This window comes from Bartonella krasnovii (genome assembly GCF_003606345.3).
Lineage (GTDB): Bacteria > Pseudomonadota > Alphaproteobacteria > Rhizobiales > Rhizobiaceae > Bartonella > Bartonella krasnovii.
Genome location: NZ_CP031844.2, coordinates 288,357 through 346,027 on the forward strand (window position 1 = coordinate 288,357; position 57,671 = coordinate 346,027).

The following is a 57,671-nucleotide window of genomic DNA, read 5'->3' on the forward strand; positions in this document are numbered from 1 at the left end:
GCTGGTGTGGGCGGGGGGGCTATTTTTGCAGCATTGATTGTATTACCAATCATGGGCCTTCCTGTTACTTTGGTCGCTGTCCTTATCTCTATTGAGCCACTGATTGATATGGGACGTACCGCTCTAAACGTGAGTGATTCAATGATAGCAGGAACGATCACCAGTCAAATATTACGAACAACGGATAAAAGTATTTTTGAAAAATGATTTTGGGTTATATTTTTTTGGATTTAAAAACATCTATAAGAGATATTTGCCCAGAACCAGGATGTAGAGGTTTTTGTTGATTGGGATGAGGAGCCCAACCAGAGAGCCAGATGAAAGAAAAATGGGCACGAATACGTCCATCAGGATCGCTAAATTTTTGTGCATAGATTTCAGCAGCGCGGAGAAAAAAGCGTTTAGAGACAGGGCGTCGTGAGCGATTGATGAGGGCGTTTTGCATTCCCATCGCTTTAAGATCGTGCATAAGGTCAAACATTGTATTATAACGTATTGTAATCTCTTCAACATCGGTTACAGGGAGAGCAAAGCCAACACGTTGTAAAAGATCGCCTGCATCACGAATGTCGACAAAAGGGTAGATTCTAGGACTTGCTCCACCGTAAATTTCAATTTCAGCTTGTAGGAGACATTCACGTAATTCTTTGAGAGTACCAGCTCCTGTCATAACAGCTAGAAATAAGCCATCTGGTTTAAGAGTGTTTTTTATCTGGCTTAGAACACCAGGGGTATCATTCGTCAATTGTAATGAAAGAAGTGAAACAATAAGATCGCAGTAATTTTGAGGTAAATCAAGAAACTCTCGATGACGTAAATAAAATTTTTTATCATAGCTTTTATAAAGCGTATCGGTTTCAATACGTTCTATAGAACAAACCTTTCCAGATTTTATGAGAGCTTGCGCGGCAAGATCTGTATGGCTGTGTAAATCAAGTGCTAATTTAAAGAGACGATCAACAGTGCTAAGACGTTGATAGAGATCTTCTGCCATGAGAGAGAGTAAAAAGTCATATCCTTTTTTTGCTTTTTGGAAGGCGCGTTTTCGGAATTGTTCAATGCGGTTATGATCAAAAATTAAAGGATGGGACATATTATGGAACACTTTCGATTTATGAAAGAATATATTTTGAAAAGGTTCATGTTTGTGCGTGCTCTGTCAAGTTTATAATGTGAAATAAAAATAAGTTTATAGGAGCTTAAGAGTTTTTAAAGAAATTAAATTTATGAATTGAGGAAATACAAAGGAACTTTTGTTCTACGGGAAACTTGTAAAAGCCTAAATTTATAATGTTTTACTTTCGAGAAGCGGCTTTAAATAGCGGGGATATACTCAGTCAATTCATTGAGCGTTTTAAAACGATGCTTTATCCACCAATTTGTCCTGGATGTAAGCAAAATGTTTCTACTTACGGCACGATTTGCTCTAAATGTTGGAAAGACCTCCAATTTATTACGAAACCTTATTGTCCTGTTATGGGGACGCCTTTTGTGTGTGATATGGGGGATGGTTTTCTTAGTGGTGAAGCACTGCGTAATTCTTACCCTTTTTCACGTGTTCGCTCAGTCATTGTTCATAAAGGACTTGCACGCACTTTGGTAACGCGCTTAAAATACGGTGATTATATAGAATTGGCACCATTTATGGCCAATTGGATGATATCTGCTGGACGTGAGGTTATTGATGAGTGTGATGTCATTATTCCCATTCCATTGCATTTTCGTCGTTTTTGGGAGAGGCGTTATAATCAATCTGCTGAGCTTGCCCGTTATATTGCAGCATCACAAAAAAAGCTTTTAAAACCCGGTTGGCTTGTTCGCTGTCGACATACGCGCCCGCAGGTTAGTCTTTCTTCAAGAGAAAGAAAACTTAACGTAAAAAATGCTTTTAAGGTTTCGCATAAAGTTAAAAAATACCTCAAAGGATGTTCTGTTTTACTGATTGATGATGTATTTACAACGGGTGCGACAGTTACGGCGGCAGCTGCTGCACTAAAATATGCAGGTGCACGACGGGTTGATGTGCTAACATTTTCGCGTGTTCTTAAGGAAGATTCTATTTTTCCTTCTTCTCAATAGGAACTTAAAGTTGATATTATAAAAAAATACTTGAAGGATAATACTTATGAAAGAGATAATCATTTATACACGTCCTAACTGTCCTTATTGCACAAAAGCACGTGATTTGCTTGATAAAAAGGGTGTAAAATATACAGATATTGATGCTTCCACATCTCTTCGTCAAGAAATGGTACAGCGCGCGAATGGACGTAATACATTTCCACAAATTTTTATAGGTGATTATCATGTTGGCGGTTGTGATGATCTTTATGCTTTAGAAGCTGAGGGAAAACTCAATTCTTTATTATAAGATATATAATCGCTGTAAATAATATATCTTTAAGACTATTACATTCCTTAAGACCGTTTTGCGAGAAGGAGATAGTTAACATCCATGTCTTTTGAGCGATTCCAGCTGTCATTTAATGGATTATAAGTAATACCTGTCTCATCAATAACAGTCAGAGCGTTTTGTGATAAGAATTTTTTAAGTTCTCGAGGTTTTAGAAATTTTTTATAATCATGGGTTCCTTTAGGGAGCCAACGGAGGATATATTCAGCGCCTACAATAGCAAGCCCCCATGCTTTCCACGTGCGGTTGAGTGTTGCAACAAACATCAATCCTTGTGGTTTTAGCATTTTTGCTGTCGCTTTTATAAAGAGATTAACATCAGCGACATGTTCAACAACTTCCATATTAAGGATGATATCAAATTTTTCTCCTTCATTGGCGAGTGCTTCTGCTGTTGTCGTGCGATAATCAATTGAAAGGTTATTTTGTGCTGCATGGATTTTTGCAACTTCAATATTCGTTTGTGCAGCATCAACACCTACAACGATAGCGCCAAGACGCGCCATTGGCTCACATAACAATCCTCCTCCACAGCCAATATCAAGAACTTTCAAATTATCAAAGGGCGTCAGTGAAATAGGATCACGATTAAATTCTAAACAGATTTTTTCTCTGATGTAAGCAAGACGTGTTGGATTAAATTGATGAAGAGGTCGAAATTTTCCTTGTGGATTCCACCATTCTGTAGCGATACGTGAGAAGTGATCAATTTCACTTTGATCAACAGTTGTTTGTCTTTCCTCTATCATGTTGCCTTCCTTTTATTTTTAATGATCAAGTCCAGTAGATTTTATACAAAGTCAAGAAAAATTAATATAATCATAATGCAACTTGCACAAATGATAGATATTCGCTATGTCGAGAAAATGGTTAGTTGATAGAGCATCGTATTATCGTTTGAGATAAAAGATGTAAAGGTAAGAGTGTTATTAATGGCGCGCATTGTCATGAAATTTGGTGGAACATCTGTCGCAAACATTGAATGTATTCATAATGTTGCTCGACATGTTAAAAGAGAAGTGGATGCAGGCCATGAAGTTGCTGTTGTAGTCTCTGCGATGGCCGGAAAAACTAATGAACTTGTGCAGTGGACGTGTGATGCTGCGCACGTCCGTAGAGATTCTCGTGAATATGATGTTGTGGTTGCTTCTGGTGAGCAGGTTACTTCAGGTTTGCTGGCTTTAACACTTCAAGAAATGGGTGTTAATGCACGTTCCTGGCTTGGCTGGCAGATCCCTATTCATACAGACAATGCGCATGGTCGTGCGCGTATTACTGATATTGATGGATCTTTTTTAATAGAGCGTTTTCAGGAGGGGCAAGTTGCTGTTATTGCTGGTTTTCAGGGGGTAGCTCCGGATAATCGGATTTCTACCTTAGGGCGCGGGGGATCAGATACAAGTGCTGTTGCTATAGCAGCGGCTGTACAAGCTGACCGTTGTGATATTTATACCGATGTAGATGGTGTTTATACAACGGATCCACGTATAGAGCCAAAGGCGCGCCGTTTACCAAAAGTAGCTTTTGAAGAAATGCTGGAAATGGCTTCTCTTGGAGCAAAAGTTTTACAGGTTCGTTCTGTTGAATTGGCCATGGTTCATAAGGTTCGTACCTTTGTACGTTCAAGTTTTGAGGATCCTGATGCATTAGGCATGGAGGATCCAATGAGTTCTTCTGGAACACTTATTTGCGATGAGGATGAAATCGTGGAACAACAAAATGTTACTGGTATTGCTTTTGCTAAGGATGAAGCACAAATTTCACTGCGCCGGCTTGCCGATCGTCCAGGGATTTCGGCAGCAATTTTTGGTCCCTTGGCTGAAGAGTGCATTAATGTTGATATGATTGTGCAAAATACTTCTGAAGATGGCTCAAAAACGGATATGACTTTTACTGTACCATCAGCTGATGTAGAAAAAGCCGTTGCACTTCTTGAGAAAAATCAGAAAGAAATTGGATTTGATGTTCTCCAGTTTGAAAGTGATCTTGCCAAAATATCTGTGATTGGTATTGGAATGCGCAGCCATGCAGGTGTCGCGGCTACAGCTTTCAAGGCTTTGGCTGAAAAAGGTATTAATATTCAAGCAATCACGACTTCTGAGATTAAGATTTCTGTTTTGATTGATAGCGCTTATACTGAACTTGCGGTGAGAACATTACATGCTGTTTATGGATTGGATAAGAGTTAAGTATTTTTAAACGCTCAATTTTAAGAACATAAAGTTTTCATATGTATGAATGATTTGCTTTATAAGCATAATTTATATTTTTTAATTTAATGAGAATAATGAATAGAGTGAGACTCTTTCATTAAAAATTTTCTTATGATGGAGAAAAAACTTTTCTCGTGCGTATTATAAACAAGATTAGTATAGGAGTAAAAATAATTTAAGAGACAACATAAAATACTTCTTATAAATCGTCTAGATATAAGATAAAGGAACAAGGAAAACTGTTTACAAGTAAGTGTTTTGAAGAGAAGAAGAATGCACCTGAAAGGAGATTTTATTTCATAATTAATAGTATAGAACTTACAGAATTTTCTTTTTATTTGGTTCAAAATTAAAAATATTATCCTAGAAGTCAATAATTTATAAAAATTTCAAGCTCCTCCATTGAAGGGGAGGATACTCTTGATGTTATGCCGCTGATATTAAAAGATAAAATCCTTGTTTCTAAATAAGAGGATTTTGGATGTAAAATGATGTAAACTATATGGATGGAGAGAAAATGTATCTTAATAAAGATATTTATAATTCCATGTGGTCTCTAAAAAAATATTCTGGCTCTTTTATTGCTTTATGTGGATTCGATGGGAGTGGAAAGACAACTTAAACAAAAGAAATTTCTCATCATTACTCACAAAAAAAACATATCATACAAACTTTTCAGCCTAGTAATTGGTATAGAAATAAACCAGAGGTTAGAGGTTATTTAGAGAGTGGAAAACAAATTGATCCATTGCTTTTAGCGCTTTTAGCCGCAACAGATAGACGCAAACATACGCTTGAAATTATCGAACCTTCTTTAACTTCATCGCAAAATTTATTAATCAGTGATCGATATGTTTATTCTAGTCTTGTTTATTTCTACGCTCGAGGTCTTTCTCTTGAAAGTGTGATTCAATTAAATCAAGCTATTCCAAGATCTCAGATTACCTTCTACCTTCATTTGCCTCCTGCTGCTCTTATCGAACGATTGCAAAAAAGAGATGGTTTAGCCTTAAAATACGAAGAAAAATGCTCATTTATTGAAAAAGTTTGTGAAGGATATCACTATTTATCAGAAATAGACGAACGATTTATCGTCATTGATGGCACCGCCTCTATTTCTTTAATCCATAATTAAATACGACACCATATAGACAGGGCTTGTTTTGACAATAAATAAAATATACCCATTTTAAAAATTTATCTGTAATCTATTCTCCTTTATGATCTAGTTTCTATGTGAGATCTAGAATTTTAAAGGTTTGCTCACGATAATTTAAGAGTATTGAAAAAAATATTATATATCTTAATATTTTAATTGAAGCGATGGGTAATCATTAAAGTAACGCACTTTTTTTAAAGTTTGGAAGAGGAAAGCTCTTCCAAAAAGATTATTAATCTCTGTTGTGATCATGATATTTTCATTATCGTAGAGGCGAATATAGCGATATAAGAACAACCTGTAGAGATATGTTCCAAGCATGTTTGAGGGCAGCGAATAAGCTAAGGGCAAAGGAATAATAACAGCAGCTTTTTTTGAGATTTTAATATTCTTACCTCTGTTAAATGAAACAACAAAAAGCAAATTTTAACGTTTTTATGGAGTTTTTCAAATCGCTCATTTAATCAGCAAGAACGTGAGATAAAAATATTTTAGCAAGCAGATACATCCATTTCAAGAATAGTAGGCAAAATCTTGGTTATGCTAAAAATCATTTCAATAAAGAAGATGATTGTTTGGTTTTATTCGGAACTATGAGAGATGTCTTTATTACGCTTAATATAAATAAAGCCATATCCAAGACCAATAAGAGCAGATAAACCAGAGCCACAAAGAACCCCAATTTTTGCAGCATCGAGCAGGATAATATCTTTAAAGGCGAGCATTGAAACAAAGATAGACATTGTAAAGCCAATTCCTGCTAAAAAACCAATGAGCAAAATACCAGCCCATGTTAATTGAGGAGGAAGACGACATAGTCCTGATTTTACGGACAGATAACTAGCAGTGATAATACCAAGGGGCTTTCCAACAAAAAGACCAATGACAACACCAAGAACAATTAATAATGATTCATGAGAAGAAAGATCAAAGTTCGCAAAGCTTACACCTGCATTTGCAAAGGCAAAAATCGGCATGATACCGTATGCGACCCATGGGTGCAAAGTTTTTTGAACACGTGTTACTGGCGCAATCATGGCCCGTTGTCCTTTACGCATTTTTTTCAATGCAGTTGAAATATGATGGAAATCTGTTTTTGTGTTTTTTTCTTGAAGAATTTGCATAGCGTTGCTGAGCATGGTCAGTGGTGCTACAAGAGTACGGGTAGGAAAAACAGGAGTCATCATACCCAAGATTACACCAGCAAGTGACGGATGAACGCCTGTTACTAATAAACCCCACCAGATGATTGCGCCAGGTAAAATGTACAGCCATGCTGATGCAAGCCCGATCCATTGAAAAAAGAGTACCAGAGCAATACCCGCTCCTACAATCATTAAACCGCTCGGATCAATGTTTGTTGAGTAGAAAAAAGCAATAATAAGAACAGCGATAATATCATCAATAATCGCTAATGATAGAAGAATGATATGAAGATTAGAAGGAATTTTTTTTCCAAGAAGAGCCAGAATACCTAAAGCAAAAGCGATATCTGTTGCTGTTGGCACAGCCCAACCGTGGACATGTCCACCGTTAGAATTAAAAATAAAATAAATGATAGCGGGGACGCAAACGCCGCCTATTGCAGCAACAATTGGTAAAATTGCTTGTTTAAAATCGGCAAGGGCACCTTCATGAATTTCGCGTCGAATTTCCATTCCTGCGACAAGAAAAAAAATAGTCATAAGGGCATCATTAACCCAGAAATGTAAATCCCATGAAAGAGTGAAATGACCTAAATTAAAGCCAAGAGGTGTATGCCAAAAAGATTCATAGAGAGCAGCATATTGAGAATTAGCAAAAATCAGTGCAGAAGCAGCAGCGAGTAAAAGAACAATACCACTAAGAGCTTCAATATGGAGAAAACGCTCGATAGCAGAAAGCGCTTGATTGGTGACACGAGAAGCGCGATTAGGCAAGCGATTTGAAGATAAATCAGACATGAACAACTCCAAACTATCGACAATTTTATATTTCTATATTCTCTGTGTTAAGTGACTCTATCATGATGCTTTCTGTATCATATAAAAGCAAAAAGAGGAATAAAGTTCTCGATTTATAGACAAAATCATTATCTCTAAAGCACAATATGTTTAAGGTTTTGCTTCATTTTTAATAGTGATGTCTACTTTGCTTAAAGCTTTGGATAGATCATTTTGTAGAACGGATTCGAGATCAACCATTGCGAGCCCTTTATTATCTTTTGCTTTAATCTTAATGATCAATATTTGTGGATTTTTAGCAAATTCACCTAAGGATTTTGAAATTTTTTCTGCTTCGTTTTGATTTTTTAGCAGCATTTTGGGGGTTTGCGTCATCATTAAATAGAAATCGTCATAGAGTTCTTTTTTAAGATCATGTTGGCTATCATTAAGGTTTTTTGCAAGATAAGAAAAAAGTTTATCAATGAAACCCGCATCCCGATATTGTATATCAATTTCATTGATACCAAGGTTTTGGGAAGCAGCAATCATAATATTTTGTTGACCAGAAAAAAGTTTTTCATCAACATCAATAACCTTAGCTGATATGTTTCCAGATCCAACGTCCTTCATATTGAAAGACATTGCATCAAGAAAGAGCATACGTTTTTTCTCATCATAAGAAATATCAATTTTCCCTGAAAAATCAATTTGTTCAAATCCCATCTTTTTTAAAAGTTCTAAATCTTTTTCATTCATTTTTTTAGGTAAAACGGAAAAATTATCAAGAGAAAGAAAAAGCTTTTTGGGGATAGGATGTTTCCACAAACTTGGTTTAAGTTGAAATGATTCAAGCTTTGCTTTCAATGATGGGATATCAACGGTGACATTATCAACTTTGACATCTGCTGAGGTAATGGCAAGCAGTATGTTTAGAAGGAGACCATTTTGTGCTCTTTTTTCTGCGACCTTATTATTCTCTTTCCTTGCATTAAGATAAGCTTTGAGCAGTTTTTCAGGCGTTTGTTCAAGCGGTTTCATCTTTAGACCAGATGTTTTAAATTGGCCGAGGAAGAAAGAACTATTTTTTTCTGCTTCTTCAAAAATATCGACACTTATATTGTTTAGAGAAATAGGACCTGTAACGGTTTTACCTTGATTGAGAGCGTTATTTTTTCCGAAAATAATAGAATAGGCATAATTGATGTCGATATCATAAGCCTTTATTGTATCACTTTTAGCCATAAGTTGCATCTGTTTATCGCCATTGACTGCGAGCGTTTTAAGATCCATATTTTTAATACTAATGGAATGGATATGACCGTTTTTAAAATCAGAAAGCTGGAAATTCTTGACTTCAACTGTTTCTGTTCGTTTATTTTTATTTTCTAGAGAAATCTGTATATTCGGGGCACTTATTGAGGCAAGATCAATACGCATCACTGATTGTAAAAGACGTGATGTGATTGTTCTGTCTTTATCTTTTAAGGATACATTTTTAAGAGAAATTTGGGGTATTTTTACATGAATATTATTATGCTTTAAATCAACATTATAAAATGTAAAAGCTCCAGGAATAAAGGAAAGAGGAGGACGGGCAGAAATGGCACCAATTTTCAGTGATGTACCGGCTGGAACGGGGAGTGTAACATTCTTCAAATTAACTTTACCTAGAATGCTGACTTCAGATGTTTCTGCTTTTATGGCTCGACGGGCTATCTCTTGTTTTACAAAACTGTCAAGATAGGGTTTTGCGATATAAAATCCACCAACAACTATAATTGCTAAGATAGCAATAAGTCCAATAATGCAAGTGAGCCAATATTTCAGGTTACTTTGATACCCACTATTAAGCTTGACCATTCTTTCTTCTTTCATTTTTATCACTCTTTAAAATTGAGAGTGAAGATAAACTCTTTTAAGCAACGACAAAGGTTAAAATATAGCGTGTACCAGTTTCAACAGTCATCTACCCTCTATATTAGAGTTATTCTCATCTTTTTTGCAATATCGCTTTATCAATTTTTTATCACTTTAAATTATCAGAAAATATTTCTATGTCTGCTTTTATCTTACTGCTGTTTATAGGAATATTTAAAACATATAAAGTTATGTTTTGATTCATTATAACTTAATGGGGAGAGGTGAGTATTATGACAGAAAATCAAATAATGGCCTTTTCGATCATTGGTCTCATGATGCTTGTATTTATTTGGGATCGATTTCGTTATGATCTTGTCGCTATTTGTACATTATTAATAGCGTGTACAGTTGGTCTTGTCAGTCCAAAGGAAGCTTTTAGCGGTTTTAGTAATGATATTGTTATTATCGTGGGAAGTGTGTTTGTTGTCAGTACGGCTGTATCACGCTCTGGTATAATGGAATTTATTATTCAGCGGATATGGCCAGATGTGAAATCGGTGCGCTTTCAATTAGCTTTTTTGGTTTTTTCTGTTGTTGTTTTATCAATGTTTGTTAAAAATATTGGTGCTTTGGCTATAATGCTTCCGATCGCTTTTCAGTTTGCTCGTCGTTCTCAGGTTTCTCCTTCTGTCTTTTTGATGCCCATGGCCTTTGGCTCTTTATTGGGGGGGCTTATGACACAGATAGGAACATCTCCCAATGTTGTTATTTCAGCGATGCAAGAACGTTTAGCAGGAACACCTTTTACGATGTTTGATTTTACACCAGTTGGTGCGGTTATTGCGACGGTTGGTGTCTTATACTTGGTCTGTTTTTATTGGCTTTTGCCAGTGCGTGTGCGTTCAGGTGGATCGTTTGATGATGCCATTGATATTCGTAATTATATTGTAGAAGTGCATATTTCAATAAACTCACCCATTGTGGGGAAAAGTATTGTCGATTTGGTTAAGCCATCAAGTGGTGATGTTATGGTGACTCAAATCATCAGAAATAAAATATCTATTTCACCACTACCAGATTTTGTTTTATCTGAAAACGATATTGTTTTGCTGGAAGGATCGCATACAGGAATAGATAGTGTGATGAACTCTGCGCGTTTAGAGTTTTCTAAGGAGCGAACTCTTTCTACAGGGGATAAGGATAGTGATATTGATATTATTGAAGCGGTCATCACGCATAACTCGCCCCTTATTGGCATTAGTGCGAAAGAGTTTTCACTCTTTGACCACTATAATGTCAATTTGCTTGCGTTAAGTCGTCAACATGAAAGGGTGCGGGCAAGACTTGATGATATTATCTTTCATCTTGGAGATGTGATTGTTTTACAAGGACAAGATGCGGTTATTCCAAATTTATTAAGGGGATTGAAATGCTTGCCCTTAGCAAAACGCAATATTGTGTTTGGAAATTTACGGCATGGTTTTATATCTTTAGCTATTTTATTTATAGCCATTATTTTTACAGCTTTTCATATTGTTCCAGTTGCTTTTTCTTTCTTTTCTGCTGCAGCTGCAATGGTTATTTTTCGCATTTTGCCCGCGCGTGATCTCTATCAGGCATTAGATGGTCCAATATTAGTCCTATTAGCGGCTCTTATTCCAGTAAGTGAAGCGTTAGAGAGAACGGGATGTACAGATCTCATTGGTCAATGGCTGAGTCAACTGGCAATATTTTTCCCACCATCTGGTGCTTTAGCACTGATGTTGGTGACAGCTATGTTGGTCACGCCATTTTTGAATAATGCCGCAACGGTTATGATGGTCGCCCCCATCGCATCAAGTTTTGCTCATTCTCTTCATTATAAACCTGAAGCTTTTTTGATGGCTGTTGCCATTGGTGCGGGGTGTGAATTTCTTACACCTATTGGACATCAAAGCAATATGCTTGTTATGGCGCCAGGAGGATATCGTTTTAGTGATTATCCACGTTTGGGGGCTCCCTTAGCGGTGTTGATCATTATTGTTGCTGTTCCCATGCTTATGTGGGTTTGGCCATTACAATAGGATATTTTTTGAAAGCTTTAAGGATAGATTCCAAAAGATTGTTCACCGTATGAAGATAAGTTGAAGAGATATATAAAAAATTTTATTTAAAGCCTAAGGAGTATATTTAATGTTATTCTACAATTGAAGATAGGGAACGGGTTATTTAAAAGATTGTCTTTTGTATACATTGAATTAGGGAAGAATGATTAACATTATCAACAAGCGCATGTACGCCATTACGGTCATGATCTTTTTTATAAATTCAAATTATATAAAAGTTGTTATGTGAAGCAAAAGGATATTTACATCATTTTTAATTGATACAGTTGCAAAAGACTAACCGATTGGAATACATATTGCTTTAAAAATAAATAAACGGAGCAACTTAAAGTTTTTTCGTGAATGAGGGCTACCATCTTTGTTCATTTATGCTTAAAAGTGTAGAAAGTAAATTGTTTTACAAGGTATGTTATATGTCGTATGATAGTTTTATTGCTGAAGTTAATGCAGAATTTCGTCAGGAAAAGGCGCTTGCTTTTTGGAGACGGTATGGTTTTTCAATTATTGGGGCCGCTGTTCTTTTCATCCTCATGATAATTGCTTATCAAATTTATCATCATGCGCAAATAAAGAAAGCTAGCCATATTGGTGATGCATTTGTACAAAGCCTTAATTTTGCGGATACACGTCATTTTGATGAGGCGATAAAGCAATTGGAGAGTATTAAAGACTCTCATTTTGGAGGATATCCTTTTCTTGCCCGTTTGCGGGAGGCTTCTTTACGCATGGAGCAAGGTGATCTTATCAAGTCGGTGGAGCTCTTTGATTCTGTTGCAGCGGATGAGAATGCACCGCAGATTTTACGGAAAGTTGCAAAAATTCGAGCTGCCTATGTTTTAGTTGATACAGGGACCTTGGAGGATGTCGAAAAGCGCGTTAAAGATATGACAAGTGATATTGAGCCTATGCGTATGTCCGCACGAGAGGCTTTAGGCTTAGCTGCTTATAAAGCAGGGAAGATTGATGAGGCCGTTGACTATTTTCAGAAAATTTCTGCGGAAGGTATGCAGAGATCAAAGATAATAGATCGAGCTCGAATGATGCTTGAGCTTATGCAAGCTGAGGGCAAGGCAAATAAGGAATAAATCGATGAGCCTTACCATTGCTATCGTTGGTCGTCCCAATGTTGGGAAATCAACACTTTTTAATCGTTTGGTTGGGCAAAAATTGGCTTTGGTTGATGATAAGCCGGGTGTAACACGTGATCGGCGTATTCATGCGGCAAAACTTCAAGATCTACGTTTTGATGTGATTGATACGGCTGGGCTGGAAGAAGCTGCGGATCATACCCTTGAGGGGCGTATGCGTTCTCATACAAAAGCTGCGATTGATGAAGCAAATCTTATTTTATTCGTATTTGATGCAAAGAGCGGAATAACACCGAGTGATTTAAATTTTGCTTCACTGGTTAGAAAATCAGGAAAACCGATTGTGCTCGTTGCCAATAAGTCTGAGTCAAAAGCGGCAACAGGGGGAGAGTATGAGGCGTGGTCATTAGGTTTGGGAGAGCCGTGTCTCATATCAGCTGAACATGGTTTGGGATTTAGCGATCTTCGTGATGCCATTATAGAGGCTGTTGGGCCAGAGTGCGCTTTTGGCAACAACAAAGAAGAAGATATGACGATACAGCCAGCTTCTGCTGGTGATGATGTAAACAATTCGGAAGAAGAGGGGCTTATTTACGATGAAAGCAAGCCTATTCGGATTGCCATTGCGGGGCGTCCCAATACAGGAAAATCCACCCTTATCAATAGTATGTTGAAGCAAGATCGGTTGTTAACAGGACCAGAAGCAGGGTTGACCCGCGATTCTATTTCTGTCGATTGGGAATGGGGTGGTCGTCGTATTAAACTTTTTGATACTGCAGGTTTACGTCGAAAATCGAAAATTCAAGAAAAATTAGAAAAGCTATCGGTTGCTGATACTTTACGTGCCATTCGTTTTGCAGAAGTGGTGGTCATTGTTTTTGATGCAACGATGCCTTTTGAAAAGCAGGATTTACAAATTGCTGATCTTGTGATTCGTGAAGGACGTGTTCCAGTTATTGCTTTCAATAAATGGGACCTTATTGAAAATAATCAGACCACATTGATTGATTTGCATGAAAAATGTGCGCGATTTCTTCCTCAAGTTCGCGGTTTGAGAGCTGTCCCTTTATCAGGACAATATAGTCAAGGGATTGATAAACTTATGGAAAATGTCATGATGATGCACCGTGTATGGAATCGTCGCATTTCCACAGCTAAATTGAATCAATGGCTTGAAACTGTTGTAGCACATCATCCACCACCGGCTGTTTCAGGACGTCGGCTTAAGGTTAAATATATCACACAGGTGAAAACACGTCCTCCCGGATTTATGATTTCTTGCTCACGGCCCCAAGTTATGCCCCAGTCGTATTTGCGTTATCTTGTTAATGGATTACGTGAAACATTCGATATGCCTGGTATACCAATGCGTTTATCATTACGAGCTTCTGATAATCCTTTTGCAACACGTTCTAAAAAGAAATAATAGCTCTTTATTTTTAAAGTGAATGAAGTCTATAGAATCTTTAAAATAAGCCTTTTCATAATTTATAGTGTTCTAAATATCGAAAATTAAATGATAATTTCAACAGACAAACCTCTTCTTTTTCATAAAAGAAAAAAGCTTTATTTACTAACATATTGATAAACCAGCAATTATTTATCATGCGTGCTATAGAACTTTCTCAGTTTAATTTTTCTTGATAAAGATTCTTTATTTGCATGTTATGAGAAGAATTAATAGGGATATTGAAGAAAGAGCACACAATCCTTTTAAGAGTGTATTTTAATGTAAAAATGAAGACAATATGAGGGGAGGGAATATACGTTTGAAGAGAGCATTAAATTGTCTTTTCATAAAACTAGGGTATTAACGAGCGCTTTTTATGACGATGTTTTTTTAATAAAAAGCAAAAATATCTGCTAAATCTAACAATATTCAATTCTAAATAGTGAAATTCAACAAGCAGAGTAAAATTGTATAGTGGTCATATTCAGGTTTGATTGTGTTTTATTTTAAATTATAAATTTATTATATCTCAGACTTAAAGAAAAATTTCTTTATGCTTTTAAGTTCAGTTTATGATAGGGCCTATAAATAGGTATTAACGTATAAGATCTAGCGAATGATTTAACATTATTTTCAGCTTTCAATGGTATATCAATTTTCATGAACACATGATGGGTAAAGCTTACACAATGTGATTCACAACCAGTGAATAGGTGTTTAGTCTATTAGGTTACTAAGAATAAGACATCAGTTGTGTTTGTGCTATTTTATCAAAGTATTACACGATATGTTTTATATGTTTTGTGTAGATGAATTCACATACGTTCAGAATATTTAAAGGATAGGAAGAAAAGATATGCCTTTATGTTTTTTTAAGACGCGGGCTGTTGCAACATTGGAGTTGAAAAAGTGTATAATGGTGCTGTTTTGTTGCTTCAGCATAAAGATAATGGGCTTATGAATTTTATATTATTCACAGAAGCTTTTTAAAAAAGCATGTTGAATTGAAAAATATGTTATTTAGGCGATAAAATTTATACGATAATTGGTGATAGATTTCTTTTAGTATCTTGACGAATAAATTCGGGAACAATATGATGCACACGATTTTATGAGATGCATTTTTACTTTGCTTTTTGATGAAGGAGCCAATGATGGCGATGGGCGAAGAACCCGTTATAAGTCGCAAGGAGGCTGAGGAGAAAAAGCAAAGAGAGTGTTTTCATTCAGAGGATTTGGAATGTCGTAGTAAGAACTTAAGCGTAGCTTTAGTGCGCAAGCAGGCATTAAGGAAGCGTGAGCATAAGGATAGACGGGAAAAATCACAAGGAAGGGTGGCGGATGCAATTAAGCTTTCCAGTGAGTTTCTGGCAAGTGTTATCGTTGGTGTTGTTTTGGGGGTAGGGTTTGATAAGTTAGCAGGTTCATGGCCATGGGGATTGGTGTTCTTTCTCTTTCTTGGATTTGCTGCTGGTGTATTGAGTATTCTTCGGTCTGTGGGGTATGTTCCCTCCAGTCAATTAGGGAAAAAAGGCGTATTGCGCCAAGATAAACAAAATAAAGGGGCCAGTGAGAGGTCCGATAAATGAGGTTGAAGTGACAGCGCATGCTCCAGATCCTATTCATCAGTTTGAGATTTCACGACTGATTAAGATTTCCATAGGAAATATGGATTTATCATTTACAAATGTATCATTGTTTACAGTCATTACGGTTGTTATAACTTCTGTTTTTCTCTTTATTTCATCATCAAGTCGTGGATTAGTTCCAACGCGGATGCAATCTCTTTCAGAAATGGCCTATGAGTTTGTAGCGTCGACTCTGCGAGAATCATCTGGTGTGCAGGGAATGCAATTTTTCCCTTTAGTTTTTTCTCTGTTTACTTTTATTTTGGTTGCTAACTTTATTGGTCTTTTCCCCTATTTTTATACGGTGACCTCACAGATTATGATCACGTTTTCGTTGGCAATGGTGGTTATTTTGACGGTGGTTGGTTATGGTTTTTATAAGCATGGAGTCAGTTTTTTGAGATTATTTGTTCCCAGTGGGGTTCCTGTCATCGTTTTGCCTCTAGTGACAATGATTGAGATTATTTCTTTTCTCTCCCGCCCCATCAGCCTTTCGCTTCGTCTTTTTGCGAATATGCTTGCTGGCCATATTACGCTCAAAGTATTTTCAGGTTTTGTTGTTTCAATGATTGGGGTAGGAATTGTAGGTGTTGGTGGTTCAGTTTTGCCCCTTATTATGACTGTGGCGATTACGGCTCTTGAGTTTTTGGTTGCATTTCTTCAAGCTTACGTCTTTACAGTTTTAACATGTATGTATCTTAATGATGCAATTCATCCAGGACATTAATAAACTGGCGGTTTTCCGTCGAATAGTGCAATTTCGCTTTAAAGGAGAATAATATGGAAATGGTGCTTGCAGCAAAATATATTGGCGCTGGTCTTGCTTGCTTTGGTATGGCTGGAACAGCTTTAGGACTTGGTAATATTTTTGGGAGCTATCTTTCTGGTGCATTACGTAATCCATCAGCCGCAGATAGTCAGTTTGGACGTCTCGTCTTTGGTTTTGCTGTGACAGAAGCTTTGGGTATTTTTTCATTGCTCATTGCTTTATTACTTCTTTTTGGGGTTTAATCATTATCAAAAGGGTATATTTGTTCTCACTATGAAAAAAGATTTACCCTTTTAGCTCTCAATCAGGAATTGTTTGTCAATTATCATTGGTTAGAGAGGGTTTAAGCTATTTAAAGGATGAAAGAAGATGTTTGTTTTCAGCGCTTATGCACAGAACACTGAAACGTCGGTAGAACATATCAAGAAAGTGGCAGAGCATGCAAATCGTGTGTTTCCGCCTTTTGATTTTGTTCATTTTAGTTCGCATTTTTTCTGGTTAGCAATTTCTTTCGGACTTTTTTATCTGTTTATCTCTCGTGTGATTGCACCGCGTATTGGGGGGGTTATTGAAACACGTCGAGATCGAATTGCATCTGATTTAGATCAGGCAATGCGCATGAAGCAGGAGGCAGATACTGTTGTTGAGACTTATGAGCGTGAATTAGCAGAAGCGCGTTTGAAAGCTCATACCATAGCACAAGCTGCTGGTGAAGAGTTAAAACAAAAGGCGGAGCTTGAACGGAAAGAAATTGAAGAGCGTTTAGAGAAAAAGCTTGAAGATGCTGAAAAACAGATAGCAAAAATTCGCGATAAAGCGATGCAAAATGTTGGTTCTATCGCTGAAGAAGTCGCCCTTGAAATTGTGAAAAAATTGATTGATGTTGATATCAGCAAAGAGGCTGTTCGTTCAGTTGTTAAAACTGTGGATTATTGAGGAACAAAGATGAGTGATACTTTTTGGGCTTTTGTTGGATTAGTTCTTTTTTTAGCTCTTTTAGTTTATTTCGAGATTCCGCAGAAAGTTTTACATCATCTCGATGCACGCGCGAAGCGTATCAAAGATGAGCTGGATGAGGCTCTGCGCCTTCGCGAAGAGGCACAGGAAATATTAGCTGAATATCAACGCAAGCATGCGGAAGCAGAAAAAGATGCGCAGGAAATTATTGCAGCGGCAAAGCATGAGGTTGAATCCGTTATTGCTGAGGCCCGTACAAAAGCGGAAGAATATGTAAAAAACCGCAATAAATTGGCTGAGCAAAAAATTGCTCAGGCAGAAGCGGATGCAATCCGCATGGTCTCTTCGTCGGCTATCGATTTGGCAATTTCTACAGCACGTACTCTTATTGCAAAGGAATTAGATTCTAATAGAGCAAATGAATTCCTTAAAGAAGCTCTTTCCAAGGAATCATTGAGCAAAATGAAAACGTATCTTAATTAATGGCAATTTTAGAGATAAAAAGAGATAAAAAACTGCTTTTTTAGGTGCGTAATTTTTTCTATATCAAATTCCTTATCTATTATGTGGTGACGCTAGATTTTCTGAATAAAAAAACATAAAAACAATGAGTTATTATATAAATAAGGGAATAGTTGAGTATAATTTTATTATATTTTTTTACTTCTATCCCTAATTTTTTTGAAGCTTTTTTTATTGCTTCTAGTGCTAGCCTTTTTCGGTCTGCGCTCTTTGTGTAAAGAGATGCCATTTGATCTTCTGTCCAGCCAAAAAGTGCTTTCAATTGTGATACTGTTGCACCCGAATTAGCGGCGCGTGTTGCTGTTAATTTTCGCAAATCGTGTGCTGACTTTTTAATTCCAGCCGCATTACAAGCATCTCTAAATGCATTACCAAAGCTTTCCTTGATAAATTTTTGATTAGTTTTACTACATATAAATGTTTCATCACTAATAGGAACAGCTTCAAGCATTTTGGCTAATTGCGGTAAAATAGGAAGAAAGACATCTGTTTGGAATTTGCTTTTTTCTGTTTTGAGATGAATGATGTTATCATGAAACTTGACAAATTCAGATTCATGCTTGTCTATTCCTAATACAACCCCAGTCGTTCTATGGGCTTCATCACAAATGATCAGATCAAATTCGGGTAAATATATTCCTTTTGTGCATCGGAAATCACTTGAATGGAATGATAGGTCGAAAAGACCACGCTCATCACATCAAGAGAGGTTTTATTGGCTTTACGAGTAAGTTCTTGTGAATCCGTTGTAGCCGGTAATATAAGATTAGAGGCGTCCACTGCAGCCTCATCATTTACGACGCTTGCCAACTTGTGTATTCGAACACACCGCAAAGGAACGAAAGGGAATTTCTGTATCAATGGTCCATTCACGGATTGTTTGTGACATCAAAGCAAGGGAGGGTATCAGAAACAACACACGCTTGCCTTTTCCGGCGAGAGTTTCTGCTATCTTAAGGCTAGTAAAAGTTTTTCCCGTCTCACATGCCATAATAAGCTTACCACGGTCTGCTTCTTGCAAACCTTCACAAACTTTCTCAAGCGCTTCTATCTGATGATCTAAAAGCTTTTTTTTCGGTTGTTCTTTAAAGACGGCTTGACCTCGTTCTTTATAAGCCCCCCAATCAATTTGACTGTTTTCTAAATCAAACAGATTAATCTGTTGAATACGAACCTCTTGACCATCACAAGTGTTGTTCGCATTGTTACTCCAATTGCTTTCAGTGCTATCAACCAAAATACGACGCGTAAAAATCTTTTTCCCAGAAGCAGCTATAAAGCTATCAATATCTTCTTTTTAATGATGTGAGAAGCATCATAGCATTTACATTGAATAGCCGCATAACCTCCTCATCACGGATTGTAGCGACCAAATCAATACCGATGTCACGCCCATCTTCATCATGTTCCTCAGCCCATTCCGAATAAGTCTGAACCTTTTCGTATTCCTGCTTTTGTAAAGGGTTTTCCGATAGATAAACTTTCACAAGATTTTCAAACAGCGTTCCCAATTCACGGGATGGTTTTGCTTGTTGACGGTAGAATTCTAAGAGAGAGCGTAAAGTGATTTATTTATTATCAAAATTGTAAGGGCAAAGCATAAAGAATAGACTCAATAGCAATATATTATACTAATTAATTCTCTTCAAAAGAATAAAAATGAAGTTAGTTAAATCCATTTTAAACAAATAGCGAGTGCAAAATAGAAGAGAATTGCTACCCCCTATAGGGCTTTATAAAAGAATTTATGAGTGCTGTTTATCAAAAACAGAATAGTGGAATTTGCTTTTCGTTTCACACATCATTCAAGACAAATGCAATGTTTTTTTGAAATTATAATATTTTCATCAAAAAAAACTGCTCATAGTTTTCTACCTACTGTGCTGAACAAGTAAAATATATCACAACAAGCCTAATGAAGTATATTTAAGGTTATAGAAAAACTGTATATATCACAATTTATCAGGATAATGGATTGTTGCAATCGTACATTTTTTTGTATATATCGCCGCTGAATATGAAAATGAACGAAGCTTTAATTTTCTTGTTGCTAACTTAATGCTAAGCGGTGCGTAGCAAGAAGAAGCAGTGTTGTTATTCGTACTTCCCATCTATAATCTCAAAAGCATTATAGGTGATGAATTTCCAAACCATCAATTTTGAGGGCTACTGTGTTAGCTACATTACCTAAAGATATACGCTCTTTAATAATACAAGCGCCTATGGCTGGTGTATCGACGCCTGAGATGGCGGCTGCCGTATCTAATTCTGGTGCGGTTGGTTCGATAGCTATTGGCGGATTGGGGCCGGATGAAGCAGTTTTGTTAATTCAAAAAACGAAAGCACTAACTGATCGGCCGTTTAATATTAATCTTTTCTGTCATGATCCTTTTTTGCGTGTGGATACAGCAAAAGATTCTCATTGGCGAACTAAGCTAAACGACTGTTTTTTAGGTGGGGAAACAGTTCTAAATACTCCTCTTAAGAATATATATGCCTCTATTAAAAATAATAAGGCTTTAGCTATCGCTGTCGCTGCACAATCCCCTGATATTATTAGTTTTCATTTTGGTGTCCCGGATGATGATATCATTGACATCTTTCGGCAGACCGGTGCCAAACTTATGGCTACTGCAACTTGTCTTGAGGAGGGGAAAGAAATTGCAGTTAAGGGGTTGGATGCAATAATTGCTCAAGGCTTTGAGGCAGGAGGACACCGAGGACAATTTAATCTTTCACGATTCGACGAGAAGTTATCAACGCACGTCTTGACTCGGCTTTTGGCCCAGCACTTGTCACTTCCTATAATTGCTGCGGGCGGTATAATGACCGGAGCTGATATAGCGAGCGTTATGCTCATGGGTGCTCAGGGAGTACAATTAGGCAGTGCCTTTATAGGTTGTAGCGAAAGCGGTGCGAGTCATTGTCATAAAAATCTTTTGAAGTCTGATAAATCCATACCAACCGTTTTGACGCGAGCCATTTCTGGGCGGCCTGCGCGGTCAATAATGACATCATTTGTTCAATGGGCGATGAGTATTACGGATAAGGATATTCCAGAGTATCCTTACGGTTATGATGCTTTCAAGCAGTTGCAAAAAAGTATGCTCTTACGAGAAGATCTTGATATAGGTCCTTTTTGGGCAGGGCAAAGTGCTTTCTTGGCGCGTTTTATTCCGGCAGCACAAATTATCGCAGAGTTAGAAAACGAGTATGCTCACTATATACAGGGCTAAAAAAAGTGAATCTGAAGCTAATATGACAATGAATAAAACGGTCAAGTACGTATTGAGTGGATTTGCGGCATCCTTGGTTGGCATAGGTTTATCACGCTTCGCTTATACGCCTGCAACACCTTATCTTATAAACCAAGGTTGGCTTGATGAAAATCATATTTTTTGGGTAGGTTCTGCAAACTTTTTAGGTTACTTCATCGGTGCTTTTTCATCCCCTTATATTTTACGCCTCACTTCTCCAAGATATGCATTGAGATTAGCCTTCTTCATGAGTGGGTTATCTTTTTTATGCTGTTGTTATCCATATGGAAGCTTGTGGTTCATGATATGGCGTTTTATTGTAGGTTTGTCGGGGGGGGTCTTAACAGCTGTGGCTGCTCCGACTTTGTTATCAGCTATAGACCCAAAAGAGCGTGCTCGTTCTGGTGGTATAATGTTCTCAGGAGTGGGATTAGGCTTGTTATTGTCTGCTTTGTTTACACCCATGATAGCAAGTATTAAAGTATATTATTATTGGGGAGCGCTTTTTTTAATCACTCTTATATTTTTTATAATAACCTATCAGTTTATACCCAACACGAATTTTGAGCGTATTAAAAAGTCGTATAAGTCTAAGCGAATAGATTATTTCATATATCTAACATACGGCATAAACGCTGCAGCGTTTATGCCGTATATATTGTTTCTTGTGAATTTTGTTTTGCTTCGCACAATACCATCAACCTATTTTGCTTCTATCATTTGGCTAGTTTATGCCTTTGGTGCGTTTTTAGGAGCCATAATATTGGGCATAGCAGCCAAGAAAACGTCGTATCGCTCAGTGATCTTTTTGATGAATTTTGTGCAATTATTTGCCTCGTGTCTATTGCTATTGTTTCCTGATTTGAAGATCGCGTTGTTACTACCAGCTCTTATTATGGGTGCCGCTACCCCTGGCATTGTGCCTTTATATCTTGGTTTAATAGGAGAATTGTCTTCATCTGATCCACAAATTCAGCAGATTATCTGGAGCAGAGCGGTATCAGCATTCGCCTTATCACAAGCAATAGCTGCGTATATATTTACTTGGCTTTTCTATATAATGGAGAATTATATCTTAATATTCTCTATTTCATCATTTCTTCTTTTTATTCTATGCGTGGGGTTTATACAGGAAAGATACTATGGCTATAAACAGAAAAAAAACCATTAATTGTGCTATCATCGGTTTTGGGGCTCGTGGCATTAGTTTTTATGAGAGGATAAATGCCTATGCTCGTCGTTATATAAGTAGTGTACATATAAACCTGACAATATTTGATCCCAATGAACATGGTTGTGGATCTCATTCGCCAAGACAAGCAGATTATCTATTAGTCAATACAGTTGCATCGCAAATGACTATGTTCTTAGATAAAACTTGTAAAGTTTCTGGCCCATATACCAACGGCCCCTCATTTGCTCAATGGGCTAAAGATACAGGTATCCGTAAAATAGGTTCTAACTTCTATCATATGGCTGAAGACTCAGATGTTGGAGCACCTATAGACGATAATGACTATCTATCACGTGCTGAATTAGGGAATTATTTACAATTCGTTGTAGATCTATTGACAGCAAACAGACCGCGTAATGTAGATGTGTCCATTATCAGATCTCATGTGATTGATATTAAGCCATTATCAGAGCGTGAATTTATTGTTGTGGTCGATGGGGATTATAAGCAGTCATTTGAATTTATATTTATGACTACTGGGCATGGTACTAATATACTCACAGAAAATGAGCAACAAAAAACAGATTTTGTTTCTTCAAATAAGCATAAAAATCCCAACTTAGGATTTATAAGATCTCCTTATCCTTTATCCATGATAGAAAGTGTTAGCCCTGATGCTCGAGTGTTGGTGCAGGGTATGGGACTAACAGCGCATGATGTTATAGCCGAGCTAACTGTTGGAAGAGGAGGCCGATATAAAGAGAACAGAGGCCGCTTGGAATATATACCATCAGGGCGAGAGCCTGTCATCAGTCTCTTCTCAAGACAAGGACTTCCATTTTCTTCTAGAGCCATAAATGAGAAAGGGACCTCTGAGGCTTATACAGCTGAATTCTTTACATTAGATTACTTCAAATCTCTGCGACAGAAAAAAAAGAAATTTGATTTTTTTGAAGATGTTCTTCCAGTCTTGAAAAAGGAAATGTTGAGGGCATACTATCATGCCGTGGGTAAGACTGAGTGCATTGACTATGAAGATTTTAGAAAAATTGACGAAATATTATATCCCTTACAAGGCGTTGTATTCAAAAATGCTGTTGATTACAAACGCTATATCTATGAATTTTTGGAAGACGATCTCAAAAATGCTTACGCAGGAAATGTTTCTGGCAGTGTCAAAGCAGCAGCTGATGTCTTGAGAGATGTGCGTGATACCATGCGCTATTGCGTTGAATGGGGTGGTTTGACACCAGAATCGCATGCTCGTTTTGTAAGCGACTTTGTCCCTATTATGAATCGTATAGCTGTTGGTCCGCCTTTAGTGCGGAACAGGCAGTTGCTTGCTTTAATCGATAGTGGTTTGCTTCGCATAGATCTTGGTCCTTCACCTATTTTAGAAATTGACGAGAAAAATTCTGTTTTCCGTATTGTTAGTACGTTCTCAGAAGAAATGACGACTCAGGTTGCAGATGTTGTTATCCAAGCAAGGATAGATCCATTTGACATCAATCTTGAGCGCTCACCATTAATCAGAAACCTCTTTAGTAAGGGGTTTCTCACAGAATATGTAAATGGAGATTATCATACTGGTGGCTTGAATATTGATAGAAATTATAACATTATCGATCTCAATGGCGGTGTGAGAAAAAATGTGTGGTCTTTGGGGAATCCGGTTGAAGGTCCTTGTTTTTTTACCTTTGTTCTGCCACGACCAGGTGTAAACTCTCGCTTTCTGTTGGATTCGGATAAATGTATCCAGCAGATGTTTAATGAAATAGAAGTGAATTATGTCACATCTAGGTAAATTTAATCTCTTAAAAAGTATTTGGAGGCGCTAAGTAAACAGTGAAGCGTGGTAAGGATATTCGGCAGCGTGTTTTGGGTAACTCATCATGTTGATGATTGGTGAAAAGAAGTCAACTGTTGATAAATTTAAGAAACCGTTACAAGAACGGATAACTGTTTGTGTGTAGGGATATCCCAATTGAGGCGAAAAGGATAGAAGTTTCGCTACTGTGTTCATCCTTATGGATATGGGAGTGATTCTTAAAGTAAAAGCACATGTGAGAGACGCACTGAACATTGGTTAAACTAAGGGAAATTATGTGAGGTTAATATTCATCTAATGAATTAATTTTATTCGCTTGCTTGTACACCACAAGGGGGTGGTGTGTGGAGGACTAGAGAAGAGAGGTGGAAAAATACCCTTTATAAATCACCTTGGAGTTGTCGCAACATTGTAAGTCTCACTCTTAACTTGAATAGAGTGCACGTCATTGTTAAGCATTTCTGCTTTATCCTGTGGCAGCAAGGGGCAAATTTGTTTAAGAAGTTTTCTGGATTTTCTCTATCGTTATGGTAATGATGAGGCTATTATTAGTGCGCATAGCCATGGTAGCTTAAGAGGAGGCAATGCGATGCGTGACTTTGAAGAGCGTAGCATCTACAGTATATCCAAAAAACAGATATCTATCTAGCTGATAACTCTCTATCGATAGCGAATGCACACTATTATGTAAGCAATGGCAAGAAAGATCATGTTTACTTATAAAACCATGATCCCATTGGTACAGGAACTTGTCACAATCCACCTACGGCTTATAAGATATCCTTGAGGTTCTCCTATGTATTATTCTCATCAGCAATTTCAATGATAGAACAAGGGCGCGCGCTACTCGGCCATACCACCCATAAATGTTATTAATGATGCGAGTGATGTGTGTAAACATAATTATGGAACACATCATAATATAATAATTTATACACTTCATGCGATCTTAGATAATTTAGGTTTAGGTTATTTATGGAGAAAAAAGAAAAAATGAATACATTGTTTAAATTATTAGATGGGATAGTTTTGTTTATTATAGCTGGATATAATTTTTTTAAGCCTTCTCCAGGGTACATATACATGTGGGAGAAGCCAGGAGCAGATTTTACTCAAGTAAGAAGAGCATTATTGGAATGTGGAATGCCAACCCCTTATGATGAGGATTCAGAAAATAGAAAGGTAAACATTAATGCAAAAGCAACAATTTATGCTTTCATGCTTTAATCAGGTTTTCACTATAAACATGAGGAACTTTCGAGAGCAGGAGGGTGGTGTTATACTTTTAAAGAAGAAAACCTTCCCATTTGTCGTCCATGTGCAGTCATCCTACAGCGCAGTGTCAAGAAGCGCTTAAACAGCCCGTTTTGTAAAAAATATAAAAATAATCGTAAATGCCGACCTTAAGTTTTGCTGCCGATGAAAACTACAATCCTCTCTTTTATGTGTTCCCATGCTTGTGCGGCATGTTTCTTCAACAAATCACCTAACCCTTGTCTGTGAAGCAATATGATATAGGGGATATACTTAATAATCTTGTTATTTTCATTACAGGAGGGATTTTGCACTTTTACAGTCTGTTAAAATAATATCGTTTTTTGTCATAGTAAAGTCCTTTCAAAAGTAAAAAAAATGGGAATAAATCATGCACATTTATTAAGCACATTATTGAATCATTGAATAAGGTATTTTATTCATAAAAAATAATATGTTATCATATGAAATATAATGTAATAATTTATGAATCTAGTTGAGACGATATGAAAAAATAGAGAGATAAAGTTATCCACAGATCATGGGGTTATATACTCCATATCTTAAGATTAACCCGTGACATAAGCTGCCCATTTATCCATATAGACACGGCGTTGTTCTAAATAATCAGTCCGATGATAGGCACGCTCTACTTTACCACCTACCGTATGACTTAGAATGGTTTCAGCGAGCCAATTGCGTAAACTAGAATGAAATCCATGGGGACATGCTTCAAGGTTATTACGTCTTATATTATATATTGAGATATACATTTCTGCGCAAGAGCTCCCCCGACCGGTTACAGAAAAAAAGAAATCATTGCGAGAAAGCGAGCGCGCTTATTTTAGAGTGTCTAATGCTTTTGTTGATAGAGGCACGCGAAATCCTGTTGTAGCATCACGCTTTCCTTTCATATTTTCAGTAGGAATAGCCCATATTTTTCCCTCAACTTGATCTTCATAAATATACGTATAGGGGGTGGTACGCCCCCCTGTAAGGATAAGCAAGCGCAAAGCCCGTTGTGTTAGGGTTGATGCTTCGCAAAGTGTTTTATAAAAAGACGGAATCTCTCTCCAATCCTAAAGCCGTCGCATGTTTGAGACAAATATTGAGACGAGTAAGAGCTCTATTAGCTGTTGCAGCCTTTGTATGCCAAATAGGAGAAAGAGTATTACGTATTTCTGTTTGTGTAATCTCTGAAATGGGCAGAAAGCCTAATTTAGGTAGAATATAAAGTTTTAAGGATAGAAATCATTTCCATCTTTGCCATCATTTTTAATTCAGTTTTACGACTTTCAAAAGTATTTAGGGCAATATCTTTTAAATAATGAAGATTACGCATTGCTTCACGTTTTTGTTTATTGCGTTCTTTAATGGGGTCACGACCTTTGCGTAAAACAGCACGCCACCCAGTTGCTAACTCACGGGCTTGTTTTAAAGAAATATCTCTTAAAGCACCCAATCCCATTTCGCGACGGCGTCCGTGAAGGGTATAACGGTAAATCCATTGAGCACCCCCATCTTTACGCTTGTGAAGTAACAAGACGGCACCATCATTATATTTACCAGCCCCAATGTTATGACAGACCTTGCATTAAAACGGTTCATAAGAGCCATTTTTAGTCCTTTCTTATACAATTTTTACCTACACGCCAAGCTCTGCTTTTGACGTGCAAGCAGGTGATTTTGATTGATGCAACATGAACAGATTTGAAATGAGGGAATCTTACATTATTCAGGACTCTCATTCAATATGAATAACGATATATTATCACTATAAATCAATATGTTATATAAAATTAGAAGAGCAGCACGCTTTTTGTTTCTCCAACGTTGTGTCATGTATGGGAAAAAAGATTATATTTCTTTTGACTTTGGCAAAAAAAGAGGGTGGTCTTTAATCCTGATAAGTTTTTGGCAAGAATGCGACGTGTTAGATAAAAGCTTCTAGATACGGTCATCCTAAATTTATCTTGGAAACGGGTTGTGGAGCTATTTGATGCGCACGATAGTTTATTTTATTTAGACCCACCTTATTTTATAAAGAAGAAATGCTATAGTTTTGGGAATTTCATTGAAGATGATTTTGATAGCATGGCAAAAGTTCTTAAAGGTATTCAAGAAAAATTTTTCTTGAGTCTGAATGATTATGATACTGTAAGAGAGATCTTTAAAGATTGTGACTCTTTAGAATTAGAGATCCTTTGGTAAAGTCTTACGTAAACTTTGCCTTGATCACTCAGAACGTCTCTTAGATATAGCTTAAGAAATTAGGTATATCTGTATCGTTTTTATCTTCAGTCAAGATTAGCAAGAAATCTGTACCGGTTGGTATGGAAGACAAGATCATAGAGCTTTTTATGGTTTAGATAAAGGGAGTGCTTCACTGTTAAGAAAAGAAGCCTATACATACCGAAAGAGTTTTACAATAAAACCTTCTGATTGATTTAGATGTGAAGCTGTTGGCATGTTTGTTAGAAACTTAGAAAATTTTTTGCAGCGGGATGTAGGAAGATTAAAAAACTATAGGAAAAATTCGGTAAAAAAAAGAGGCATTCTATAGAGGTATATTGCAAAATCCTATTCTTCAACTTTTATTCGAGGATTCCTAACAGTAAAAAAATATACGTAAATACAATAAATTATAACTTTAAAAAAGGTTTATTAAATTTTAGTCTTAACTTGGTTATGCATTGAGCTTAGAGGGCCGTACTCTCTAGGTAAGACTTGTCTTTTAATTCTATTCATGAAGATTATAATGAGGTGTGCTACTGTCTTTGTGTTTATGAAGCGATAAGTGAGACTGTTATTATATTATCCGTTAAGATATTGTGGTGATTTTTGTATTGAGTAACTGCTTTTATGTTTAGCAGTTTTATGAAAAAAGCATTTCTCATTTTTTAAGGATCTTTTTTATCTGTATGTTAACCCCTCTTATAAAGACGGTTATGCTTCATGATGGGAGAGTGTAAAGTAAAAGACTTTTATTCTATATCCTCATTGAATATGGAAAAGCGATAAGTTAGTGATTATAAATCAATAATTTTTTCTTGATGATTTATTCAATTTTTTAATCAATCATTATAATGTGTCATTAACGATAAAAAATTCTACTTCTTTTTAAAGTTAGAGCAAATTTCACGGGGAAGTTCTTTATAGTGTTTTGAAATATTCATTAATAAAAAAATTTATCTTTATTATTTTTGTCAGTTCATAGGATATTTTAGTTTTAAAGGACAAGCTTTGAGAAGTCTGCAACCGCTTGTGTAATTGTGTGAGTGCGTTTGAGAAGAGCAAGACGGTTTGCACGAACATCAGGGTTTTTATCGTTCACCAATACCTTTTCAAAAAATAGATCAATCAATTTTCCAAGTGGTGCTAGAATACCGAGTGCAAATGATAAATCTGTTGTATTGATGGGAACAAGAACTTTTCTTTCTACTTCACAGATTGTATGATAGAGCTGCTTTTCTTCTTTCTCAATAAAGAGTTCAGGATTAATTTCATTGGCTATTGTTATGCTTTTTTGAAATTCATTTTCAATAATATTTGCAGTACGTTTTACAGAGGCTATAAAGTGCATTCCATCATGGGTATTGATAAAAGCGATAAGAGACTCGACATGACGTGCAACCAATAAAAAGTCATCAGAATCTTTGTTTAAAACGGCTTCAAGAGCATCATAGCGAATCCCTTCCTCTTTTAGATGATTTTTTAAACGATCATGAAAAAAGAATAATAGATCTGATAAAATATACTCTGTTTTTTCTGGAAGAAAATTTTGCAATTGTGGATTTTCTTTTTGAGGGCTTTCATATTTATTGTTTTGTTGTACGAAAAGATTTGTTGCCAACTGAAACAGTGGCATAAGATTGATTTTCCAGTCCCGCGAAAGAACAAGTCTAATAATTCCTAGAGCTGCTCGTCTTAATGCATAGGGATCTTTCGAGCCTGTTGGTTTTTCATTAATGAGCCAAAAGCCAACCAGCATGTCAATTTTGTCGGCGAGCATAACGGTTATAGCAAGTGGTTCTTGTGGAAGACGATCTGTTGGTCCTTGAGGTTTATAATGCTCTTCAATTGCGACAGCTACGCGAGGATTTTCCCCTTGAAGAAGAGCATATTTTTGCCCCATAATCCCTTGCAGTTCAGGAAATTCTCCGACAATTTCCGTTTGCAAATCAGCTTTTGCAAGGATTGCTGCACGTTTTGCTAAGAGAGGATCTGTTTGTATTAAAGGTGCAATTTCTTGGGCGAGTTTAGCGATGCGTTCTACTCTTGCACCTTGCGTACCTAATTTAGCGTGAAAAGTTACATTCAAATGATCAAGCCGCGCCATTCTTTGATCAAGAGGTTTTTTTATATCAAGATCAAATTTTTTTACAGAAGATTCCAAGTGTTGAATATCGGGCAAATCACGCTGATCTGTTTGCCAAAAATAGAGGGCATCCGAAAGACGGGCACGGACAACCTTACTATTTCCTTTTGAAATTGCTTTGCCTTCATCATTGGCAAGAATATTAGAAACGAGAATAAAGTGATGAGAAAGTTTTACATTTTCCCCTTGTTTACGGGTAACAAAACATTTTTGATTGGCTCGAATGGTCAAGCGAATAATTTCTGGAGGAATATCAAGAAATGATTTGTCAAAATCACCCATAAGAATAACAGGCCATTCAACGAGACCCGTAACTTCTTCTAGGAGGAGATTATCTTGAACCAGTTCTAAACCGTTTGCAAAGCAAAGATTTTGGGCATCCGCTAAAATAATATTCTTTCGTCTTTCGGCATCCAGAATAACTTTATGGGTTTCAAGTTGCATCACATAATCATCAAAGCGGCGCACTTGGAATGGTTTTCCGTCACTTAAAAAACGATGACCATAAGTGAGATTGTTACTTTCAAGAGAACCAATTGTAAACGGGATAACATGCGTTTCACCAATTTCTGGTCCGAAGACGCAAAGAATATTTTGTAAAGGCCGAATCCACTTTAGAGCACCACTTTTTGTAGAATCTTTTCCCCAACGCATAGATTTTGGCCACGGAAAGTTGCGGATAATATCTGGTAAAATATCGGCAATAATTTCTTCTGCTGCCCGTCCTTTTTTTACAATTTTAGCAATATAAAATTCCCCTTTTTTATCATCATGTCCAATCTGCGCTTCAGAAATATCGTTGAGCCCTGTTGCACGGAGAAAACCATCAATTGCGTTCTGTGGTGACTTTGTACTAGGGCCTCTACGTTCCTCATAGATATCTTTTGAGCGTATAGAAAGTCCGCGTATGTCCAATGTTAGTCGACGGGGGGTCCAATATTCACGAGCAGCTTTATAGGTCAATCCAGCATTAACAAGTTGATCTGTAACAGCTTTTTTAAGATCAGCAGCAGCTTTTCGTTGCATACGTGCGGGGATTTCTTCACTGAAAAGTTCAAGAAGAAGATCAGACATTAGGCTTCTCCAGTATATATTTGTCCAGCTTCTGTGAGTAAGAAGGCTTCCCCACAACGGCGTGCGAGATCACGAACACGAAGAATATAATTTTGTCGTTCAGTTACAGAGATAACGCCACGTGCTTGTAAAAGATTAAAGATATGGCTCGCTTTAATACATTGATCATAGGCAGGAAAAACACAGCGATGGAATGCATTTTCTTTATTGGGTTTTCCCGCATCAAGAAGTGCATTGCATTCGCGTTCGGCATCGATAAAGTGCTGGTGGAGCAGTTTTGTATCAGCAAATTCGAAGTTATAATATGAATATTCTTGTTCTGCCTGTAGAAAGATATCTCTATAACTTATTTTATTTTCTTTCTCCAAACCATTAAAGTTAAGATCATAGACGTTATCAATCCCTTGGATATACATCGCTAGACGTTCAAGACCATATGTGAGCTCTCCTGAAACTGGGGCGCATTCAATGCCGCAAACTTGTTGAAAATAAGTAAATTGAGAGACTTCCATTCCATCGCACCAGCATTCCCATCCGAGCCCCCAAGCGCCAAGGGTTGGGCTTTCCCAGTCATCTTCAACAAAACGAATATCATGCAGTTTTGTATCAAGTCCGATAGCTTGTAGCGAATTTATATAAAGTTCTTGTAGATTAGGAGGAGAGGGTTTGAGAAGCACTTGGAATTGATAATAGTGCTGTAAACGATTTGGATTCTTACCATATCGGCCATCTGTTGGACGCCGAGAGGGTTGGACATAAGCGACTTTCCAAGGCTGCGGACCTAGAGAGCGTAGCGTTGTTGCTGGATGAAAAGTTCCAGCGCCAACTTCCATATCGTAAGGTTGCAAAATTGCACACCCATAGTGGGCCCAATAATTTTGCAAAGTTAAGATTAGCCCCTGAAAAGAACGTTTAGGGTTAAGATACTCAGGCAGTTTCACACTTTATACTCTTTAAATATTGAACGATACAAATAGAGGCCAAAGAAATTTTAGTCTCTTTGTTTATTATTTATGTGGTTTACGGTTAAGCATTGTTTATTGCAAACCAAATTTCAATTTTTTTTGAATTTGTTTAGAATTTTCTGGTTCTCCGTCAATTGCGTGATTCCATTGAAATATTGCTTCACGTTTACGTCCAACTTTCCAATAGGCATCCCCTAAATGATCATTCAATGTTGGGTCCTCAGGTTGTAATCTGACAGCATTTTCCAATATTTGGACTGCTTTGTCGTACTCTTTTAGTTTATAATAAGCCCACCCTAAAGAATCAAGAATATGGCTGTTGTGAGCTTGTAAGGCAGAAGCTTTTTGCAACATATGGAGCGATTCTTTAAGCTTCTCACCTCGCTCTACAAGGGAATAAGCTAAATAGTTTAGAACCTGCGGTTGGTTTGGAAAAAAATCAAGAGCTTTTCGCAAGTCTCTTTCTGCTTTTGGCCATTGTTTTAGACGCTCAAAAGCAATACCACGCTGATAAAAAAGTTTCCAATCATCCTGCTGAAAGTTCTTTATCTGGGCGATAGCAGAGTCTAGAGTTTTAGTAGCTTCAAGAAATTTATGATCCTGCATGTAAAAAGCAACAAGCGTTATTAAAATATTACGATCATTGGGAAACTTTTTATTTAACAATGTCAGTAGTTTTATTGCTTCTTTGTAATTGTTGTTATTGGCAAGAAGAAATGCAAGATGAATTTGCCCATCTTTATAATAAGGAGATTTAGGGGATAAAGCGTGATAAAGTTTTATGGCTTGATGAGGATCATCCAATTTAGCAGAAATATGTGCGAGCTGAAACAGTGTTGCGTCACTTTGAGGATATAAAGCGAAAGATAATTGTTTAAAAATACGTGCTATGCGCCCTGAGTTTTTATGGTTGAGAGCTGTTCCAAAATTATACAATACCTCGGCTGCTCCTTGTTGAGGTGTTTTAATCAACCTTTCTAAGAAAACATTTTTTTCAATTTTTTCTCTAAGGTTTTTTAAAATTTCCCGTGCTGATAACATTTGTTCGCCATGCTGGATTGTCTGAAGAGCTTGTTTACGCATATTATGGCGCAGTTGGAATGAGGCATAGGCTATCACAATACGTTCATAGGTATTAGGAGCGATAAGAGTCCCCTGTTTGTTATTCAGTGCTTTAATAAAATATTTTTTTGCATCCTGTGGTTGTTCTGCAAGGTCGCTCATAAGTGCTAGATGATAAGATATAAAAAGCTCATACCAGACAGGACCTTTGAGCTTCTTAAGATCAGCAATTGCCTGAGATTTTTGTCCAGATCCAAAAGTAACCCAAGCACCGATGAGTTCAGGTATTGGGTTATTAGCTGTGGGAGGTTCTTTTAATTGTAGAAGAAGCTTAGCATTCTTATAGTCTTTTTTAATGAGACTTTCTATTGACAACGTTAAGGAAACAAAGGGAGTTATAACATTTTGCTCTTTGAGTTTTTTGGCTTGTTGCACAGCTTCTTTAAAGTCTCCAACCGAGAGCATAGCTTCAAGGAGCTCTTTTTGTGTTTCAATGTTATCAGGTTGATAAACGAGTGCCTGTTTAAAATAATTGATCGCAAGATCCATTTTATTTTCATGATTTGCAACCCTTCCAGCTAAATAAGCACCTGTAAATGAGCCTGTATGAGTCGCCGTGTTTATTTTACTGTAAGTGGGGGATGGTATCAGCATGATACCCACGATAAAGAGGGTAAAAAGTCGGGATACCGTTGCAGAACACATAGAACTAATCCTTTTCAAGATAATCAATCGATTGTATCGTTTATAAATTATATCTCATTACTTTTTAAAGAAATATTGCGATTTTTGCAAAGAATCAGTTTACGCGCGCAATGCAAAACTCAACAGTTTCAACGAGAGCATTGTAAGCAAGATTTTCATTCATGGGAATAAGAGAATCAATTGCATTTTTTCCATAGATGCGTGCTTGTTCTATGGTATCTGTAATACTATTATATTTCTCCATTAAGTGTTGCGCGTATGCAAAGGCTTCGTTATTGCTCTTGCCATCTTCAAGTGCTTCTTTCCAGAAAGCCTTTTCACCCATATTTCCACGCTCATATGCGAGAATCACGGGCATTGTGATCTTTCCTTCCCTAAAATCGTCCCCTATATTTTTTCCCAAGTTTTGAGCACTACCACTATAGTCAAGTGCATCATCAATCAATTGGAAAGCTAATCCTAAAGATGTTCCATAATCACGTAATGCGGAACGTTCTTTATTTCCATAGCCAGCAATAATGGGCCCTACTTCAGCAGCCGCTGAAAAAAGTGCTGCTGTTTTTGCATTGATGATTTTCAGATAATCTGAAGGGCTGGTTTTGATATTTTTTGCGGCGGAAAGTTGCATAACTTCTCCCTCAGCAATAATTGCAGCAGCATTTGCTAGGACAGAGAGTGCTTCTATAGAGCCAACATCGACCATCATTTTGAAAGCTTGTCCTAATAGGAAATCTCCAACAAGAACACTGGCTTGATTTCCCCAAATCATTCGTGCTGTAGATTTTCCACGTCGTAAATCACTTTCATCAATCACATCATCGTGTAACAAGGTTGCTGTGTGCATAAATTCAACGGCTGTTGCAAGCCTTATATGCCCATCATATTGATAGCCGAACATATGAGCAGAAGCTAATGTGATCATTGGGCGTAAGCGTTTTCCTCCTGATGAAATAAGATGATTGGAAATTTCAGGGATCATCTCAACTTCTGATTTTGCCATAGAGAGGATAAATTGATTGACTCGCATCATATCATCTTTTGTAAGACGAATGAGAGATTGCAGAGATGCTTGATTATTTTGTGTTTGATTTAATTTTGTGGCTACACTCACAATATGTTGACTCCTAGAGTATTGCAATGGACATCTATGAATTCTATTTTCTTAAATATTAGCATAAAGGGGGTTTTGTTTTGACTCAAGCTTTTGATGTTGCTTTGAAGTGCAGACTTTGAATGATCTATGCAAGAGTATATTTTAAAAGCTTGTATAATATTGTTTTTATGAGAGGTAAGGAAAAAATTTGCAACAGCCTTATTAAAGGCATCATTGATAAAAAAGTTCAGTTTATAATGAATATTAGGCTTTAAAATGGATACAACAACGAATCAGATTAGTGAAACAATTGACAGTTTTCATCGCGGGAGATTTTATTTGGTTCAACCTCATAAACATGGTCATCGTTCTGGAATGGATGCTATGTTATTAGCCAGTTTGGTTCCCACTGATTTAAAGGGTAAGGTTGTTGATTTAGGGGCGGGGGCTGGAGCAGCAGGGTTGGCTGTAGCTTCGCGTTGTCCGCAAGTTCATGTTACGTTGGTGGAACGCTCATCTTTTATGATATCTTACGCACAAAAAACACTTATGCTGAAACAAAATAAAAAGCTTACTGAGCGGGTTTGTTTATTAAAAGCAGACGTCACCTTCAAAGGGAATGCTCGTATAAAAGAAGGTTTGATAGATAATAGCTTTGATTTTGCCATTATGAATCCACCTTTTAATAATCCTACCGATCGCAAGACACCTGATAAACAAAAATCTGAAGCACATGTTATGCCTGAAGCGATGTTTGATAACTGGCTACGCAGTGCGGCGGCTATCGTTAAGCCAGGTGGGTATTTAGGGCTTATTGCACGTCCACAATCACTAACGGATATTTTGCATGCTTTAGAAGGGCGCTTTGGTGGTATCTGTATCATTCCCATTCATGCATGTGCTACAGCTGCAGCAATTCGTATTTTATGTTATGCAAAACGAGGCAGCAGAGCAGCTTTATCAATTTTACCGGCGTTGGTTATCCATGAGGGTAGTAATCATGCTTTTTCACCGCGGATTGATGCAATCAATAATGGATGTATAAGTTTGTGGGAACTTTTAAAATGATATCTTGTATTTTTCACGTTATTATTTAAATTCGAATTTAACCTTTAACCCTTGAAAGGGAAATTAGATTTTGACTGAAGTGGGATGTGATACTGTATTTTGGACTTGTTTATGCACTTTTGTGTTTAGCTATGTTGTACCCTTTTTATTATCTTGTCTTTTCCCTAACTTATAAGGAAGTTTTGTTTTGATGGAAATTATCAAAAATCTTATTCCGCATCGTTTTTATTCTAGTAAACTTGAAATCCCTGTGGTGCGTCTTCATGGGGCGATTATGGACTCAGCGACACTGATGTCACGTACGCTTTCACTGGGCAGGTGCGCGAATCTTTTAGAGAAGGCTTTTGCATACAAAAAAGCTCCGGCAGTTGCACTTATTCTTAATTCTCCTGGTGGTTCGCCCGTGCAGTCGCGTCTTATTTTTAAGCGTATTCGTGATTTGGCAGAGGAAAAAAAGAAACAGGTTTTGGTCTTTATCGAAGATGTAGCAGCATCGGGTGGTTATATGATTGCTTGTGCGGGGGATGAGATTTTTGCAGATCCTTCTTCGATTGTTGGTTCCATTGGAGTAGTCTCAGCTTCTTTTGGTTTTCCGGAACTGTTGAAAAAAATTGGTGTCGAACGGCGTGTATATACAGCCGGAAAAAATAAAGTTGCATTAGATCCATTTCAGCCAGAAAAAAAGGCAGATATTGAGCATTTGAAATCTCTACAACTTGAAGTTCATCAAACTTTTATTGATTTGGTTAAAGAGCGGCGTGCTGCAAAATTATCAAATGATCCAGATATTTTTACAGGAATGTTTTGGAGTGGGAAGAAAGGCGTTGAACTTGGCCTTGTTGATGGATTAAGTGATGTGCGCTCTGTTATTAAGGAGCGCTTTGGAGATGATACAAAACTTCGATTAATTACACCTCCAAAAAGTCTTTTAGGACCTAAAACACCTGCAGGGGTTACAGCTCATGCGGTTTCTACAGCAGTAGATAGTATGTTTATAGTAGCACAAGAGCGTGCACTATGGCAGCATTATGGTTTGTGATGAAGGATAATTATAAGATATGCTCAGGAAAAATAGGAATTTTGCCTAAAAGCAGTTATGAGAGAACAAACTTGAAATGATACGAGTGATTGCATTCAGTTTATGTGCGGTAGCTTTTCGCCTTTATTATTTAATGAGAAAACGATTGCGGAAGATATTACAAGGAGGGGGGATAGAAAAAGCCAAGTCTAGCATAAAAAAACGAGGTACATTGGTAAAGGATATCTGTACCGGTGAATATTGCGTCAGATGATACGGGATGTGCAAACCTCATTCAACGGTCCTTTTTATGTGTTTACACCCATTAAATTGAATTTAGCTCTGCATGTTGTGGGGCAACGTGCTGATGGTTACCATTTAATAGAAAGTTTGGTTTATTTTAGTCTTAATGGTGATTGTTTGAGTTATACACCTTGTGAAGAGGATCGCTTCGTTTTAACGGGTCCGTTTGCAAAAAAACTTGTATCTGATTCAGATAATTTGGTTATCCGCGCACGTGATTTTATGCACAAGACCTTTCCTGAAAGCGCTAAACCGGCTTTTTTAAAACTTGTGAAAACATTACCTGTTGCTTCTGGTATTGGTGGAGGATCAGGTAATGCAGCTGGGGTTATAAGCATGTTGTGTCAACAGTGGAATCTTGATTATTCTTATGAAAAATTAGCAGAAATGAGCTTAGTTCTTGGTGCTGATGTCCCCATGTGTTTTTTGGCATTGAAATATCAGCAGCCACTTTTTGTCAAAGGGATTGGCCAAGAAATTATACAACTGAAAAAGGCCTGTTCTCTTGCGATAGTATTGGTTAATCATGGACAAGAGATTTCAACACAAGCTGTTTTTAAAGCGTTAGACAAGCGCCACCATCCTTCTTTAAAAATTAATCCAGATGCTTTAGAGAGTGTTGATTCATTGGTTGAAGCTTTACAAGAAACGCGTAATGATCTTTTTTCTCCAGCATTAAAAATAGCACCTCAGTTAGCTGAAGTGTTATCTATATTGGATGAATGTGGGTCTCTTTTTTCTCGTATGTCTGGAACGGGGGCAACTTGTTTTGGCATTTTTAAAAATCAACAAGCAGCGCAGCAGGCTGCACTTTCTATTAAATCGATACATCCAAACTGGTTTGTAAAACCGATTATGACTTTAGGAACAATTTAAGAAATAAAAACTTTTATTTCATCATGGTTCTATCATACACAATAAAAAAGGTAACCAAACAAATGTGTTTTTTGTTTTTATATCTTTTGTGCAGGAATTTACACAATGTTTGAAGAACGATTAAAAACTGTAACGCTTGCAAAAAATAAGCAGCCTACAAAAATAAATGTGTGTGTATTGTATTTGTGACTTATCAAAGATGTTTAAATTGCCGCTTCAGCCAAACTTTTCGTATGAATTGGATTTGCAAAACCAAGGTTTTTTGCATATAGCAGGGGTTGATGAAGTAGGGCGGGGACCTCTTGCTGGACCTGTGGTAACAGCGGCAGTCATTTTGGATAAAAATCATATTCCTGATGGGTTAAATGATTCAAAAAAGCTTTCGTTTCTTCAGCGCAATAAACTTTATCATGAAATTTTGCAAAGCGCCTTAGCCGTTTCAGTTGCTAGTCTTTGCGCCCATACAATTGATCAATCTAATATTAGAAAAGCAACTTTGGAAGCAATGCGTCGCTGTATTATAGGGCTAGCTGTTCCAGTTCACTATGTCCTTGTTGACGGACGTGATATCCCCTCTCAGCTGCTCTGTCCCGCAATGGCCTTAATTAAGGGTGATCAGCGCTCGCTTTCAATTGCAGCCGCATCTATTATTGCGAAAGTAACGCGTGATCGTATGATGGAATGTGCTGGACAAGTTTATAAAGGGTATGGTTTTGAGAAGCATGTAGGGTATGCAACGCTAGCCCATCGTACAGCTCTTGATAAAAAGGGTCCAATTATAGGATTACATCGTTATAGTTTTGCGCCACTCAAAGGGCGTTATAGGAATGATGTGTCATGACGATTCGACCACTTAATAGCGTTTCGATAAAAGAAGCAATAACGCTTCTTGGACAGGGCAGGTTAGTCGCACTACCAACGGAAACTGTTTATGGATTAGCGGGCGATGCAACCAATGGAAGGGCACTATCTTCTATTTTTTCTACAAAAAAGCGTCCACAATTTAACCCTCTTATTGTGCATGTCAATGGTATTGAAATGGCGGAGCGCTATGTTGAAATTGATTTTATTTCACGCCAACTCATGGAAGCGTTTTGGCCGGGTCCTTTGACATTGGTTTTACCCTTAAAAGAACAACATGATATCCATCCTTTAACGACTGCTGGTTTAAATACATTAGCTATTCGTTTTCCAGACAGTCGTTTTGCGGAAGTTGTTCAATGTTTTGGCCGTCCACTTGCGGCTCCTAGCGCGAATCAATCGGGACGTCTTAGTCCTACTTCGGCTGAGGCTGTTTTTGCATCTTTGGGAGAATCTGTTCCTTTGATATTGGACGGAGGAGCGACTAGAATAGGGCTTGAATCAACGATTGTTAAGATTTGTGGTGAAGATATTTATCTTTTGCGTCCAGGGGGACTTGCGGCTGATAAAATTGAAGAAGTTGTAGGAAAGTCGCTAAAACGGATAGATCAAAGGGCGGCGATTGAAGCCCCAGGGATGTTAAAGTCACATTATGCTCCCAATGCTTCTGTTCGTTTGAATGTAGAAAAGGTAGAAAATGGTGAAGCGCTTTTAGCATTTGGTTCAAAGCGCGTTATGGGAGCTGAAAACGCGGTTTTTAGTTTAAACCTTAGCGAAGAAGGAAAGTTGGAAGAAGCAGCTTCTCATTTATTTCAATACATGAAGGAATTGGATTCATTGAAAGTGAGATGTATTGCCGTAGAACCTATTCCATCATATGGATTAGGGGAGGCTATCAATGATCGTCTTATACGGGCTGCAGCTCCAAGGGAGAAATGAACATGGAGCAGGAATTAATTGAGAGATTTCGAGAGATTGTTGGGGCTAAGTATGCTATAACAGATCAGACATTAATTACACCGTATTTACTTGAAGAGCGAGGGATTTTTCATGGCAGAACCCCCTTACTTTTACGCCCATCTTCACCGCAAGAAATCTCATTGATTATGCAGTTAGCGAGCCAAACACGTACACCAATCGTACCTCAGGGTGGAAACACAGGGCTCGTGGGGGGGCAACAACCAGATGAAAGAGGAGAGAGCGTTCTTTTATCCATGGAGAGATTAAATAAGATAAGAGCGATAAATCTTGAGGGGAGTTTTGTTGTTGTAGAAGCTGGTGTTATTTTACAAGATTTACAAAAAAAAGTAGATGAATCAGGTCGTTTTTTTCCTCTTTCTTTGGCATCTGAAGGCTCTTGCCAAATAGGGGGAAATCTTTCATCGAATGCTGGAGGGACTGCTGTTTTAGCCTATGGTAATATGCGTGATCTTTGTCTTGGCTTAGAAGTTGTTTTACCGGATGGTCGCCTTTTGGATGATTTGCGCTTTGTTAAAAAAGACAATAGCGGTTACGATTTGAAAAATCTTTTTATTGGTGCAGAAGGTACATTAGGTATTATAACCGCAGCTGTTTTGAAGATTTTTCCAAAAATGAAAGCAAAAGCAATTGCTTTGGTAGGATTACATAGCCCAGAAAATGCTCTAGAGTTTTTATCACTGGCTCAAGAATATGGGGGAGGGATGGTGACAGGTTTTGAGCTTATGGGAAATCTCAGTTTTCAAATGGCTTTAGATTATAAGATGTGTGAGAAGTCTCCTTTTGAACAGAAACATGAATGGTATGTATTAATGAATATTTCATCGTTGCAAGGAAATGATGAAGCATTCTCCGTGTTGAGTATTATTTTAGAAAAAGCCTTAAAGAGAGCGGTGATAGAAGATGCAATTGTTGCACAATCTTTAAAACAGCAACATTTTTTCTGGCAATTGCGCGAAGCTATATCATCAGCACAGAAGTTAGCGGGAGGATCGATTAAGCACGATATTGCAGTACCACTTGCTTCCATTCCTGATTTTATTGCTAAGGCTGCACTTATTGTTGAAGATGTCGCTCCAGGGGCAAGGGTGGTTTGTTTTGGACATATGGGAGATGGAAATTTGCATTATAATGTTACACAACCGATAGGTGCTGATACGACAGCATTCTTGCAGTTATGGTCAAAAATGAACCATCGCATTCATAGGTTAGTAATGGACTATCAAGGTGCATTTTCTGCTGAGCATGGAATTGGTCAGCTTAAGCGCGAAGAACTTCGTTCTTTTAAATCGCCTGTCGCATTGGATATTATGCGAGGGATAAAAAAAACACTCGATCCTTTAGGAATAATGAATCCTGGAAAAGTATTATAATTTAAGAATACTGATCTATATTTTTGTTTAGGTTTTAATAACCAAAAAAGAAACAAGTTGTTTTTTTATTCAAACTTTTAATAATCCAATGAGAAAAAGTTGCTAAAAGGTGTATGTTATTTAAGATAAATTGGGACACTGTATATGGCTAATCAATGCTTTAATCAGGCAAAAGCGGTGCTTGAATTTCGATTGGATCCGTGCCATTTGCCACAAACGACGACATATTTCTCATCCAGAACAGGTAATAAGGTCATTTGTTCATTAAATGAGCGCGGTGTTTTTTTTAAAACAGATAAACCTTCAAGCTTATCGCAGTTAGTACCCCCTTGTCATTTCAAAGGAATTGCGGCGCGTACTGTAAAAACACGTTCAGGAGAAAGAGCTGTTGCATTAGAGTTACTTCATGTAGATGAAGAATTTTGTATTCCACTTTTGGTTTCCAGAGATTTAAATAATGTTCTTCTGGATTGGCGATTATGGGCGGATACTTACGGCCTTCCCATGCTTATGATTAATGAAGATAATCGTATTGTGGTTGTAAAAGATCGTTCTGATTTACATAGATTTTTTTGTACAATGCCGCATTCTAAACAAAAGCGTTTTTTACTTCGTTATAGCAATCCGTTAGGTTTGCGTTTGGTGATTGCGAATAGAATTGCGCTTTAGTAACATTCATATGCATTCATTTTTATGCGACCAATAAGCCTTGATCTTGTTGGACCGTAAAACGCGATTCTTTAGCACGGGTGAAAGTCATGCGAGCTGCATACATAAGGTGTTTTTAGCAGATGAGGTAAATATTCTTAGGTTTGTTTATCTATCCTTACACCAGTAAAGCTCATGAGTGGGAAGACAAGGGGAACCAACTCAATAGGAAATCTGACTATTTAGAAATCAGTTCTGGCAGGCATCTTTGTTTTTTAAAGGCAAAGAGGAATTAAAAGATTAAAAATAAAGTTTTTTTGACAGTATATGTTCGTGGCAGGAATTGACAATATTCAATGTTTTTTGTTGATGATGTGATTTTTGGTTTTACTACATCGTTAAAGCATGCGCAGATTGCTAAGAATGTTTTTTTATTTTCTTTTGTATAAAGTAAGTTATTGATTTATAAAAATAATAAATTATTTTCTTGTACCTTAGCAGGGGGATTCCCATGTGGATAAAGATCATTAAAAGAGTAAAGACTCTTTGATAAACTTTCTAGACAACAAGGATTATTATAACATTGGGCGTTGGATACAATGGGGGTATCAGTTTGTGCCTTTATTTATAAAGATGGTGTAGTTTGATTGATACTCTCCATGATTAATATCGTGAAATGGGAAAAAGAGCATGAGAGGGATATTGCTTTGTGCACAAATAACATGAAGTACATTTTTTAGGTATTTTATTTTTTTTAAGAAAAATATACACGTTTTTTCCAAAATTATGGCCAACACAAAACAAGTAAGAAAATTTGTGTATCATGCTGTTAGGTGAAAGAATGAAATCGTAAAAAAGAATACCAAAAGATTTAGTTTTCTCGCGCAATGGCGCGCCATCCGATATCACGACGAACAAAGCCTTCTGGCCAATCAATAGAATCAACAGCTTCATAAGCACGTTTTTGTGCGTTCGTAATCGTTTTTCCTGTTGCTGTTATATTGAGAACACGTCCACCATTTGCAATAAGTTCTCCATTGCGTAATGCGGTACCAGCATGAAAAACTTTCACATCGGGAAGCATGTTCACTTTATCAACGTTACGGATAACAGTCCCTTTTTGGGGAGAGCCTGGATAACCATTTGCAGCCATAACAACGGTGAGAGCAGCTTTTTCAGACCACTGAGGAGGTTTGTTTTCAAGGTTTCCTTGAGCAGCAGCAAGAAAAATAGGCAGAATATCCTCTTTAAGGCGCATCATTAAAACTTGACATTCAGGATCACCGAATCGTACGTTAAATTCAATGAGTTCGGGGCCTTTTTGCGTTATCATCAATCCAACGAAGAGAATGCCTTTAAAGGGGGCGCCCATTTCATGCATGCCTTTTAAAGCAGGTTCAACAATTTCTTTGAGGGTACGATTCACCATTTCTTCGGTCATGATGGGTGCTGGTGAATAAGCCCCCATACCACCGGTGTTTGCTCCAGTATCTCCATCACCCACCCGTTTATGATCTTGAGCAGATCCAAAGGGAAGGGCAATTTTACCATCACAAAGACAAAAGAAGCTTGCTTCTTCACCTTCAAGAAAAGATTCTATAACAATTTTATTTCCTGCATTGCAGGAGGCACTTTTGAAGCAGGCATCAACGGCGTTCAATGCCTCTTCTATCGTTGTGGCAACCACGACACCTTTTCCAGCTGCTAAGCCATCTACTTTAATGACAATGGGAACACCTTGTTGATGAATGTAAGCTTTGGCTTTAGCCGCATCATTAAAGCATTGGTAACTTCCTGTCGGAATGTTATTCTTACGACATAAATCTTTTGTAAAGGCTTTTGAACCTTCTAGTTGAGCAGCTTTTTGAGTCGGACCAAGTACACAGATATTGGCGCTATTAAGAGAGTCGGTTATACCTGCAACCAATGGTGCTTCTGGTCCTACAATCACGAGATCAATAGAATGTGCTTTACAAAAATCAATAACAAGGGGGTGGTTATCAATGTCTAAATTAATATTTTCACCAAATTCTGTTGTTGCAGGATTTCCAGGAGCACAATATAACTTTTTGAGCAGTGGTGATGCTGCTATTTTCCATGCTAAAGCATGTTCTCGCCCACCTGAGCCAATAAGAAGAATATTCATTGCTTGCTCCTCTCATAAAAGATGATTAATCTCATCTCCTTCTCATAAGAATGAAATGTCTCTATCGCAAGACTAAAGGTAAATCATTTGATGAAAAAAAATAAAAATATTCCTCATGTTCAGTCCTATAATAGCCAAGGACGGGTTATGGATGCTTCTTCCAAACAATGGGTCTATAATTTTCTTCCCTGTTCTTTATGGTTTTATGCGCAATTAGCGCGTTGGGATCGGCCTATCGGATGGCAATTGTTAATGTGGCCTTGTTTTTGGTCAACAACAATGGCTTTTCTCTCATATGACATGCATTATGAGCCTCTTTTACCAATGTTTCTTCATTGGGTTTGGTGTCTTTTTCTTTTTTTTATAGGATCTATCGCTATGCGAGGGGCAGGATGTACTTGGAATGATCTTATAGACCATAAAATTGATTCTCAGGTAGAGAGAACACGTTCACGCCCATTACCGACAGGTCATGTGAGTCGGTTTCAAGCAAAAGTTTTTATACTTGTACAATGTTTGGTTGGTTTAGGCGTTTTATCACAATTTAATAGGTTTAGTTTTTTTCTAGGCATTTCGTCTTTAATAGCTGTTGCATTTTATCCTTTTATGAAACGCGTAACCTATTGGCCACAGTTTTTTTTAGGTGTTGCATTTAATTGGGGAGCATTAATGGGGTGGGCCGTTGTGTTTGGAAGTTTAAGCTGGTCACCAATTTTACTTTATGTGGGATCAATCTTGTGGACCATAGGATACGATACCATCTACGCACATCAAGATAAAGAAGATGATGCTACTGTTGGTATCGGTTCTACAGCGCTTCTCTTTGGCAAAGGAACCAAGCATGCGTTAGTCTTTTTGTATGGTGGTTTTGTCGTATTCGTGAGTTTAGCATTTTATTTAGCTAAAGTTCCTCTATTGGGCTTTTTAGGAATTTTTTTAGCAAGCATCCATATGTTTATTCAAATTAAAGTCATTGATATAGATGACAGTGCACAATGTCTTAAGCTTTTCAAATCCAATTCGCTTATTGGTTTTGTGATTTTTGCTGGTTTAGTCTGTGGTGGTCTATGGATGATATTTTATCCTGCAGTTTAAAAACACGTTAGATAAAATCATATGTTCTGTGATAATGGGGAGAGGTATGAAAATTCAAAGATACTTTTACTGATTTTAAAGTTTATGATTCTTTTGAATTTTCAAAGTTTGTTTGTATTTGAGGGTTGTTATTCCAGATTTTTCTGGTTCGAAATAACGAGTTCGTCAAATTTTATTGAAATAAAAATAGACTTATAAGAGGAGTGAACAACTTTTTAATTGAAAGTGCACTTTCTATTCATTCATCAGAATCAAAATATATATGATGATTTTATTATTCTAGGTTTCCTTTGAATATTACTGTTTCTCTTATCAAAAGTTACAAAAGTAAAATCATCGTTTTTCTGAAGATAGTATTTTCTCTTCAAGAAGTTTATCGCTAACCATTCTTCGAGTGGTGGAGAACATTATCAACCAACGTTTATTGTAAAAATAAAAATTCTTCTTTAAATAAAACAAATTATCTCTTTATTAGAATTTTGCACATAGAAAATAATCGTTTAACCGTGAGGAAAAACCTTATAACGATAAAACTTGAACGATTAAGGGTAGAGTTTTTGTCGTTTCCAATTATTGTGTTCAACACAATCGCGGGTAAAAAGTAAGCGATCATGTAAACGAAATGGGCGATCACACCAGAACTCTATAGAAAGGGGTTTAACACGAAACCCAGACCAGTAAGGTGGTCGTGGAATTTTGCCTAGAGGATAACGCGCAGTATATTGGGCAATGGCTTTTTCGAGTACAAAACGATTTTCTAATGGTTGAGATTGTTTTGATGCCCATGCACCAATTCGACTCCCACGGGGGCGCGATTGGAAATAAGCATCGGCTTCCTGCTGACTGACTTTTTCAACAATTCCTCTTATTCTGACCTGACGACGAAGCGATTTCCAATGAAATCCTAAAGATGCTTTCATTGATTTTAAAATTTCTTTTCCTTTTTGGCTTTCATAATTGGTATAGAAGACGAATCCCTGGGGATTATAGTCTTTAAGGAGAACCATCCGAACATTAGGGAGTCCTGTTTCGTCAACTGTTGCAAGTGCCATAGCATTCGGATCATTTATTTCACTTATCGTTGCCTCTTCAAGCCACTTTGCAAAAAGTTCAAAAGGCTTTTGCATTTTCATAAAATGATCATCTGTTGGTATTTTATCGCTCATAGTGTCTCCAAATGTCAGTGAGCATAGGCATTTTCTCATTTATTTTTTATCAAGAAGTAAAGTACCATTTTTTCTTATTTTCAAAAAGCCAATGTTTTCATATGTTTTTAAGGAGTATTTTTATGATGTTCTCATTATTTTTTATCTTTAGCATAGACAACAATGAGCTATATTAAATAAATATCTCATTTTATCTGGTATTTTAGTTTCTTGATAGACATATAAAGAAAAGAAGAAACTATTTTCTAGAATAGACTGATGAAGTTATGAGGAATATTAAGAAATATATCCGTTGATATTTTGAAAACGAAAAAATTGGAAAGAGGGCAATATGCGTGATCCCTACACGATTTTGGGTGTGGCACGTACCGCAAAACCACAAGAGATTAAATCAGCATTTAGAAGATTAGCAAAGAAGTATCACCCAGACCATAATAAAGATGATGCAAAGGCTAAAGAGAAGTTTGCTGAAATTAATCAAGCTTACGAAATTATAGGTGATAAAGATAAAAAAGCACAATTTGACCGCGGTGAAATTGATATAGAAGGCAAACCGCTTTATCAAGCCTATGGTGCTGGTGAAAATTTTAGCAATAAACAAAATCCCTTTTCGGGAAGAGCAAAAGGATTTGACTTTTCTTCTTCAGGGGGAGCAGGTTTTGATGCGAGTGATATTTTTCGCGATCTGTTTGGAGGGGGTGGTAGCTTTTCAAACTCCACACACTATAATCATAATCGCCCTCAACAAGGAGCTCATATTCGTGCTAATCTTACCATAACATTAGAGCAGATGGTTGGCGCAGAAAAAGTGGAAGCTGTCTTTCCTCATGGAAAAAAGTTAAAAATTAAACTTCCAGATTATATTGAAGACGGGCAAACTATTCGTTTAAAAGGTCAGGGAGAAGAGGTCCCTCATGGGCAAGCAGGAGATGCGTTGATAACCATTCAGATTCAAAAACATCCTCGTTTTCGGGTTGAAGGAAGGGCGCTCCATCTTGATTTACCAGTTTCTCTTAAACATGCTGTTTTGGGAGCAAAAGAAGAAGTTGAGACATTGGAAGGATGTGTGGTCTTAACGATACCTGCTTGGTCAAGCTCTGATCGCGTTTTGCGGTTGAAAGGAAAAGGGCTTCGTTTAAAAAATGGTACAAGAGATGATCTTTATGTGCATGTTCGTGTTATGTTGCCGGAAGGTGGAAATGCTGCGTTAGAACAATTTTTGCAAACGCAAAGGGATTAGTTTTTAAAATTTTCAGATATAAAAGCGTAGTTTTTGTTTGATTTTAAACCAATTACTTGAAGAAAAAGTTGACCTGTGTCATAGGCAGAGGAATAATATTAATTTTAAGTAACAATGGGGCAGTACTGATGGCTGAAGGTAATGGTTTATTGTATGGTAAGCGTGGTTTAATCTTAGGGTTGGCTAATAATCGCTCCATCGCTTGGGGAATCGCTAAAGCAGCGAGTGCTGCAGGAGCAGAGCTTGCTTTTACCTACCAGGGTGAGGCAATGAAAAAGCGCGTTGAGCCTTTGGCTGAAGAATTAAAGGGGTTTGTTTGTGGACATTGTGATGTTTCTGACAGTAACTCTATTGATATGGTCTTTAGAGCTGTAGAGAAGAAATGGGGCAGACTTGATTTTTTAGTTCATGCTATTGGTTTTTCTGATAAAGATGAATTAAGTGGCCGTTATATTGACATCAGCGAATCAAATTTTATGATGACTATGAATATTTCTGTTTATTCTCTAACCGCTCTAGCAAAGCGTGCAGAAAAGTTGATGGTAAATGGTGGGTCTATCTTAACACTAACCTATTATGGTGCGGAAAAAGTTGTTCCCAATTATAATGTCATGGGGGTTGCCAAAGCAGCTCTTGAGGCTAGCATGAAATATTTAGCGGTAGATTTAGGTCCCCAAAATATTCGTGTTAATGCGATATCTGCTGGACCAATTAAAACGTTAGCGGCTTCAGGTATTGGTGATTTCCGTTATATTCTAAAATGGAATGAATATAATGCGCCCTTACGTCGTACAGTATCCATTGAAGAGGTGGGTGATTCTGCCCTTTATTTTCTTTCGGATTTGTCTCGTTCTGTTACCGGTGAAGTTCATCATGTCGATTCAGGTTATAACATCATCGGTATGAAAGCCGTTGATGCACCAGATATTTCCGTTGTTAAAGAATAAGTTTGGTTTATAGGATTTGTATTGGACAGCGGTGATTTGACCAAATTTAAAGTAGCCAAGAATATTTGGGAATAAAGAACTGTTTTGTTGTATAGCTCAAGAGGTATTGTCGTTGCGTATATTTGACAGAGAAACGGGTCTTTTTTGATGTCGCATAATACATTTGGTCATTTATTTCGTGTAACAACATGGGGTGAAAGTCATGGTACTGCTCTTGGTTGTGTCATTGATGGTTGTCCACCCGGAATTATTTTTACGCGTGCAGAAATTCAAGCTTATCTCGATAAGCGTAGACCTGGGCAATCCTTGTATACAACACAGCGCCAAGAACAAGATCAAGTAGAAATCCTTTCAGGAGTGATTGCTCAGGAAGACGGAATAACATTAGTTACAACAGGCACACCAATTTCTCTATTGATTCGAAATACGGATCAACGCTCTCAAGATTATGGAGAAATTGCTCGTCAATATCGTCCTGGCCACGCTGATTATACTTATGATGTTAAATATGGTATTCGTGATTTTCGAGGCGGAGGGCGTGCTTCAGCACGTGAGACAGCAGCGCGTGTTGCAGCTGGTGCATTTGCCCGTAAAGTTGTCCCTCGTTTGGTTGTGCGAGGAGCCGTGGTAGCAATTGGTCCTCATAATATTAATCGTGATCGTTGGGATTGGTCAGAGGTTGAGAATAATCCTTTTTTTACAGCTGATGCAGAGATGGTTCAAATTTTTAGTGATTATATCCGTAAAATCCGTAAAGATGGTACATCTGTTGGTGCTGTTATTGAGATTGTTGCAGAAAATGTTCCGGCAGGTTTAGGAGCTCCTGTTTACGCAAAACTTGATCAAGACATTGCATCATACCTTATGTCAATTAATGCCGTCAAAGGGGTTGAAATTGGCGATGGTTTTGCTGCAGCCCGCTTGAGAGGAGAAGAAAATGCCGATGAAATGCGGATGGGAAATGATGGAAAACCACTTTTTTTATCCAATCATGCTGGAGGTATTTTAGGGGGAATATCGAGTGGACAGCCGATTATTGCACGTTTTGCTGTAAAGCCTACTTCATCAATTTTAAAACCTCGTCACTCTATTGATGTTGATGGTCATGATGTAGATGTTATAACGAAGGGACGTCATGATCCATGTGTTGGGATTCGTGCCGTTCCTGTTGGTGAAGCGATGGTTGCTTGTGCACTTGCTGACCATTATTTAAGACATCGCGGTCAAATCGGGTGATTGAGAAGGTGAATAATGGCGTATAATGAAGAGAAAATTATTTCTGCGCTTAAAGCTTTTGAACGTGGTGAAATTGTTGTGGTGACAGATGATAATGACCGTGAAAATGAAGGTGATTTAACGGTTGCTGCAACCCATTGTACAGAAGAAAAGATGGCATTTATTCTTCGTCATACAACGGGTATTGTTTGTGCTCCCATGCCAAAAGAAGAAGCGCAACGGTTTAATCTTGCTCCTATGGTACGAGATAATAACTCTGTACATGGGACGCAATTTACTGTGACTATTGATTTTAAACACGGCATAACAACAGGAATTTCAGCGCATGATCGTACATTAGCGGTGCGTAATCTTGCAAATTCGAATGCAAGTGCGGATGATTTTGTTCGTCCAGGGCATGTTTTTCCTTTGATTGCGCATGAAGGGGGGGTTCTCATGCGTTCAGGCCATACGGAAGCTGCTGTTGATTTATGTAAATTGGTTGGTTTAGCACCGGTTGGTGTTATTGGTGAGTTAGTCAATGATGATGGAAGCGTTAAACATGGCGATCAGATTATAAAATTTGCACAAGAACATCGGTTGCATATCATAACGGTTGCAGATTTAATTGCTTACCGACAGCGTAAAGAAATATTGATCAAGCATGTTGGAGAAATGCCGATTGAAACACCTGTAGGTCCGGCTATTATTCAAAGTTATCAACTCCCTTGGGAAGCTGTTCAGCATATTGCGATTATTTTTGGTGATATCCGTGAGGGTGAGGGTATTCCTGTGTATTTACATCATGAAAACATTATAAACGACGTTTTTTGTCAATCTTCAGATATCATGGTGATGATGCAGCGTATGATGGAAAAAGAAAAACGTGGCGTATTTGTTTATTTGCGTGAAGGATCTGTTATACAATCAACGATTGGCATTCAAAACATGGCAAGAGACAGTTTAGAAAGGCATGTGCAGGCGATTGAACGCGAAGAAGAATGGCGCAAAATTGGTTTAGGATCACAAATTTTAAAATATTTAGGAATAGGTTCTGTTATTGTTTATGCTTCTAAAGAGCATCATTATGTAGATTTAGAAGGTTTTGGAATTCGTATATCTAGAACAGATATTTTTTGAGGTTCATATGAAAAAAGAGATACAAGAGGGGGATATTACAGCCTTAAGCTTTGAGCAAGCGCTTAAGCAACTTGAAGTTATCGTTGAAAACTTAGAACGCGGCGATGTACCTTTGGAACAATCTATCGATATTTATGAACGTGGTGAAGCGCTTAAAAAACATTGTGAGAAACTCTTGAAAGTCGCTGAAGCCAAAGTTGAAAAAATTCAGCTTTCACAGGAAGGTTCTCCAGAAGGAGTAGAACCACTTGATGCGCAGTAATATTAAATATTTTTGGATATTTATTGTGGGGCTTAAGAAATGCAATAATCTTCGTTGATAGAGAGTAAATTTTATTAATTTTTTATAAAATAAGTAAAAAATAGGAAAGATCATCAATCATCTCAAAGAAAGAAGAGTATTTTTTAGTAAAAAAGATGTAAAATGTTCGATAAAAGAGTAGAAAAGACATATTTTTATTGTTGCTTATCTTTTGAGTTAAGATAATAGGAAGGATTTTTTTTGTCTCAGGTCTTAACACCATTGCTTGACCGTGTTTGTTTTCCGCAAGATTTGCGGGCATTACCTGAGTCCGATCTGGTACAATTAGCTGATGAGTTGCGGAGGGAAACAATTGATGCGGTTTCTGTAACAGGTGGTCATCTTGGGGCGGGACTTGGTGTTGTTGAGCTTACAGTTGCGTTACATTATATTTTTAATACACCAGAGGATAGGATTATTTGGGATGTTGGTCATCAAACCTATCCGCACAAAATTTTAACAGGACGTAGAAAAAAAATTCGCACATTACGTCAAGAGGGGGGCCTATCAGGCTTCACAAAACGTTCAGAAAGTGTGTATGATCCATTTGGAGCGGGGCATTCATCGACTTCTATTTCGGCGGGGCTTGGCATGGCGGTAGCAAGTGCTTTGAAAGCAGAGACAAAACGCAATATCATTGCTGTTATTGGGGATGGTGCAATGTCTGCGGGTATGGCTTATGAAGCCATGAATAACGCTGGCGCTTTGGATGCACGCTTGATTGTCGTTTTAAATGATAACGATATGTCTATCGCACCGCCTACAGGTGCTATGAGTGCGCATCTTGCGCGATTAGTCTCTCGTCCTTCATATCGTCATTTGCGTGAACGCGTAAAGGTGTTGAGCGAAAAGTTGCCAAAGTTTTTTTTGGATAAGGCACGTCGTTCAGAGGAGTTTGCGCGTGGACTTTTGGTTGGGGGAACGTTATTTGATGAGCTTGGCTTTTATTATGTTGGCCCCATAGATGGGCACAATTTGGGGCATTTATTGCCTGTTTTAAAAAATGTTCGCCAATATCCTAATGGTCCTGTTTTGGTGCATGTTGTAACGCATAAAGGAAAGGGATATCCACCTGCAGAAGCCTCATCTGATAAATATCATGGTGTTAACCGTTTTGATGTCACGACAGGAAGACAGGTTAAAGCATCAAGTAATATTTTATCCTATACCAAGGTATTTTCTAAAGCTTTAATAGAAGAAGCTTGCCATGATGATAAGATTGTTGGCATAACAGCAGCGATGCCGACAGGAACAGGCCTTGATGCTTTCGCAGAAAAATTTCCTAAAAAGATGTTTGATGTTGGAATTGCTGAGCAACATGCTGTAACTTTTGCGGCCGGACTTGCTTGTGAAGGATATAAACCTTTTGTTGCAGTTTATTCTACTTTTTTACAGCGTGCTTATGATCAAATTATTCATGATGTATCAATTCAAAAATTACCGGTACGTTTTGCTATTGATAGAGCCGGTTTTGTGGGGGCAGATGGGGCAACACATGCTGGAAGTTTTGATATTGTTTTTTTAGCGACACTTCCTGAGTTTGTTGTTATGGCGCCTTCAGATGAACTTGAACTGATGCATATGGTGCGTACAGCTGCAGCTTATGATCAGGGCCCTATTTCTTTTCGTTATCCACGCGGTGAAGGCATTGGTATAGATTTACCGCAACGTGGTGAGCTATTAGAGATTGGCAAAGGACGTATTCTGCGTGAAGGAAATAGAATCGCCTTGGTGTGTTTTGGAACACGGATGTCAGAAGTGTTGCGAGCTGCTGATATGTTGGGAGCTAAAGGGTTATCGACGACGGTTGCAGATGCACGGTTTGCAAAACCTTTGGATAAGGATTTGATGCGTCGTTTAGCACGTGAGCATGAAGTATTAGTGACCATTGAAGAAGGGGCAATCGGTGGATTTGGAGCGCATCTATTACAATTTTTAGCACAAGAAGAGCTCTTAGAGCATGGCTTAAAAATTCGTACACTAAAACTCCCTGATGAATATTTGAATCATGGCTCACCAGAAAAAGTTCTCTCAACAATTGGGCTTGATGCTATGGGTATTGTCAATACGGTGTTGACAGCTTTGGGGCGCGAGATTTTAACAAGATAAAAACTCGAGTATGAGATGGCTTTTAAAAAAAGGCTCGATATTCTTTTAGTTGAAAAAAATTTTTTTACGACACGTTCCCGTGCACGTGATGCTATTATGCGTCAAACTGTTAAAGTTAATGGTGAAGTCATTTTTAAAGCAGGGCAAACCTTTTTTGATAATGCAGAGATTGTCGTTTGTGATCCAGCACAGAATTATGTTTCACGGGCAGCATTAAAATTGATTGCAGCACTTGATGCATTTCCGATCGTAACGGATAAAGTGACAGCCATTGATGTTGGTGCATCAACAGGTGGTTTTACACAAGTTCTCTTAGAACGTGGAGCAGCACATGTTATTGCTGTTGAGGTTGGGCATCACCAATTTGATAAACGTTTATTGGGCAATAGCGCTATAACCTTATTAGAAGGCTTGAATGTTAGAGATCTTCAACAGCAACATTTAGGCGGGCGGGAAATTGATCTTATTGTTTCAGACGTTAGCTTTATTTCTCTCAGACTTGCATTGCCTCCCGTTTTGTCTTTAGCCAAAAAGGGAACTCAAGCTGTTTTATTGGTCAAGCCTCAGTTTGAGGTTGGTCGTAAACACCTTGGTAAGGGAGGAATATTAGATCCATCAAGAGCTAAAGAAACCGCTGAAGAGCTTTTTGTCTGGTTAAATACTCAAACAGGGTGGCGTGCAAAAGATTTACTTCCTTCCCCTATTACTGGTGGTGATGGCAATGTAGAATATTTACTATTCGGAGAAAAGCAACAGTGAGTGACAATGTCATAATCGACCATATAGGAGCAAATGGTTACGGTGCTGCTAAGACGCCATACGGCTTTGTTGATGTTCCTTTTACTTTGCCAGGAGAGTGTGCAGAAATTATTGTTCATGGAAAATATGCAACATATATAGCATTAAAACAAAAATCACCAGAACGCATTGATGCTCTTTGTCAGCATTTTGGAGAATGTGGAGGGTGTGCCCTTCAGCATTGGCGCGCTGATGCTTATCGTGTATGGAAACGACAATTGGTTGTTGATGCGCTTAAAAGCTATGGAATTAATAGTGTGGTTGCACCTTTAATAGAATGTAAACCCTATAGCCGACGACGGATAACCCTAACAGCATCCATGACCCCACAAGGTCAAAAAGTTGGTTTTAACCGTTATCTTTCTCATGAGATTGTAGCTATTGAGGAATGTCTAGTAAGTCGTCCAGAGCTTATTACTCAGTTGCATAATATTAGAGAGCTCTGTGCTTTTCTAAGCAGTTCTGTCAAACGGTTTCATGTTACGATAACATGCGTTGAAAATGGCGTAGATGTTGCTTTAAGCGGTTGCGTTGTAAACCATGAATCACTTCGTCAGAAAATGATCAATGCAGCTCTTGCCTGTGGGATTACACGCTTATCTGTTGACGGTGAAATTTTGATTGAACGAGAAAAACCAGTTATTTACTTTGGAGATGTCCGTGTCGAATTTCCTTCTGGTGGTTTTCTTCAAGCAACCTGTGAAGCCGAAAATATAATGGGCAATATTATTTTGACTCATTTTAAAAAAACAAAGAATGCTCTTGATTTGTTTTCAGGGGTAGGAACATTTACCTTGCGTATGGCAAAAAAGATGAATGTTCATGCGGTAGAAAATAATGAGAGTGCATTAGAAAATTTGAGTTCAGCAGCCCGTTTTTCAACAGGTTTAAAAACAGTCACTTGTGAAAAGCGCGATCTTTTTCGCTATCCACTTTCTGTAAAAGAACTTGAGTGTTTTGAGAGTATTGTTTTTGATCCTCCTCGTGCAGGAGCAGAAGAACAAGTCCGTGAACTGGCGAAGGCAACAATACCCCGTATAGTGGCAATTTCGTGTAATCCTACTACATTTGCACGTGATTTATCTCTTCTTATTTCAGGGGGATATGAAGTAGAAAAAGTCACACCCATTGATCAATTTTTATGGTCATCCCATGTTGAAATTGTTGCTGTTTTGAGCAAAAAGAAAAAGAAGAAAGGTTGGAAGCTTTAGCTTAAAATTTTTTTTAACGCTATGAAGATTCTAAAAAAAGCTTATTTTCATATTATTATAAAAATCTCTTCAAAATTTATCTACAATAATAATTTTTTTATTGAGTTAAGAGCACTGAATATAGGAATCCTGCTTATTTGAGACTTTTTGATTATGAAATATAAAAGACAGTGTTACCCCATAAAAGATGAGCATATTACAAAAAAAGGTATATTTGAGGGGATATCTGAACAAGCCAGCACCACCATTATATTTGCCATCCCCCAATATTGTGACAGCCTTTACATTTGAGACGGTTTATGAGTGGCATATCTTTCTTGCACAGCTTTACTCTACACGGATCTCTCCGTTTGTAGCGTACAAACCAATGGTTTTGATTGATTCAACATATACAGATCTAAAATAAGAGAATCCTACGGTATAAAGGTTCTTATTCAAGTTGAATGACGTTAGATTATCTTTAAAATCAACGCATTGCATATAAAAAGCATCCTCCCTCATAAATCGTTTGAATAGATGGGAAGAGGGCAGTATTGGGCAGAAATGAGTAAACTTATTCTTAAAGCGCAGTTCCACCGATTGTCATATTATTGATTCGCAGATGAGGTTGCCCAACACCAACAGGAACATTTTGCCCTGCTTTTCCGCACATACCAATACCATTATCCAGTTTACTATCATTTCCAATCATAGTGATACGTTTCATAGCATCCGGTCCATTTCCAATAAGAGTTGCACCTTTGATTGGTGCACCAATTTTACCATTTTCTACGCGGTATGCTTCAGTACATTCAAAGACGAATTTTCCAGAAGTAATATCCACTTGTCCTCCGCCAAATGAAACAGCATAGATACCACTTTTAAGGGAAGAAATGATTTCTTCAGGTGTTTTATCGCCTCCTAGCATGATTGTATTGGTCATTCGTGGCATTGGGGCATAAGCATAGGATTCACGCCGTCCATTTCCTGTTGATTTACTTCCCATAAGTCGTGCATTAAGCCTATCTTGCATAAAACCAACGAGTTTTCCATCTTCAATGAGAACGTTATATCCTGAAGGGGTCCCCTCATCATCAATAGTTAGAGAGCCTCGGCAATGAGGAATTGTTCCATCATCAACAACTGTCACACCTTTTGCGGCAACTTGTTGTCCTAAAAGTCCAGCAAAAGCAGATGTTTTTTTGCGGTTAAAGTCGCCTTCTAAACCGTGACCTACGGCTTCATGAAGCATAACACCAGGCCATCCATTAGCTAAGACAACATCAAATGTTCCTGCAGGTGCTGCTTCTGCTTCTAAATTTATTAAAGCCATACGTAAGGCTTCATCCGCGGCTTGTTTCCAATTGTCTTCACAAATAAATTGATTAAATGCTTGTCGTCCTCCACATCCATAAAAGCCATTTTCACGTCGATTACCTTCGGCAGCAACCACAGATATAGAAAGCCGTACAAGAGGACGCACATCACGAACCAGATACCCGTCCGCCCGTAAAATTTCGACATGTTGTAGTGAACCAGAAAGAGCAACAGTCACTTGATGCAATTTATCATTTTTTGCTCGTAAATAAGCATCAATTTTTTGCAAAAGAGCACTTTTTTCTTCAAAGGATGGAGCATCAAGGGGATTATGCGGTTGATAAAGTCTTCTATTTGTTTGTTGAGGAGCTATGCTATAAGGTCCAGCGTGATTATTATAGGTAACAGCTTTAGCTGCTTCACAAGCGCGGTTGAGTGCAGCAGCTGATAATTCACTAGAATGTGCATATCCAGTCGCTTCTCCAGCAACGACACGCAGACCAAACCCCATATCTTGATGGAAAGAGCCGTTTTTAAGTTGTCCATTATCAAATAAAAGGGTTTCGCTTTCTTTATACTCAAGGTAAAGTTCGCCATCATCCGCATAATGAAGTGCTTCCTGTACAAGTGATTGTACTTTAGAGGAAGCAATATCAAAATGATCAATCAGCGATTTCATAAGAGTTATCCTATTTTTATTGGGGGGTTAGAAGATTTTTTATTGATCTAATTTAAGAAGTTCTCAAAATAGATGAGGAGATTTTAATTATCCCATGTGCGTTGATTTCGTTCATGTAGGTAAAGTTGCATAGGCATCGCCAAGACCATGTAGGTCAACGAGGCCCCCAATTCCTTGTTCAGGGGTTGTAAAGACAAAATAGGTTGCCATTTTTCCTTTTAAAAAGAGTTGTAATATATCCTCTTTAAGAAAAGCTTCAGCAACACAATTATCACCAAGACAACGACGATATTCCATTCGTCCCATATTTTTACCGTCAATTTT

The 57,671-nt window shown here is 37.6% G+C and carries 45 protein-coding genes and 6 pseudogenes (2 of these 51 cut by a window edge); 36 read left to right on the top strand and 15 right to left on the bottom strand.

Going from position 1 to position 57,671, the window contains the following annotated elements; all coding sequences use genetic code 11:
• Nucleotides 1-207, top strand: partial view of an L-cystine transporter gene (locus D1092_RS01090; RefSeq protein ID WP_120121807.1) — the end only. The gene continues 1,149 nt to the left of window position 1, outside the view; only the last 207 of its 1,356 coding nucleotides appear in the window; its start codon lies beyond the left edge, outside the window; its stop codon occupies nucleotides 205-207.
• Nucleotides 208-214: 7 nt separating this feature from the next.
• Here D1092_RS01090 and D1092_RS01095 read toward each other — a convergent pair whose 3' ends face one another.
• The gene (locus D1092_RS01095; RefSeq protein WP_120121808.1) at nucleotides 215-1,093 is read right to left on the bottom strand and encodes a methyltransferase domain-containing protein; all 879 of its coding nucleotides are present in this window, start codon (nucleotides 1,091-1,093) and stop codon (nucleotides 215-217) included.
• Nucleotides 1,094-1,290: 197 nt separating this feature from the next.
• Between D1092_RS01095 and D1092_RS01100 the strand changes: the two genes are divergently transcribed.
• Entirely contained in the window at nucleotides 1,291-2,079 is a 789-nt protein-coding gene (locus D1092_RS01100) for a ComF family protein (RefSeq protein WP_120121809.1), read from the top strand.
• Between the two features lie 46 nt (nucleotides 2,080-2,125).
• Entirely contained in the window at nucleotides 2,126-2,371 is a 246-nt protein-coding gene (grxC, locus tag D1092_RS01105) for a glutaredoxin 3 (RefSeq protein WP_120121810.1), read from the top strand.
• Between the two features lie 47 nt (nucleotides 2,372-2,418).
• Here grxC and ubiG read toward each other — a convergent pair whose 3' ends face one another.
• Nucleotides 2,419-3,162, bottom strand: a complete 744-nt coding sequence (gene ubiG, locus D1092_RS01110) for a bifunctional 2-polyprenyl-6-hydroxyphenol methylase/3-demethylubiquinol 3-O-methyltransferase UbiG (protein ID WP_120121811.1) — start codon at nucleotides 3,160-3,162, stop codon at nucleotides 2,419-2,421.
• A 183-nt stretch (nucleotides 3,163-3,345) separates the two neighbouring features.
• On the opposite strand from ubiG, the gene D1092_RS01115 reads away from it, so the two are divergent.
• Together D1092_RS01115 and D1092_RS01120 are read left to right on the top strand one after the other, a co-directional pair.
• Nucleotides 3,346-4,602, top strand: a complete 1,257-nt coding sequence (locus D1092_RS01115; protein ID WP_120121812.1) for an aspartate kinase — start codon at nucleotides 3,346-3,348, stop codon at nucleotides 4,600-4,602.
• Between the two features lie 688 nt (nucleotides 4,603-5,290).
• Entirely contained in the window at nucleotides 5,291-5,761 is a 471-nt protein-coding gene (locus D1092_RS01120; RefSeq protein ID WP_174767377.1) for a dTMP kinase, read from the top strand.
• A gap of 605 nt (nucleotides 5,762-6,366) precedes the next feature.
• On the opposite strand, the gene nhaA is transcribed toward D1092_RS01120, so the two are convergent.
• On the bottom strand, nucleotides 6,367-7,728 hold the full coding sequence (gene nhaA, locus D1092_RS01125; protein WP_120121815.1) for a Na+/H+ antiporter NhaA: 1,362 nt from the start codon (nucleotides 7,726-7,728) through the stop codon (nucleotides 6,367-6,369).
• A gap of 150 nt (nucleotides 7,729-7,878) precedes the next feature.
• A complete protein-coding gene (locus D1092_RS01130) occupies nucleotides 7,879-9,585 on the bottom strand; it encodes a hypothetical protein (protein WP_120121816.1) in 1,707 nt (568 codons plus the stop codon).
• Between the two features lie 275 nt (nucleotides 9,586-9,860).
• Here D1092_RS01130 and D1092_RS01135 point away from each other — a divergent pair, with 275 nt between their 5' ends.
• From D1092_RS01135 to D1092_RS01170, 8 genes are all read left to right on the top strand, one after another.
• Entirely contained in the window at nucleotides 9,861-11,633 is a 1,773-nt protein-coding gene (locus tag D1092_RS01135) for an SLC13 family permease (protein WP_120121817.1), read from the top strand.
• A 455-nt stretch (nucleotides 11,634-12,088) separates the two neighbouring features.
• Nucleotides 12,089-12,760: a DUF2659 family protein gene (locus tag D1092_RS01140; protein ID WP_120121818.1), complete on the top strand. Its 672-nt coding sequence runs from the start codon at nucleotides 12,089-12,091 to the stop codon at nucleotides 12,758-12,760.
• Nucleotides 12,761-12,764: 4 nt separating this feature from the next.
• Nucleotides 12,765-14,189, top strand: a complete 1,425-nt coding sequence (der, locus tag D1092_RS01145) for a ribosome biogenesis GTPase Der (protein WP_120121819.1) — start codon at nucleotides 12,765-12,767, stop codon at nucleotides 14,187-14,189.
• A 1,178-nt stretch (nucleotides 14,190-15,367) separates the two neighbouring features.
• Entirely contained in the window at nucleotides 15,368-15,802 is a 435-nt protein-coding gene (locus D1092_RS01150) for an AtpZ/AtpI family protein (protein WP_120121820.1), read from the top strand.
• A gap of 7 nt (nucleotides 15,803-15,809) precedes the next feature.
• Nucleotides 15,810-16,568, top strand: a complete 759-nt coding sequence (locus D1092_RS01155) for a F0F1 ATP synthase subunit A (RefSeq protein WP_120122742.1) — start codon at nucleotides 15,810-15,812, stop codon at nucleotides 16,566-16,568.
• 53 nt (nucleotides 16,569-16,621) lie between these two features.
• Nucleotides 16,622-16,852 carry a F0F1 ATP synthase subunit C gene (locus D1092_RS01160; RefSeq protein ID WP_005773968.1) on the top strand — a complete coding sequence of 77 codons (231 nt, stop codon included), beginning with the start codon at nucleotides 16,622-16,624 and terminating at the stop codon, nucleotides 16,850-16,852.
• A gap of 127 nt (nucleotides 16,853-16,979) precedes the next feature.
• Entirely contained in the window at nucleotides 16,980-17,546 is a 567-nt protein-coding gene (locus tag D1092_RS01165) for a F0F1 ATP synthase subunit B (RefSeq protein ID WP_120121821.1), read from the top strand.
• 9 nt (nucleotides 17,547-17,555) lie between these two features.
• Nucleotides 17,556-18,050: a F0F1 ATP synthase subunit B gene (locus tag D1092_RS01170; protein WP_120121822.1), complete on the top strand. Its 495-nt coding sequence runs from the start codon at nucleotides 17,556-17,558 to the stop codon at nucleotides 18,048-18,050.
• A 187-nt stretch (nucleotides 18,051-18,237) separates the two neighbouring features.
• On the opposite strand, the pseudogene D1092_RS01175 reads toward D1092_RS01170, so the two are convergent.
• A pseudogene (locus tag D1092_RS01175) lies at nucleotides 18,238-18,621 on the bottom strand (tyrosine-type recombinase/integrase); the annotation flags it as partial.
• Nucleotides 18,610-19,657: pseudogene (locus D1092_RS10015) on the bottom strand (restriction endonuclease); the annotation flags it as partial. The pseudogenes D1092_RS01175 and D1092_RS10015, both read right to left, overlap by 12 nt.
• 603 nt (nucleotides 19,658-20,260) lie before the next feature.
• Here D1092_RS10015 and D1092_RS01185 point away from each other — a divergent pair.
• From D1092_RS01185 to D1092_RS01205, 5 genes and pseudogenes are all read left to right on the top strand, one after another.
• The gene (locus D1092_RS01185) at nucleotides 20,261-21,325 is read left to right on the top strand and encodes an NAD(P)H-dependent flavin oxidoreductase (RefSeq protein ID WP_120121823.1); all 1,065 of its coding nucleotides are present in this window, start codon (nucleotides 20,261-20,263) and stop codon (nucleotides 21,323-21,325) included.
• A gap of 28 nt (nucleotides 21,326-21,353) precedes the next feature.
• Nucleotides 21,354-22,517 carry a YbfB/YjiJ family MFS transporter gene (locus D1092_RS01190; RefSeq protein ID WP_241436281.1) on the top strand — a complete coding sequence of 388 codons (1,164 nt, stop codon included), beginning with the start codon at nucleotides 21,354-21,356 and terminating at the stop codon, nucleotides 22,515-22,517.
• Nucleotides 22,489-24,324 (top strand): FAD/NAD(P)-binding protein, encoded by a 1,836-nt coding sequence (locus D1092_RS01195; protein ID WP_120121824.1) that lies wholly within the window; start codon nucleotides 22,489-22,491, stop codon nucleotides 24,322-24,324. Before D1092_RS01190 ends, D1092_RS01195 begins: the two co-directional genes overlap by 29 nt.
• Nucleotides 24,325-24,796: 472 nt before the next feature.
• Complete coding sequence (locus D1092_RS01200) at nucleotides 24,797-24,997, top strand: hypothetical protein (protein WP_120121825.1); 201 nt, start codon at nucleotides 24,797-24,799, stop codon at nucleotides 24,995-24,997.
• A 344-nt stretch (nucleotides 24,998-25,341) separates the two neighbouring features.
• Nucleotides 25,342-25,755 (top strand): annotated as a pseudogene (locus tag D1092_RS01205) (hypothetical protein).
• A 416-nt stretch (nucleotides 25,756-26,171) separates the two neighbouring features.
• Here D1092_RS01205 and D1092_RS09600 read toward each other — a convergent pair.
• Nucleotides 26,172-27,219, bottom strand: a pseudogene (locus D1092_RS09600) (tyrosine-type recombinase/integrase).
• A 172-nt stretch (nucleotides 27,220-27,391) separates the two neighbouring features.
• Here D1092_RS09600 and D1092_RS09750 point away from each other — a divergent pair.
• Nucleotides 27,392-27,813, top strand: a pseudogene (locus D1092_RS09750) (DNA adenine methylase); the annotation flags it as partial.
• A gap of 46 nt (nucleotides 27,814-27,859) precedes the next feature.
• Nucleotides 27,860-28,165 (top strand): annotated as a pseudogene (locus D1092_RS09755) (XRE family transcriptional regulator).
• A 666-nt stretch (nucleotides 28,166-28,831) separates the two neighbouring features.
• Here D1092_RS09755 and glyS read toward each other — a convergent pair.
• The 4 genes from glyS to D1092_RS01240 all read right to left on the bottom strand — a co-directional run bounded on the left by glyS (nucleotide 28,832) and on the right by D1092_RS01240 (nucleotide 34,897).
• Complete coding sequence (gene glyS, locus D1092_RS01225) at nucleotides 28,832-31,054, bottom strand: glycine--tRNA ligase subunit beta (protein ID WP_120121826.1); 2,223 nt, start codon at nucleotides 31,052-31,054, stop codon at nucleotides 28,832-28,834.
• The gene (locus D1092_RS01230; RefSeq protein ID WP_120121827.1) at nucleotides 31,054-31,995 is read right to left on the bottom strand and encodes a glycine--tRNA ligase subunit alpha; all 942 of its coding nucleotides are present in this window, start codon (nucleotides 31,993-31,995) and stop codon (nucleotides 31,054-31,056) included. Before D1092_RS01230 ends, glyS begins: the two co-directional genes overlap by 1 nt.
• 96 nt (nucleotides 31,996-32,091) lie before the next feature.
• Nucleotides 32,092-33,786, bottom strand: coding sequence for a tetratricopeptide repeat protein (locus tag D1092_RS01235; RefSeq protein WP_120121828.1), 1,695 nt, complete (start codon nucleotides 33,784-33,786; stop codon nucleotides 32,092-32,094).
• Between the two features lie 94 nt (nucleotides 33,787-33,880).
• Nucleotides 33,881-34,897 (bottom strand): polyprenyl synthetase family protein, encoded by a 1,017-nt coding sequence (locus D1092_RS01240; protein WP_120121829.1) that lies wholly within the window; start codon nucleotides 34,895-34,897, stop codon nucleotides 33,881-33,883.
• A 258-nt stretch (nucleotides 34,898-35,155) separates the two neighbouring features.
• Between D1092_RS01240 and D1092_RS01245 the strand changes: the two genes are divergently transcribed.
• From D1092_RS01245 to D1092_RS01275, 7 genes are all read left to right on the top strand, one after another.
• Nucleotides 35,156-35,947, top strand: coding sequence for a tRNA1(Val) (adenine(37)-N6)-methyltransferase (locus D1092_RS01245; protein WP_120121830.1), 792 nt, complete (start codon nucleotides 35,156-35,158; stop codon nucleotides 35,945-35,947).
• 190 nt (nucleotides 35,948-36,137) lie between these two features.
• Nucleotides 36,138-36,986 carry a S49 family peptidase gene (locus D1092_RS01250; protein WP_120121831.1) on the top strand — a complete coding sequence of 283 codons (849 nt, stop codon included), beginning with the start codon at nucleotides 36,138-36,140 and terminating at the stop codon, nucleotides 36,984-36,986.
• 249 nt (nucleotides 36,987-37,235) lie between these two features.
• Nucleotides 37,236-38,144, top strand: coding sequence for a 4-(cytidine 5'-diphospho)-2-C-methyl-D-erythritol kinase (locus tag D1092_RS01255; RefSeq protein WP_120121832.1), 909 nt, complete (start codon nucleotides 37,236-37,238; stop codon nucleotides 38,142-38,144).
• A 199-nt stretch (nucleotides 38,145-38,343) separates the two neighbouring features.
• A complete protein-coding gene (locus D1092_RS01260; RefSeq protein WP_120121833.1) occupies nucleotides 38,344-38,985 on the top strand; it encodes a ribonuclease HII in 642 nt (213 codons plus the stop codon).
• Nucleotides 38,982-39,944: an L-threonylcarbamoyladenylate synthase gene (locus D1092_RS01265; protein ID WP_120121834.1), complete on the top strand. Its 963-nt coding sequence runs from the start codon at nucleotides 38,982-38,984 to the stop codon at nucleotides 39,942-39,944. Before D1092_RS01260 ends, D1092_RS01265 begins: the two co-directional genes overlap by 4 nt.
• Before the next feature lie 2 nt (nucleotides 39,945-39,946).
• On the top strand, nucleotides 39,947-41,356 hold the full coding sequence (locus tag D1092_RS01270; protein ID WP_120121835.1) for an FAD-binding oxidoreductase: 1,410 nt from the start codon (nucleotides 39,947-39,949) through the stop codon (nucleotides 41,354-41,356).
• 144 nt (nucleotides 41,357-41,500) lie between these two features.
• Nucleotides 41,501-42,025 carry a DUF6101 family protein gene (locus D1092_RS01275; RefSeq protein WP_120121836.1) on the top strand — a complete coding sequence of 175 codons (525 nt, stop codon included), beginning with the start codon at nucleotides 41,501-41,503 and terminating at the stop codon, nucleotides 42,023-42,025.
• Between the two features lie 850 nt (nucleotides 42,026-42,875).
• Here the strand turns inward: D1092_RS01275 and purD are convergent.
• Nucleotides 42,876-44,150, bottom strand: coding sequence for a phosphoribosylamine--glycine ligase (purD, locus tag D1092_RS01280; protein ID WP_120121837.1), 1,275 nt, complete (start codon nucleotides 44,148-44,150; stop codon nucleotides 42,876-42,878).
• A 90-nt stretch (nucleotides 44,151-44,240) separates the two neighbouring features.
• Here purD and ubiA point away from each other — a divergent pair, with 90 nt between their 5' ends.
• Nucleotides 44,241-45,245, top strand: coding sequence for a 4-hydroxybenzoate octaprenyltransferase (ubiA, locus tag D1092_RS01285; protein ID WP_120121838.1), 1,005 nt, complete (start codon nucleotides 44,241-44,243; stop codon nucleotides 45,243-45,245).
• A 542-nt stretch (nucleotides 45,246-45,787) separates the two neighbouring features.
• Here the strand turns inward: ubiA and pdxH are convergent.
• A complete protein-coding gene (gene pdxH, locus D1092_RS01290; protein ID WP_120121839.1) occupies nucleotides 45,788-46,411 on the bottom strand; it encodes a pyridoxamine 5'-phosphate oxidase in 624 nt (207 codons plus the stop codon).
• A 331-nt stretch (nucleotides 46,412-46,742) separates the two neighbouring features.
• Here pdxH and D1092_RS01295 point away from each other — a divergent pair, with 331 nt between their 5' ends.
• The 8 genes from D1092_RS01295 to D1092_RS01330 all read left to right on the top strand — a co-directional run bounded on the left by D1092_RS01295 (nucleotide 46,743) and on the right by D1092_RS01330 (nucleotide 55,372).
• Nucleotides 46,743-47,651: a DnaJ C-terminal domain-containing protein gene (locus tag D1092_RS01295; RefSeq protein WP_120121840.1), complete on the top strand. Its 909-nt coding sequence runs from the start codon at nucleotides 46,743-46,745 to the stop codon at nucleotides 47,649-47,651.
• A gap of 128 nt (nucleotides 47,652-47,779) precedes the next feature.
• A complete protein-coding gene (gene fabI, locus D1092_RS01300) occupies nucleotides 47,780-48,598 on the top strand; it encodes an enoyl-ACP reductase FabI (RefSeq protein WP_120121841.1) in 819 nt (272 codons plus the stop codon).
• A 147-nt stretch (nucleotides 48,599-48,745) separates the two neighbouring features.
• Complete coding sequence (gene aroC / locus D1092_RS01305) at nucleotides 48,746-49,834, top strand: chorismate synthase (protein WP_120121842.1); 1,089 nt, start codon at nucleotides 48,746-48,748, stop codon at nucleotides 49,832-49,834.
• A gap of 15 nt (nucleotides 49,835-49,849) precedes the next feature.
• A complete protein-coding gene (gene ribB / locus D1092_RS01310; RefSeq protein ID WP_120121843.1) occupies nucleotides 49,850-50,953 on the top strand; it encodes a 3,4-dihydroxy-2-butanone-4-phosphate synthase in 1,104 nt (367 codons plus the stop codon).
• Between the two features lie 7 nt (nucleotides 50,954-50,960).
• Nucleotides 50,961-51,215, top strand: coding sequence for an exodeoxyribonuclease VII small subunit (locus D1092_RS01315; RefSeq protein ID WP_120121844.1), 255 nt, complete (start codon nucleotides 50,961-50,963; stop codon nucleotides 51,213-51,215).
• Between the two features lie 240 nt (nucleotides 51,216-51,455).
• Nucleotides 51,456-53,363, top strand: coding sequence for a 1-deoxy-D-xylulose-5-phosphate synthase (gene dxs / locus D1092_RS01320; protein WP_120121845.1), 1,908 nt, complete (start codon nucleotides 51,456-51,458; stop codon nucleotides 53,361-53,363).
• A gap of 15 nt (nucleotides 53,364-53,378) precedes the next feature.
• Nucleotides 53,379-54,122 carry a TlyA family RNA methyltransferase gene (locus D1092_RS01325; protein WP_120121846.1) on the top strand — a complete coding sequence of 248 codons (744 nt, stop codon included), beginning with the start codon at nucleotides 53,379-53,381 and terminating at the stop codon, nucleotides 54,120-54,122.
• Complete coding sequence (locus D1092_RS01330; RefSeq protein ID WP_120121847.1) at nucleotides 54,119-55,372, top strand: class I SAM-dependent RNA methyltransferase; 1,254 nt, start codon at nucleotides 54,119-54,121, stop codon at nucleotides 55,370-55,372. Before D1092_RS01325 ends, D1092_RS01330 begins: the two co-directional genes overlap by 4 nt.
• Before the next feature lie 559 nt (nucleotides 55,373-55,931).
• On the opposite strand, the gene tldD is transcribed toward D1092_RS01330, so the two are convergent.
• Nucleotides 55,932-57,347 carry a metalloprotease TldD gene (tldD, locus tag D1092_RS01335; RefSeq protein ID WP_120121848.1) on the bottom strand — a complete coding sequence of 472 codons (1,416 nt, stop codon included), beginning with the start codon at nucleotides 57,345-57,347 and terminating at the stop codon, nucleotides 55,932-55,934.
• A 111-nt stretch (nucleotides 57,348-57,458) separates the two neighbouring features.
• A protein-coding gene (locus D1092_RS01340; RefSeq protein ID WP_120122744.1) for an invasion associated locus B family protein crosses the window boundary here: on the bottom strand, nucleotides 57,459-57,671 show its 3' portion. The gene runs 351 nt beyond the window's last position; only the last 213 of its 564 coding nucleotides appear in the window; its start codon lies off the right edge, out of view; it ends in the stop codon at nucleotides 57,459-57,461.

Excerpts from the sequence above, each read along its gene's own strand:
- D1092_RS01095 (WP_120121808.1), bottom strand. The coding sequence starts at position 1,093 with ATGTCCCATCCTTTAATTTTTGATCATAACCGCATTGAACAATTCCGA.
- D1092_RS01100 (WP_120121809.1), top strand. The coding sequence starts at position 1,291 with ATGTTTTACTTTCGAGAAGCGGCTTTAAATAGCGGGGATATACTCAGT.
- grxC (WP_120121810.1), top strand. The coding sequence starts at position 2,126 with ATGAAAGAGATAATCATTTATACACGTCCTAACTGTCCTTATTGCACA.
- ubiG (WP_120121811.1), bottom strand. The coding sequence starts at position 3,162 with ATGATAGAGGAAAGACAAACAACTGTTGATCAAAGTGAAATTGATCAC.
- D1092_RS01115 (WP_120121812.1), top strand. The coding sequence starts at position 3,346 with ATGGCGCGCATTGTCATGAAATTTGGTGGAACATCTGTCGCAAACATT.
- nhaA (WP_120121815.1), bottom strand. The coding sequence starts at position 7,728 with ATGTCTGATTTATCTTCAAATCGCTTGCCTAATCGCGCTTCTCGTGTC.
- D1092_RS01130 (WP_120121816.1), bottom strand. The coding sequence starts at position 9,585 with ATGAAAGAAGAAAGAATGGTCAAGCTTAATAGTGGGTATCAAAGTAAC.
- D1092_RS01135 (WP_120121817.1), top strand. The coding sequence starts at position 9,861 with ATGACAGAAAATCAAATAATGGCCTTTTCGATCATTGGTCTCATGATG.
- D1092_RS01140 (WP_120121818.1), top strand. The coding sequence starts at position 12,089 with ATGTCGTATGATAGTTTTATTGCTGAAGTTAATGCAGAATTTCGTCAG.
- der (WP_120121819.1), top strand. The coding sequence starts at position 12,765 with ATGAGCCTTACCATTGCTATCGTTGGTCGTCCCAATGTTGGGAAATCA.
- D1092_RS01150 (WP_120121820.1), top strand. The coding sequence starts at position 15,368 with ATGGCGATGGGCGAAGAACCCGTTATAAGTCGCAAGGAGGCTGAGGAG.
- D1092_RS01160 (WP_005773968.1), top strand. The coding sequence starts at position 16,622 with ATGGAAATGGTGCTTGCAGCAAAATATATTGGCGCTGGTCTTGCTTGC.
- D1092_RS01165 (WP_120121821.1), top strand. The coding sequence starts at position 16,980 with ATGTTTGTTTTCAGCGCTTATGCACAGAACACTGAAACGTCGGTAGAA.
- D1092_RS01170 (WP_120121822.1), top strand. The coding sequence starts at position 17,556 with ATGAGTGATACTTTTTGGGCTTTTGTTGGATTAGTTCTTTTTTTAGCT.
- D1092_RS01190 (WP_241436281.1), top strand. The coding sequence starts at position 21,354 with ATGAATAAAACGGTCAAGTACGTATTGAGTGGATTTGCGGCATCCTTG.
- D1092_RS01195 (WP_120121824.1), top strand. The coding sequence starts at position 22,489 with ATGGCTATAAACAGAAAAAAAACCATTAATTGTGCTATCATCGGTTTT.
- glyS (WP_120121826.1), bottom strand. The coding sequence starts at position 31,054 with ATGTCTGATCTTCTTCTTGAACTTTTCAGTGAAGAAATCCCCGCACGT.
- D1092_RS01235 (WP_120121828.1), bottom strand. The coding sequence starts at position 33,786 with ATGTGTTCTGCAACGGTATCCCGACTTTTTACCCTCTTTATCGTGGGT.
- D1092_RS01245 (WP_120121830.1), top strand. The coding sequence starts at position 35,156 with ATGGATACAACAACGAATCAGATTAGTGAAACAATTGACAGTTTTCAT.
- D1092_RS01250 (WP_120121831.1), top strand. The coding sequence starts at position 36,138 with ATGGAAATTATCAAAAATCTTATTCCGCATCGTTTTTATTCTAGTAAA.
- D1092_RS01255 (WP_120121832.1), top strand. The coding sequence starts at position 37,236 with ATGATACGGGATGTGCAAACCTCATTCAACGGTCCTTTTTATGTGTTT.
- D1092_RS01260 (WP_120121833.1), top strand. The coding sequence starts at position 38,344 with ATGTTTAAATTGCCGCTTCAGCCAAACTTTTCGTATGAATTGGATTTG.
- D1092_RS01265 (WP_120121834.1), top strand. The coding sequence starts at position 38,982 with ATGACGATTCGACCACTTAATAGCGTTTCGATAAAAGAAGCAATAACG.
- D1092_RS01270 (WP_120121835.1), top strand. The coding sequence starts at position 39,947 with ATGGAGCAGGAATTAATTGAGAGATTTCGAGAGATTGTTGGGGCTAAG.
- D1092_RS01275 (WP_120121836.1), top strand. The coding sequence starts at position 41,501 with ATGGCTAATCAATGCTTTAATCAGGCAAAAGCGGTGCTTGAATTTCGA.
- purD (WP_120121837.1), bottom strand. The coding sequence starts at position 44,150 with ATGAATATTCTTCTTATTGGCTCAGGTGGGCGAGAACATGCTTTAGCA.
- ubiA (WP_120121838.1), top strand. The coding sequence starts at position 44,241 with ATGAAAAAAAATAAAAATATTCCTCATGTTCAGTCCTATAATAGCCAA.
- pdxH (WP_120121839.1), bottom strand. The coding sequence starts at position 46,411 with ATGAGCGATAAAATACCAACAGATGATCATTTTATGAAAATGCAAAAG.
- D1092_RS01295 (WP_120121840.1), top strand. The coding sequence starts at position 46,743 with ATGCGTGATCCCTACACGATTTTGGGTGTGGCACGTACCGCAAAACCA.
- fabI (WP_120121841.1), top strand. The coding sequence starts at position 47,780 with ATGGCTGAAGGTAATGGTTTATTGTATGGTAAGCGTGGTTTAATCTTA.
- aroC (WP_120121842.1), top strand. The coding sequence starts at position 48,746 with ATGTCGCATAATACATTTGGTCATTTATTTCGTGTAACAACATGGGGT.
- ribB (WP_120121843.1), top strand. The coding sequence starts at position 49,850 with ATGGCGTATAATGAAGAGAAAATTATTTCTGCGCTTAAAGCTTTTGAA.
- D1092_RS01315 (WP_120121844.1), top strand. The coding sequence starts at position 50,961 with ATGAAAAAAGAGATACAAGAGGGGGATATTACAGCCTTAAGCTTTGAG.
- D1092_RS01325 (WP_120121846.1), top strand. The coding sequence starts at position 53,379 with ATGGCTTTTAAAAAAAGGCTCGATATTCTTTTAGTTGAAAAAAATTTT.
- tldD (WP_120121848.1), bottom strand. The coding sequence starts at position 57,347 with ATGAAATCGCTGATTGATCATTTTGATATTGCTTCCTCTAAAGTACAA.